Origin of the sequence: Halomonas sp. IOP_6 (assembly GCF_021151565.1) — a bacterium.
In the GTDB taxonomy this organism is placed as follows: Bacteria; Pseudomonadota; Gammaproteobacteria; order Pseudomonadales; family Halomonadaceae; genus Vreelandella; species Vreelandella alkaliphila.
The window spans coordinates 173,015-230,230 of sequence record NZ_JAIRBO010000002.1 but is presented as its reverse complement, the minus strand read 5'-3'; the positions used below and the strand labels follow the sequence as shown (position 1 = coordinate 230,230).

Below are 57,216 nucleotides of genomic sequence, written 5' to 3'. Positions count from 1 at the left end.
AAGCCGCCAGCCCAGCGCTGAACACTGAGCTTCCATGTCAGTGATTGACCAAAGTACAGTCTACGTTCTTCAATCAAGCAAGCACCTAGCGTTCCAGCACTGCAACACTGAGTCTCAGCTGCACTATCTATTACTTGCCTCACCTAACACGTACCCTTCTTAACCAGCAACGTACTCTTTAAGGAGAAACGATGAAAAAGTTAGTAGGTGTTACCAGCGCTCCACGCCCTCACTGGGTGGGTGACGGCTTTCCGGCGCGTTCGCTGTTCTCCTATGGCCCACGCTCCGAGCAGTTGAGTCCCTTTTTGTTACTGGACTATGCTGGGCCCGCCGACTTTACTCCCACCACGCGGCCACGCGGTGTCGGGCAACACCCGCACCGAGGGTTTGAAACCGTCACGATTGTCTACCAAGGAGAAGTGGCGCACCGCGACTCAACGGGCAAAGGCGGCGTAATTGGCCCAGGCGACGTGCAGTGGATGACGGCGGGTGCGGGTATCCTGCACGATGAGTTTCATTCGCCCGCATTTACAGAGCAAGGCGGCACACTTGAGATGGTGCAGCTGTGGGTAAACTTGCCCGCCAAAGACAAAATGGCCGCGCCAGGCTATCAGGCAATTTTTAATGCCCAGATTCCTGTGGCAGCGCTACCTGATCAAGCTGGGAGCGTCCGCGTGATCGCCGGCAGCTATATAGATGACAACCGCAAGGCCCACGCGGGCCCAGCACAGACGTTCTCACCGATGAACGTATGGGATGTGCGGCTAAACGGTGGTAAGACAACCACGCTGACGCAGCCGGATGGATGGACAACCCTGCTAGTCGTGCTTAAAGGTACGGTTCAAGTCAATGGCGAAGAGGTACTGCGTGACGCGCAAGTAGCCGAGCTTTCTAGAGCAGGTGACGCACTGACGCTTGAAGCCAATAATGACGCAACCCTGTTGCTGCTAAGTGGCGAGCCGCTCAATGAGCCAGTGGTAGGTCATGGGCCGTTTGTGATGAATAGCGAACGTGACATCATTGAAGCGATAGAAGACTTTAACAACGGCCGCTTTGGCCACATGCCAAGCTAATGACATCGCTATTTAAGTAACAACTTTTCAAGCAACTACTGTTGAAGTAACAATTGGGCTGGCTTAATAGCCAGCCCTTCCACTACGAATTAATTACGCTGCTGGCCTGGAAAGGGAATGAATTCTTCATCGTCCCCCGGCGGCAATTTAAATCGCCCATGCTCGAAGTCACCTTCCATCCACGCCTGCTTAGCAGCCGCTAATTTTTCCCGGGAAGATGCCACGAAGTTCCAAGAGATATAGCGTGGCCCATTGAGCGTTTCGCCGCCGAGCAGCATTAGCCGAGCTCCGCTTTCGCCCGCGGTTACGGTGATGGGATCACCCGGACGGAAAACCATCATTTGTCCCTCATCGAATGTATCCCCTGCAATACTAACGCTACCCGACGTTACATAGAGGCCACGATCTTCGTGGCCATCGGGCAAAGGAAGCTTAGCGCCGGGTTGGAGTACCGCATCCGCATAGAACATCTCCGAAAAGGTCTGTACAGGCGCCTGTTCACCCCATGCCGTACCAAGAATCAAGCGAACCTCTTTACCCTCACCTTTAAGCAGCGGCAATGTCTCCTGCCCATGATGCGCAAAGCTGGCGGGTTTATCTTCGTATGCTTCAGGCAGTGCCACCCACGTCTGAATACCAAACAGGGAGTGCTTATTCTGACGTGTAGCGGGGCTAGTACGCTCGGAATGGGTCACGCCATTACCAGCAACCATCCAATTAACCGCTCCAGGATGAATCATCTGATTAGTCCCCAGACTGTCACGATGCTGGAACTCTCCCTGGTACAAGTAAGTGACCGTAGCAAGTCCAATATGGGGATGAGGACGAACATCGATACCATCTTCTCTAAGAAATTCAGCGGGCCCCATCTGATCGAAAAAAATAAACGGGCCAACCATCTGGCGCTTAGGCGCGGGAAGCGCACGTCGTACTTCAAAGCCACCTAGGTCGTGTGCACGAGGTACGATCAGTGTTTCAATATCGTGTAGGTTGCCTGCGGAAGGACATTTAGGCTCAATATCGGGCATCCAGCTCATAGGAGTTTCTCCATAAATAATGAACAACGGAGCAATGGCATCATCGATAGTTTCTATTTCACAAAGCTATTTATTTTTACAAAGCCACCGTCTAGCCAATCACTTACCTTTAATAAATAGCTCAAAAGTATTAAAAAAACCGGAAGCTCACTCACTTCCGGTCAAAACACGGTTTACTTCTTGTCAGAGTCCTTATTCAGAGCCCTTGTCAGAGTCCTTAGTCAGAGCCCTTTGTCAAAGTACTGTAGCTATTCATTAAGTTGCGATAGTCGGGGATATGATTAGAGAAGAGCGCCCCTAGGCCTTCAATATCATTTCTCCAATCACGATGAAGTTCGCAGGCAGCACCAAACCAGGTCATTAACTGGGCACCAGCGCCGGACATACGGTCCCAAGCAGCATCGCGGGTAAGTTCGTTAAAGGTACCCGATGCATCGGTGATCACGAACACATCAAACTCTTCTTCAAGTGCGGAAAGTGCCGGGAAAGCCACACACACTTCTGTCACCACGCCCGCAATAATCAGCTGTTTCTTACCAGTCGCCTTAACCGCTTTTACAAAATCTTCGTTATCCCAGGCATTAATTTGTCCAGGGCGTGCTATGTAAGGCGCCTCTGGAAACATCTCTTTTAATTCAGGCACCAGCGGCCCATTAGGCCCATCTTCGAAGCTTGTGGTAAGAATCGTTGGCAGACCAAAGTATTTCGCCAAATCCGCAAGCGCCAGTACGTTATTTTTGAATCGATCAGGGTCAATATCACGAACTAAGGACAACAGCCCAGTTTGATGATCTACTAAAAGAACGGCGGCGTTATCTTTATCGAGACGAACATAGGGGTTAGCCATGACATACTCCTTTATCTATTAGCTTGAGTGGGCTTTTGGAAAACAAAGATCCAACAGCTGTTGCGCATGCCATAAAGAGTTTAGTAGTTCGCTTACTTGATGATTAGATGGGAAATTAAGACACAGCGTTGCATAGGGAGAACAGAGGGAGAACACATGACGCCCCCTAATCTGAATGATCTTTATTATTTTGTGAAGGTAGTCGACCATGGAGGTTTTTCTCCGGCGGGCCGTGCCTTGGGTATTGCTAAATCAAAATTAAGCAGACGGGTGGGAGAATTAGAAAATCAGCTTAACGTGCGCTTGATGCACCGTTCGACCCGCCACTTAACTCTCACTGATATTGGCCAACGCTACTACCAGCACTGCAAAGCCATGTTAGTGGAAGCTGAAGCGGCCCAGCAGTTCATCGAAGAAACCCAACAAGTGCCCTGCGGTACTATCCGTATCAGTTGCCCTACGGGGCTATTGAGCTTTCACGTGAGTGCAATATTGGCGGATTTCATGGTGCTCTATCCAGAGGTCCAGGTACACCTGGAAGGAACTAACCGCCGTATAGACCCTTTTGTTGAAGGCTTTGATATTGCGCTCCGAGCCCGCCCTCTTCCATTGGAAGATAGCGAGCTTATTCTGAAGGTACTATCGGATCGCGGGCAATGCTTGGTAGCAAGCCCAACACTGATTGAACAGCACGGCATGCCATCAACACCTGACGACCTTTGCAAACTGCCCAGTTTAAGCAGGACAAGGCCGGAGGAAGCTCACGTTTGGCACCTTCAGCGCGACGGTGAAGAGCGCCGAATTGAACATTCTCCACGGTTTATTACCACTGATATGACCGCACTTTATAGAGCCGCATTGGCGGGTGTTGGCATCGTTCAATTACCAAGACTAATGCTGGAGGATTCACTAACATCAAAGGCACTTATATCGGTATTGCCCGAGTGGGAGCCTCGACGGGAAGTCATCCACGCTGTTTACCCCTCTCGCCGCGGTTTACTTCCCTCAGTAAGGGCGCTGCTTGATTTCTTAGCCGAGCGCTATGCGGCAATGGGTATTGAACACTGATGCAACGCATCACCTTTCCATCTCTCCCAAGCGGTTTAGCGATTCATCGTATAGCGCCACTAGCAGTAGCTCGCCGTGCTCGTTGACTCGGAACTGGCCGTAGCGGGCGGGCTCAAAACGCTCGGCGTGTCCTTCCTGAAAGAAAAACGCATCCGTAGCAAAGCGCACGTCCCCATTGCGCAGCCGATAACGTAAACGCCTTTCGTCGTCACCTAGCGGCGTGCCATCATCCAAGCGCTGGAAGTGTGCGATTGATGCGTCATCCAAACGAACCACCACGCTGTCATTGGCTGCCGTTTGCATGGCATTTCCACCCGCCTCTTCGTGGCGATCCATTGCGCGCTGCATGCGAATACGGTTAGCCAACGCAAAGTTTAGCGCCATGTAGTCGCCCTGCATTAACGAGCGCGGATCAACCGGGGCAAGCTCCAAATAAACAATCTCACCTTCGGCCAGATGATGCTCTTTCTGCCAAATAGTCCAGTTAACCACCGCTAGCACAACGACAGTGGCGGCAATCACTATCCAGCGGTGTCGCTTCACGTTACTGCTCATTGGCATCTCCTAGCGGCGCGGGCTTATGCACTGTTAGCCACTGGTTTAGCCACCAACGCTTCAATAACCAGCGAATGGATAACAGTAACGCCCCCATTGCCAGCAACATGAGTGATTTCATCAACAGCGTCACGTCCAGCCAGTAGTAGTAACTGCTAGCCGCCATCAGTAGTAACAAAATACCGCTTCCCATCAGCACCCGATGGCCAATCGTAAATCCGAGCAGTAGTAAGGTAACCCCGGCGCCAAGCCCCGGCATATAAACTGATACCACCGCCACTAGCGCGACTGCGCCGTAAATCGCCAAGCGTTGCGCAATGGCAGGCTGAGAATGCTGACGAAATGCCTGAAGGATAACGCACACTAAGGCCAACGCCACCAAAGCAGTGCTCAGCCAACTGGCGAGCCATGGGCCAAACCACTGAGCCCCTGAATCGTAAAGCCAAGCAAGCTGGTTAGAGTATGCCTGCCCTTGAAGCACCAATAACCCTACTAACAGGCCAGCTCCCCATGCCTGAACCGCCCCTATGCGCCCTGGCCAACGACATTCATTCAACCAGAGCAGTGTAAGCACCAGCACCAACAAACCAATCGCCACCGGTGCCAGTCCATTGACTGCCAGCGCCATCGTTAACGCTAGGCTTGCTAAAAACGCCGACATACTACGGTGAACCTGGCTCGGCATGATCAGCGCCAGCGCGCACTGTAGCGCCAGCAGTACCCACCATAGGCTTGCGGAAATACCCCACATTTCGACCGCTGGCCAGGCCACTAATAATTGCCCAGCTAAACTAAACGCCAGCGCCATGTGCTCCAACACATCGCTTCGCGCTGCGCGTAGTAGTGCAAATGCCCCGCCAATCAACAGGCTGCCTACAACAAGAGAAGCCACTGAGCTTTCCAGTACAAATACCACTGCCGTGGCAATAAAGCCCAACAAAAACAGCGCAGCTAACCAGCCGGAAAACGCCTGCAGAACCCGCACGAACCAAGGTGATTCCAGCGGCGCTGTTGATGAAGGCTCATTTAGCGCAATGCCCGCCTGAGTTAATCGCTGCTTTAACGTATTCATCGGCTGGTTCATGGTGCGCCCTCAGCGTTTAAGCGTTTCAACCACGTCACCGCTGCCGCCCCCATGGCAAAGACAGCGCCTGCCAGCAACAGCAAGCTGCCTTCATTCCACTGACCTTCCCATAGTACATAGCGTGCAAGCAGCAATGTGACCACCGCAATCATCGAGACGCAGCCCCCTGCCAACATAAATAGCTCAAGCCGCCACTGACGATAAACGCCATACAGCACTGCCAACCACACGGGGTAAACCGACACAATCGGTGTCAACGCATGCGTTTCCCCACTCACCCACGCCATCATTAGTAGTGTTAGCGGCACGCCGCTACCCAGCGCCAACAAACAAATTGCCCAACGCCCCGGCCAACCTCGGCGCTGCGCGCCCCACTCCCAGACGACTTGAGCCGCTAAGTTGATAAGCACCAGCCACCATAAACCGGCGTTATCAGTAAAGAACACGCTGCCTAAAATACCGCCCCAGGTGCTGCTATACAGCCACACGGATAGGTTCAAAAGCCCTATCCACGCTACCCAAAGTGCATCAAAGCGTGCTACCCATACCAACGGCAAAGTGAGCAGAGACCAGAGGAAAAACAGCTGCCATGGGTCTGCGCCAGTTTGGTAAACCTGTCCCACCAGCGCCAGTAGTACGCCTATCAACAGAAACGCCGCAGTTAACGCTACGCGAAAAAGCATCACGCTCGCGCTACCCCATACCGCAATGCCTGCCGACAACACCAGCGCGGCCTGCACTAACGCAAAGCGCGGCAGGCGGCCCATGTCCGACCAATTGAAAGCCACGAAGAACAGCACCGCGCAGGCCAGTGCCAGGCCACCCAGCCACAGCAGCAGCCGGTCAATCAACAGCGCCCAGGCGTGGGGCGACGGGTGTAGTCCCGCCACTTTAAACGCTAACGGCACTTGTTCAGGAGGTATCACTCCCTGCTCGATTAACGACATGAGTTTACGGCGTGTAGTAGCCATGGGCGCTCTCCTTGCTGAAACACACTTATTGAAATAAGGGGAGGCGTTAATGCAGACATCGCCCTATCGTTAGAGTCCCCGTGACACATTTGTGAACTTTGCGCGATACACTCTATATCACCCCGTGACACCCCCGTAATGGTGTACATCGAAGATAGTCTCGAATCTTCCGACCAATGAGTAGGAAAATATCACGAGCATCCAAGCGCCTAGAGCCATAAGGCAAAAGCACAAAAGAAGATAATGCGACGACCTATGACACGAAACGTACTGATTATTGAGGATAACCCGGGTATCGGTGAGCTCGTCCGCATGCATGTGGCCGAGCTTGGCATGAACCCTATTCTTTGTGAGCGGGGTGATACCGGGCTTGAACGTTTTCGTGAAGGGGGTATCGATCTAGTGATTCTCGACCTGATGCTGCCCGGCTTAGACGGGCTGTCAATTTGCCGCGAAATCCGCTCCGGCCCAGGTTACGTTCCAGTACTGATGCTTACCGCTAAAAGCACTGAGCTGGATCGAGTGCTGGGCCTGGAAATGGGGGCGGATGATTACCTCACTAAGCCCTTCAGTGTGGCTGAACTATCGGCAAGGGTGAAAGCCTTATTCCGACGCGTAGATGCCATGGCATCTGCCACCGTCACGCAACCCAGCCAGCAAGAATTAATCACGGACGGGCTGCGCATTGATCCGCTGCGTCGGCGGGTGTTTATAAAGGATCAACCAGTCGAACTCACCGCTAGGGAATTTGACCTGCTTTGGCATTTTGCCACGCATCCCGGGCGAGTATTTAGCCGTGCCCAACTGCTTGATACCGTGTGGGGCTACAGCCACGAAGGTTATGAGCATACCGTCAATACCCATATCAACCGCTTACGGGGCAAGATCGAAGCAGATCCCGCTGACCCGGCCTTTATCCAAACCGTTTGGGGGGTGGGCTATCGCTTCCGCGAATAAGTTATGCTGAAAACACTCTATACTCGGCTAGCCTTTGGCTTGTTTCTGTTATTGCTCGCCGTCGGCCTGCTATATACCTTCATCAGCCTCTATTCGCTGCGTGAATACAACGCTTCGGTCAATCAGGCGTTACACCAGAATCTGGCCAAAAATCTAGTATCAGACAGAAATCTGGTCAGCAACGGACAACTGGATAGTAGCGCTCTAGAAGAACTGTTCGCACTCTACATGGCCATTAATCCCAGCATCGAGATCTACCTGCTAGGACTGGATGGCACCATTCTGTCTTATTCAGCAGACCCAGCGAAGATTAAACGCAAGCAAGTCTCGATGGCTCCTATACGCAGGCTGATGGATGACATGAGCCTTTATCCGATACTTGGCGATGACCCCCGCAGTCACGATCGGCAGAAAGTCTTTTCCGTTACCCCGGTGCCAACAGCAGACAACCCCGAAGGGTACCTTTATGTGGTATTGCGGGGTGAAGAGTACGACGCAGCGGAAACCATGGCCCGTGGTGGCAAACTACTGGAAATGAGCGCCTGGGCGTTGCTGGTCAGCCTAACCGTGGCGATGCTCGCAGGGCTAACCATTTTTCGCCTGCTTACCCGCCGCCTGAGATCATTAACACGCCGAGTAGAAGCGTTCGAGAACAGCGACATGAGCCAGCCCCAACTCGACAACAGATGGCACGACAAACAGTCTGTGGTGCGCGATGAGATCGATTATCTGGACGCTACCTTTGACGACATGGCCCATCGAATTGCCACCCAGATCGAACAACTGACAGAAAAAGATGCCCAGCGCCGTCGTTTGATCGCCCAGGTATCCCACGATCTGCGTACTCCACTAGCCTCCATGCAAGGCTATATCGAAAGCCTGAAATTAAGGCGTGATCGTCTCAGCCCCCAAGAACAGGATCGCTTTCTCGACATTGCACTCAAAGAGGGCCGTCGGTTAAGCCGCTTAGTGGATGAGCTCTTCGAGCTTGCTGCACTTGAAGCAAGAGAGAAACAGCCCGTGCCAGAACCCTTCCCGCTAGCGGAGCTGGTCCATGACGTGGTGCAGAAACACGACCAAGCTGCACGCGACAGCCACTTGGCGCTAACGTTAAGTGGCAACCCAGCATTACCAACCGCGTATGCCGACCTAGCGATGACCGAACGCGTGCTGGACAACCTAATCAGCAACGCCATTGCCTACAGTCCCGCTGGCGGCCACATCAACGTTGTGCTTAGTCAAACGAATGGAGAACCACAGGTTTGCATACAAGACAGCGGCCCAGGTATTGCGGAACAGGACCTGCCGCATATATTTGACCCGTTTTATCGTGGCGAAACCTCTAGTGGCGCTGGCCATGCTGGGCTAGGGCTGGCTATTGCGCGCAGAATCATGACGCTTCAGGGCGGTGATATCGGTGTCGAAAACCTAACCAGTGGCGGAGCATCGTTCTGCATACGGTTACCCACCGCCCCCTCGCCCGCCAACGTTATAAATACGTAATAACCTAGGGAGTTGGTTGTGATAACTCTCATGCAAACTGGTCACAGTATTTATCACCCTTTCCCCGTAGCGAGTGGAGACACCACATGCTTATAAAGATTGCCAAACCGAGTGATTTACACGAATCCGATGTAACACCGGAATCTATTTACCTCTCCCGACGGCGCTTTATGGGCGGCATGGCGGGCTTAGGCGCGGGGCTTGCCCTCTCCGGCCACGTCCGCGCCAACGAAGATTATTCTGATGTGCCGGAAGGCGATGCCCCAGCCTGGCTGAAGGAAAAAATCAGCGACACCCAATGGCGAGCCATCACCCCCAGCAACCCCGAGAAAGATAAAATCGCCCCTTTTGATGATGCCAGCGGCTACAACAACTTTTTTGAGTTTGGCACCGATAAACGCGACCCCGCCCGCCATGCAGGCAGCCTGGAAACCCAGCCCTGGAGCGTGGTGGTCGATGGTGAAGTAAATAACGGCGGGCGCTTTGCCCTAGAAGACTTCGCTAAGCCTTCGCAGTTTGAAGAGCGCATTTACCGACTGCGCTGCGTAGAGGCGTGGTCGATGGTCATTCCCTGGCTTGGCATCCCCCTTGCGGAGGTGATTCGACGTGCCGACCCCACTAGCAAAGCCAAGTACGTGCGCTTTGAAACCCTGGTGGACCCAGAACAAATGCGTGGCCAGCGCTCTTCGTTCTCAATAATCGACTGGCCTTACGTGGAAGGTTTACGCCTAGACGAGGCTATGAACCCGCTAACACTGCTCGCCATGGGCATGTATGGCCGTGAACTGCCCAACCAAAACGGCGCACCCTTGCGGCTGGTGGTGCCCTGGAAGTATGGCTTCAAAAGCATTAAATCGATTGTGCGTATCTCACTGGTGGAAGAGCAGCCGGTCAACTCCTGGCAACGAATCGCCGCCGATGAGTATGGTTTCTACGCCAACGTTAACCCACAAGTTGACCACCCACGCTGGAGCCAAGCCACCGAGCGGCGGCTTCCCAACAGCCTGTTCAACGCTAATACCATTGATACCCAGATGTTCAACGGCTATGCCGACGAGGTTGCCGAGCTATATGCTGGTATGGATTTAAGGAAGCACTACTAATGGCTGCGCCACGGGTATGGTTACTGTGGCGGATAGGCGTTTTCCTGGCGGCGCTCGCGCCGCTGGTGTTCTGGGGCTGGCAGGTAGCGATTAACGCCGCAGGCCCCGAACCAGGCAATTACCTGCTGCTGAACATCGGCATTGGCGGGCTATGGATGCTACTCCTCACGCTAAGCCTTACGCCGCTCACCAAGCTCACCCGCTGGAAAGGCTTTGCATTGATCCGTCGTCAGCTTGGTCTATGGACACTCGCCTACGCCACCCTGCACATGCTCAGCTACGCGCTGTTTATTCTAGGGCTTAACTGGGCACTGTTGGGTAGCGAGCTGGTCAAACGGCCCTACATCATTGTCGGCATGATCGCACTGATCGGCCTTGCCGTATTGGGTGCTACCTCTAACCGCTGGTCAATGCGCCGTTTAGGCAAACGCTGGAAGCCGTTACACAAATTTGCCTACGTTATTTTAGGGCTAGTACTGCTGCACTTCTTTTGGGTGGTGCGCGCCGACATGCAAGAGTGGGCCATGTATGCCGCCATTGCCACGTTAGTCATGGCAACCCGTTTGCCGCCCGTCGCTCGCACACTGCCAAAGTTGCGCTACCGCTTGAGTCGGTGAACATATGTCGGTAAAAGTTAAACGGCACAGCTAACATAAAGACACCCTCATTAGGACACTCTCATAAGGACAATGATGATGCCCAACGCCCGCTTACTTATTGCCTCAGTTGGCTTTTTGGCTGCTGGCTTCGCTGCCAATACCCACGCACAAGATGACTCTTGGCGTTTCCAGCTAACCCCCTATGTGTGGATGGTAGGGCTGGCTGGCGACGTGCGGCCACTCTCCAACGCCCCGACTATCAGCACCTCACGCTCTTTTAGTGATGTATTGAGTGACCTAGAAGGTGCTTTTTTTATGGCCGGCAGCGCCCGTAAAGACCGCTGGGTATTGTTTGGAGATGTTACCTGGGCATCACTGAGCCATGAGAGCACGCTGCTACCCGGCGTTGCGATAGAAGGCAACCTACGTCAGCGTTCGATAACTGCAGCAGCAGGCTATCAAGTGCTCAACACCCCGACCCAATACCTAGATCTATTAGCGGGTGCACGGGCTTGGCGAATAGAAGCTGACGTGAGCGTGCCCGCCTTAGGCGTTAGTGCCAGTCACACTGAACGCTGGGTCGATCCGCTTTTAGCTGCCCGACTGCGTTCAACGTGGACACCTAAGTGGTCAACGTTAGTACATGTTGATGGGGGCGGCTTCGGCATAGGTGCCAGTAGCACATGGCAAGCGGTCGCCACCGCGAATTACCAGGTAAATGATGCTTTTCACCTTTCAGCAGGCTTTCGGCACTTGGCAGTAGACCGCGATGAAAACGGCACCCGCGTTGATGTATCGATGAGTGGCCCATTACTAGGCGCGACCTGGATGTTTTAGTAACACGTCTCCCACGACATAACGCCCCACTCGTCGTGGGAATAACACCCAACAGGCCTCAGCGGTTGACTTCCCAACTGAGACTAGCGATTTTTCTGAAACGCATCACTTAATGCCGCCGCTAAAATCCCCGTGGGCATCGCGATAATCCCGATGCCCGCCACCGCCGTCAATCCCGCAAAAAACTTACCTAACCCAGTGATAGGAACCATATCGCCATACCCTACCGTCGTCAGCGTAGTAACACTCCACCACAGCACACGGGGCACGCTGCCAAAAGCACCCGGTTGGGCTGAGGCTTCCGCCAAATAAAGACAGAAAGAGGAAAGTAGCAGCAATAGCATCGCCAAACCCGCACTCAACCACAGCTCATGAGAACGAGACTTCAGCGCCTCTGCCAGTGCTGCCCAAGCCTGGCTGAATCTACCTAAACGGGTTAGCCGCAGCATTAACCCCAAACGCAACATGCGTAGTAAGAAGCCGTTGTTTTGAACCATAAACCCCAGGAAGTAAGGCAAAATCGCCAGTAAATCCACCATGGCCCAAAACGAAAACACATAGCGCAACCGGCCTTTTATCCCGCGGTAACGAGGATCTTCACCGACAACATACAGACGCAATAAATACTCACCGATAAAGATCACCACAAACACAGTTTCTAAGGTAGGAAAAAGGCGTGGTGAAAGCGCCCGCAGCATTGGCTCCGTTTCCAAAATAGCCACCAGCGATGCCAGCAAAATCAGCACGCAGATGACTCTATTAATGGTCGACAACCCCTGCCGCAGGTGCGTTTCTAAGGCTAACTGCCGGTAAAGCTCAGCTCTATTTATGATCATTTCTTCAAAAAACTTATTAGTGAATGCAGCGATCTAAAACCCCAACAACCGCTTACGTATAGGACGAATAGAGAACAGGACTAATGCGCCTAAAGCCAACCACTCGACAGATGCAGGTAGCAGCTCCTGAACTTGGCTGGCCTGCTGAACCGGATCCCATCCCGTCATTGCTAGCCCTTTATCAAACACCCAGCCGATCAACACCGTCACCAGCAGAATGCTGACGAGATAAACCGCTAACGCTTGGTTTCCAAACTCACGCCGCAGAATAGCCAGGGTGGCTAGGCTCGTTACAGGACCAGCAAGCAGAAAGACTAACGCCATTCCCGGTGAAATGCCCGCCAATAGTAAACCAGCAGCAACGGGGGTGGCTGCAGTAGCACAGATATACAAGGGAATGCCGATGACCGCCATAAGGATTAGCGCCAACAAACCACCCGAAAAACCTACCAGAGTTTCTGGCGGCACAAAGGTAACCAGCACCCCCGCCAACAATAAACCGGCAAACATCCAGCTACTGATGTCATCCAATAAATCACTGAAGGCATACTTCAACCCTGCAATTACCCCCGTCGACTCAGTGGCATGTGCGTTAGCACTGTCAGCGTCACAGCCTTTTGATGCACAGCAGCCGCTAACAGGGGTGCTTTTCGGCAGCGCTGTTTGGCCGGTAAAGCCCACTAAAATGCCCGTCACTATCGCAGTTACCAAGGCTCCCAACACTCGCGCCAGCGCCATTAAGGGGCCTAACAGCACACTGGTGATGAGCATTGAATCCACCCCAACGCCAGGTGTGCTAATCAGGAAAGACGTGGTTGGCCCACGGCCCGCCCCACCCCGATGCAACGCCAGCGCAGTGGGAATCGCCCCACACGAACACAGCGGCAACGGCATACCAATCACCGCCGCCCGGGTAATGCTACCCAGCCCGCGGCCACCCATCCAACGCTGTAATAAGTGTTCCGGCATTAAAGCCTTAATTAATCCCGCAATCACCAACCCCAGCAGCAGCCAAGGTGCGGCGCTTAACGCAATACTCAACAGCTCATTGATCAAACTCATCGTCGGTTACCTGCTTGTTAGTCAAGAGAATAACGACTAGCCTAAACCCTGTAATCGTTACAGGGTCAAGCTTATGAAACGCTACTATCGTATCGGGGAAGTTGCCAGCCGAACCGGATGCTCGCCGGAAAGCATTCGCCACTATGAAAAGCTGGGATTACTGGCACCGCCACAGCGAGGAGAACAAGGCTACCGGTCTTATGATCAGGCGGCATTAGAACGCATTGGCTTTATTCGCCATGGCCGTAGCCTGGGATTAGATCTGCACAGTATCCAGGAGTTGTTAGCACTTTCCGACAACCCCGACACCGACTGCACCGCCGCCGATAATATTGCCAGCCGTCATCTAGAGCACTTAGAAGAACGCATCGCTGCCTTACAAGCACTGGCAGGCGAACTGCGCCAAGTGGTTCACCAATGCCGAGGCGGCAAGGCTGCTAACTGTCAGATCATTCAAACGCTGTATGACCACCAACCCACCTGCACCGAGCGGGGATGCGGAGAAGTAACGGCGTAAAGGCTGCCCCCTGCAATATCGCAGTTCAGTATCGTAAAAAAGGAACACCGCATGATTGAGACAAGGGAACAACTCGATGCCATTAAAAAGTCATGCTATTCGATGGTGACCAAAAGCGCAGGGATTTCGGCGGGTACCGCTATCATTCCCATACCTGGGCTGGATATCGGCTCTGACGTGGCTATCTTAATGCGCATAATTCCCAAAATTAACGCTCAGTTTGGGTTATCGCCTGAACAAATCGAAAGCCTAGATACCGAAACCAAACTCTTTGTGATGACCGCCATTTCCAATACGGGAAGCAAGTTAGCCGGAAAATACATCACCAAGAAGTTAATCATAACGCTGCTGAATAAGATGGGCGTTAAAGTCGCCGCCAAAGGGGTTACTAAGTTTGTTCCCTTTATTGGCAGCGCCGTGGCAGGCACTATTAGCTTTACTGCCATGAAGTACATGGGCAACAGCCATATTGAGGATTGTTACAAGATTGCCTTGGCAACTCTGGAAAACAAGCAGCTACCTCCAGTGGCAGAGCCTGCGACCTTTATCCCGGCTGACGATTCCGCTAATTCTCATTAGCGGATTATCGACTGCACCAGCCCTGGCCTGGCCTGTCACTGCGATGGCAGCGTAATTACCCCTTTCAAGTAAGGCGCAACGCGGCCTTTGATAATCACGCGGTCGCCTTCTATCTCGCAGCTCAGCGCACCTTTGCGGGCACCACCCTGGCGTGCAGTAAGCTGCTGTTTACCCAGTTTTTTCGCCCAGTAAGGCGCAAGCGAGGTATGCGCCGAGCCAGTAACGGGATCTTCTTCCACACCGACTTTGGGGCCGAACCAACGGGAGACAAAGTCTACATCGCTGCCTTTCGCAGTAACGACAATGCCGCGCCCAGGAAGGCGCTTCAATTGCTGCATGTCCGGTGCTAGAGATTCAATCAACTGCACATCGTTAACTACCACCACGATATCGTCCGATATCAGCAGCGCTTCGATCTCATTAATCCCTAACCCTGCCTTTACCTCAGCTTCCATCGCCAAGGGTTCGACTACCTTTGCGGGAAAATCCATCGCCAGCTCGTTACCGTCACGCTGTACTAAAAGCTGCCCACTGCGGGTCTCGAACTGCAGTGTTTCAGCGCTATCGCCCAGCACATTAAAAATCACCCACGCCGCCGCCAGCGTGGCATGACCACACAAATCCACTTCCACTGAAGGGGTAAACCAGCGCAGGTGATAGCCAGACTCAGTCGGCACAAAAAAGGCGGTTTCAGAGAGGTTGTTCTCCGTGGCTATCGCCTGCAACAACGCATCATCCAACCATGTTTCCAGCGGGCAAACCGCCGCAGGGTTACCTTCAAACGGTTTAGAGGCAAACGCATCTACCTGGTAAAGATCAATATTCATTACAGCCAGCCTTTTCTAACGTCATGGATCATTATGTTTTGGATAACACGTGGCTTTTGGCAAGGGTATTTTAGCAACAAGTGAGTAGGGCCTGGCCTAGTCCGCCTCAACAGCGGCCCGCCCTTTGATGATAGAACGGGCAAGCATCAGGTATGCCACCGAGCCACAGGCGGCCATGGCCAGGATGACCGCTTCAAGCGTATGCGGCAACATGGCAGACAGTGCGCTCAGCAGCCCGGCAACACCGAACTGAGCGGCGCCCAAAAGCGCTGCGGCCGTTCCGCCACTGGTGGGAAAGTACTCCAAAAAGCAGGCCTGAATATTCGGCGAGATCGCCCCTACCGCACCGATGGTCAGCATCATGGCGGGCAGGAAGGAGTACAGCGGCCACTCCATAAAGGCAGCCACCACCAATAACAGTATTCCAACACCCTGACAGCCCGTTGCCAGCTGCAGGATACGCAGTGACGATAGCCTGGAAAGCAACACTCGATTGAGAATATTGAAGATAAGCATCGCGACGATATTCGCCGCAAACAGCATTGAAAAGGCTGATGGAGATTTACCGAAATGCCCCTGATAGATAAATGATGCATAGGTGATAAACATCATCAGAGTAGAAAATGAGGCAGCCTGCCAAACGATGAACGGAAGGGCCGGCTTTGTCGACAGTACCATTTTGTAACGCGCCATCAGGCTCATCTTAGGGCTTTTCGCTCGAGACACCTTGCCCGTACCGGTAAAAAGCACCCGCACCAACAACGGCACTAGAAGCACCGCGTATACCGCCAAAGCGAAAAAGATATAGTGCCAGGAACCCAGCGCCAGAATCGCGCTACCCACGCTCGGCGCAATGCCAGGCGCCAGCACCATGATAAAGCCCATCATCGAAAACAGTTTCGCGGCGTCGCGGCCCGCCACCCGGTCGCGCACCAGCGCCGGCACAGATACCAGAGTAAAACCGGCGCCAAGAGCCTGAACTGCCCGCCCGACGAGCAGCGTGTTCAGAGAATCCGCCATACCAATGACAATGCTTGAAAGCGCAAAAATCGCCAGGCCGCTCATCAACACCCGCTGGCGCCCGAAGCGGTCTGAAAGCGCACCGCCGATTAACTGACCAAACGCCATCGCGAAGACATACACTGAAACGCTCAGCGACACCGCCTGCTGAGAAACTCCCAGCGATTCGCCAATAACCGGAAAAGCTGGCAGGTACGTATCCATGGAAAACGGGCCCAGCATCATGGTCAATGCCAAGCTCAGCACCACAATGAACGGCGTTTTAGATTGGGTCATAGAAGCTCGCGGTAAAGGGGCGTAATGATGGACAACACCCACAATATGATACCGACAGTTGCTATCAAGGCAATCGAATAGGTTGGTGGCTTGCTAATGGGGCTTTAGGAGCTGGGGTTCGAGAGTAAGGTTATGAGAGCAGGGGTTTGAGAGTAAGTGGACAGCGCCCAACCAACAACAGGTATGATTGCATAGCGCATTTAATACCAACGAGGAGAGCCGAATGCCCGCCTACATCGTACTAACCCGTGAACACACTCACGACAACGAAGAAATGAAGCGCTACAGCGAAAAGGCCAAAGCTGCCCGCGAAGGCCACGACCCACAGCCGCTGGCCTTTTATGGTGATTTTGAGGTACTAGAAGGAAGCGCCATGGAAGGTGCGGTGATTCTACGCTTCCCCGACATGACCGCCGCCCGCGCCTGGTACGAAAGCCCCGCCTATCAGGAAGCCCGCAAACACCGTTTCCAGGGTGCCGACTATCGCGTTTTTCTAGTGGATGGAATAGAAGAGGCTTAATGGGCAAAGCCCCTGCGGTCGCCAGCGAGGGGTACAGCTATCGCAACAAGATGAAATGTTCGATCAGCCGAATCATCAACGTTTTCTGATCCGGTAGGCTTTCCGCCACCAATAGAGCCAGGGCCACTAGGGTATTGTCATTAATCAGTTGCTCTACTGGCTTTGCCAGCAACGCGGCGTTGCGGCGCAGGTACCACAAGAATAGAAACGAGCCGCAGCGTTTGTTGCCATCGGCCAGAGGGTGATTCTTGATCACAAAGTAAAGCAGGTGCGCGGCGCGAGTGGCGACGTTAGGGTAAAAAAGCTCATCCCCAAAGCCTTGCTCAATGGTGGCCAGGGCGGACGTCAGACCGTCACCCCGCAACTGACCGAATAGCTCGGTGGCCTCCCCCTTGCCAATCAGGGTCTGTTTCAACTCACCGATGGCCTGAAGTGCCTCTTCCACCCCTAAAGGCTGCATACCTGGCTGTTTGATGCCCACTTCCGCCAACTGCTGCTCATCGTAGCCCTGTAGCAAACTCCAGGAGCGGGCGTAATCGCTAATCACACGGGCAACCGCTTCGCCTTCGGTTGAAACCAAGCCTTGATTGGTCAGGGTTCGGCTGAGCAAACTCACCGCCTGCTCAAACTCTATGCCACGCTCGGTTAGGCGGCGTTGATTTAAGGTATAGCCTTGTACCAAATGTTCTTTTAATACTTGAGTTGCCCACTTTCGGAAATGAGTGGCACGCTTCGAACTAACCCGATAACCAACAGAAATAATGGCATCAAGGTTGTAGTGTTTGGTGCGGTATCGCTGCCCATGCTCAGCCACATGTTCCAAAATGGAACATGTGCTGTCTTCACTCAGCTCTCCACTCTTATAAATATTACTTAAATGTTTGGTGATTGCAGGGCGCTTGGTGCTAAACAGTTCAGCCATCTGCGCCTGGCTTAACCAAACGGTATCTTGTTCCAGCGTTACCTCGAGGTGTGATTGCCCATCTTCGCTGGTGAATATCTGTATTTGCTGATCATTCATGAGTGCTGCCTCCCAGGTTTACATCAAACGCTTTATGTCTTTAAAACAAGCACCTCCCAAGCAAGCAGCACTCAATACGGCAGTAGTCACCTTTCCATACTAAAAGAGAGATTCAAGCGCGCCCGCAATCAGAGATTAAGTAAACCTTATCACAAAAACTGTTCATTTATACAGCAAAATATCGCCATAATTCTGCCAAGCAAAATTAGACGCTTCAACGCACAAAAACCATCACCACCAGCACCATGGTTAGCAGTAGCAGGTATACCCTGGCATGAATACGGTCAGGGATACTCCCGATCCAGGTCGACGCCAAGCGGATGCCGAGCCATGAGCCCACTGCGAGTACCAGCAAGGCGCGCAGATCCACATAACCGGCATACCAGTCCCCCAGCGCTGGGTGATTTGACGACAGCAACACATACGTCGCGGTGCCACTTACCGCCATGGGCAACGATAGCGGATTGGCCATGGCGGTGGCTGCCGTCATGCTCGCGCCTCTCCGGCGCATAAACGGAACGGTCATCACACTGCCACCAACGCCCAGCAAGGCGGCCACCGCACCAATCAGTGTCCCCGTCATCGCCGTTACCCCACGACCCATAGGACGCACATCACTCTCCGCCTGATGCAGAAAACCGGGCCGCAGAACGGCATCCGCAATCGTGAGACCCAAATAGCCGATAAATGCCCAGCGCACCCATTCGCCACTTAACGACACGGCTGCCGCCGCGCCCAGCACAGCCCCCATGGCGATATAGCCCACCAGCGGACGCACCAGCTGCCACTGCACGGTCTGCCGTTGATGGTGACGCCATGTGGACAGCGAAGCAGCAAATACCATCAACGCCGTCGAGGTAGCCACCGCGATATGCATGGCCGCCTGACCGATGCCACTATTCAGCCCATGGACGGCCATCAGCAGGGTATACAGCAAAGGAACCACCACAAACCAACCGCCGAAACCGAACAGTACGGTGGTCACTCCGGCCAAACCACCACAAAGCAGCAATACGCTATACACCGGCACTCTCCTGATGAAACGAAACAGCAGGCACTATATGCTGGCACGGATTGGCCGACATTCGTCATTCGGACAACCATCAACGCGTTTCAGCCAGGTTAACGCTAATGCTCAATACGCCTCTTTCAGATGTGGATCATGTGGCACGGCCCATCGTGGCCATCGGTACTGACTACCGCCCCGGCACCCTCCTTGATTTTCATACCCATCGGCGTGCCCAGTTTCTCTATGGCATGAGCGGCGTGATGGAAGTCAATACGGATGACGGCACCTGGATGGTGCCACCCTACAGCGGAGTCTGGCTGCCTGCGGGCAAGCGCCATCAGGTGCGCATGAACGGGGTGAGCACCCGAAGCCTGTATATCGAGCCCCACGTCGCGCCACGCGCTTCGCCCAACTGCGAGGTGCTGGTCGTAACGCCTCTCCTGCACCACCTACTGCTGGCGTCCGCCCACATCCCCGCGCGCTATGACGAAAATGGCCGCGATGGTGCCCTGGCGCAACTACTCCTATACGAACTGGAACAGGCTCAGGCCCTGCCACTGTTTGCGCCCCTGCCCCACGATCCTCAACTCGCCAGCCTGTGCAGAGCGTTTCTCGGCCAGCCAAATATTCACACGCTGCCTGATGAATGGGCCCAGCAGTTGCATTGCAGTCAGCGCACCTTCAACCGCCTGTTCCGTCAGCAGACCGGGCTCTCCTTTGGCGTATGGCGACAACAGGCCTGCCTGATGGCGGCTATTCCCAAGCTACTGTCCGGCAGTTCCGTTACCCAAACAGCGCTGGAACTCGGCTACGACAGCCCAGCCGCTTTCTCCAACATGTTTCGCAAGGTGCTCGGCCAATCTCCCAGCGCTTTCGTCCGGGAGGCGTTAAAAGAGGATGGCGCCTTAAAGTGATATATTCGGATCACAAATTGAGCCGAATAGGCTTTTTTTTCGGCTCAAGGATCATTTGGGAAGGGGATATGATTTAACAGGTTTATCGCCGTGCCGCCTTTGAACGCGAAGATACCCTTCTTGGCGACAAGCACTTTCTTGAGTAGAGCTTTGTTATGTGCACTTGTAGTTTAAAAATTAGCACTTTACTAAAGAGTCAGCCCTGCGCTCTTTGAAAAATTTAAATAGGGTGTACTTTGAGTTAACAAAATATCTAATCCTTAAGGATTTCAGGCATTTTGCATCTTCTTACTGGGAAGTAGGTGCAACGCCCCCACCACCACCGAGCCCACCAACAAGCCAATCACCGCAGAACACAGCGTATTGAAACTCCAGCCCAGCAAGCCACCCAAAACACCGGTTGCCTCGGCAATGCCATGCTCGACATGGTGTACCCACGCATAGGGCGCGTTGAACCAACCCGTGCCATCGGCACCCAGATTGGCCATCAGGATATGCCCACCCACCCAGAGCATGGCGACGGTACCCACCACCGATATGGTCGCTAGTACCTTGGGCATGGCAGTCACCAAACCACGGCCCAGGGCCTGGACTCCCGAACTATCCCGCTGGGCAAGTTTCAGGCCGATATCATCCATCTTGACCAACAGCGCCACCACGCCATACACCAGTAGCGTGATGACAAACGCGACCACCACCAGGCTAGCCATCTGTGACCAGAACCCCTGATGGGAGACAGTGGCCAGCGCGATCACCATAATTTCAGCAGATAGAATCAGGTCGGTGCGAACGGCACCACTCACGATCTTTTTCTCGGCTTCCGGCCCCTTCTCTACCGCTGGTTTATCGTCGTCATGCTTACCGGATAGCTTATGCCAGACCTTCTCCGCGCCTTCAAAGGCAAGGTAAGTGCCACCCACCATCAGGATGATCGGCAAGAGCGCGGGCAGAAAGTAATTCAGCAGCAGCGCCACCGGCAGGATAAAAATCAGCTTATTGCGGATCGACCCCAGCGCGATCTGCTTCACAATCGCCAGTTCACGCTCCGCTGTCACCCCCTGCAAATATTGCGGCGTCACCGCCGTATCATCCACCACCACCCCGGCCGCCTTCGCCGTCGCACGCCCAGCGGCGGCGCTCACATCGTCCAGTGATGCTGCGGTCAACTTCGCCAATGCGGCAATGTCATCCAGTAATCCTATCAAGCCACCTATGGCCATGGATGCTTCCTCCGTGAATAACAGGTGCAGATAGTAAAGCACATAGCGGGTGAGTTACCTTCAAAGTGCTTTGAGGCAAAGGCATTCACTTGCTATAGGTCGATTTTCATTGCAAGCGATATAGTCTCACTGACCAAGCCCACTACTTACTGCGTGCCTTCATAAACTTGCCCAAGTAACACCGTATAGCGTGTACTGCGCCCACCGCCGGGAAGCTTGGAAAGGCAGCCTTTTTCCAGTAGCTCGGCCAAATCCCGCGTTGCGGTGGCTTTACTCACTTTGGCCAACGATTGGTACTTACGAGCATTGATGCCCTGCTCAAACTCCTCCCCTGCTGTATCCAATAAGCGGTTCAGCACCTTGATTTGCCGTTCGTTCAGCACGGTGGTGGCATGTCGCTGCCAGAAGGTGGCTTTTATTAACACACGGTCGATTCTTAACAGCGCCTGCTCGAGTGCCTCTTTCAGCGTGTCCAGAAACCACAACAACCACGGCGTAATATCGAGGCTGCCTTTCTGAGCGCTTTCGAGGTAATCATAGTAAGCGTGACGGCGCGCCATAATGGCCGCGCTCAAGGAATAGAACCGGACGGATTGACGCTCTGCTTGTGCAAGCGCCCGGTCGGTGACTGCACGAGTGACGCGCCCATTGCCATCATCAAAGGGATGCAAGGTAATCAACCATAGATGGGTTATGCCAGCGCGAACCAACCTATCAAGCCCCTGAGGCGGCTGATTGAACCAAGTAATAAAGGCATCCAGCTCAGCCTCCAATTGCCCACGGGGCGGCGCTTCAAAATGGACGGTAGGCCGATCAAGTCGCCCTGAGACTACCTGCATGGGGTGATCACCACGCAACTCGCCCACACGTACCTGACTAATCAAGCCAGGGCCTTGCACAAACAGCATGGACTGCCAAAGGCACAGCCGCTCATGGGTAAGCGGCTCATCCAACTGATGCGTGGATTGCAGCAATAGCTCGACCAGCGCTTCAGATTCAGGTGTTGTTCTAGCAGAGACACCAGCCTGCTCTAAACCTAACTGGCGAGCAACGGAAGACCTCACGGAACCAACATCCAGGCGCTCACCTTCAATTTCGCTGGTACGAATAGCATTCTGAATCAGCGCATCCATCTCCACATCCAGATCCGCTTGCCCAAGAGCGGCCTCGGTTTTACCCACCACGCGGCCCTGCAGTAGCCGAATGGCATCCAGCGTAGGCCGAAGAAGGGCTTCATCCCACTCAAAATGCGGCCAGTTGCGCTGCTCCCAGATATACATGAGCCGATTGCCCCGCCTATTCAGATCATATTGTGAGCCGATTATGGATTATATTCGGCTCATAGGCTAGTGAGAAGTGTTCTTGGAATTCAGGAATCCAAGTCAAAGGCGAGTCGCTTCGGGTAGATATTTCCCACTGACTATATGAATGCTTTAAGCATCACTAGGTACTCTTCTAGACAGCGGCATATCCCCCAACACCGTCACGATAAGGTTAACCACACAGTTACCAAAGGCGTTATTTCCTAGCGACCTGCAGCCCCCTTCAGTTGATGAGCAAACTCTGCGAAAATTTAGTAAAAAATATTTAAATTAAGTAAATTTCCAGCTAAGCTTGAATCACTTATCAAATTGGAGGTCGCCATGAACAGTAAAGCATTCGTTGAACTCGCTCTGCATATACTGCAATGTAACCAGAAACAGCTGGCTGGGCTGCTGGGCGTCTCGCCAACTCAAATTACGAAATGGAAAAATGGCGAACATATATCGCTAGTAATGCAGAAAAAATTTCGAGAGCTGACAAATATCGGCGAACTGGATCCCTCCGATGTACTCTTGTGTGGGTCCGTAGAAAACTGCATGAAGTGGAAAATACTGATTCAAAACTTGGCCGAGCTAGCTCGAGAGGGTGCTGAAACTGGGTATTACACACAACCCTTGGAAGACGATCTTGATCTGCTACTAGGCAGCACGCTAAATACGTTAACTGACATGGGCGTTACCATTCCCAAGGAATTTCCAAAAGGGCTGAATGAAAGCTTCATAAATGAAGACGACGACGAGCCTAAGTTTCGAGAGTACTCACTGGCTTCGTTGATTTACGATATGTACTCATCTTTAAACAGCGTCTATGGTTTTTACGCCGCCTATATTGACCATATCATTAATGATGACAGGCTCGATCTGTATTCATCACCTGCCGAAAACATAGAACCTTGCTTGCTTTCTTTGGCCGCTACCAAGGTTAAAGTAGATCAAGAGTTAGCACCAAACTTCAATAAGTTTCGACATGAGGTTATTAGCGATTATGAAAAGTGGATGCTCATTGTAAAAGAAGCAGCCTTTCAAGGTCGAGTACCTCTAAAAGCCGAACTGATGGACATGGTGTACGGTTCACCTAACGAGCTAGATCACTCAGCCGAAGCAGAAAGCTTGGGTGTCAATGTGGCTCAGTTACACCCCGACATATATATGAACGAACTATTAGTAGGCATGAGGACGATTCACCAGGTCTTACCAGCCATTCTAAAGAAGCTGGATATCGAAAAAGAATTCGAACTCGACATTTCGGAACTTTCAGTTAATAGCCGCGCAAGAAAAAACTCTTAAAAGATTTAAAAAATCTTACAGCAACTCTCTTGATTCAGTCATATTGAGATGAGCCATTTTACGGTTGAACAATGGTGCGATTTTTAAATCGCACCAACATTCTTTTATCAACAATAGTCTCTAATACGGTAAGCCACTCACACCAGGTTTCATCAGCGCGCTCTTGAGGCTTTGATAAAAAGCCGCCTTGAACGTTGGATCCTGGGCGTGGAGTTTGTACAACTCCATTTCTTCCTTGCGCCGCTTCAACATGACTTCTTTCATGATTTTTTCGAATGCTATTTCACGCGAGTACGGATCAGAGTTATCGCTGAACTTCTGCTCAAAATCTGGATGTGCTCTCACACTATCCAGAATATTCAGAAACTTCACGCGCTGCTCTTCTGGCGTTGCCCCCCAACCTTGAAACCAGCGTTCATTAAAGCTGCGAATGATTTCTTCCAGCGGATCTTTCTGGGGTTCTTCTTCCCGATATCCACGCGGATTAGGATTCTGTGGATCGAGTGTTGCTTCCTCAGCATCCAGCGCAATCGCGTGATTTAATCGGGTGCGACCCAAACCGTAGGATGAAAGGTCGACAGCTTCAAGTAGCTCATCAAGTTCATCCTGGTCGGGGTCTTTGATTTTCAGTTTCGGGATAAGAAACTTCAGGAACCAAAACAGCTGCTCCCACGCCAATACCTCAAACGGCATGATTGATGCCATCTGCCCGTATATCTTCACAAACTGCTTGGCCTTGATCTTGTAATCAATCTTCTGAGTATCTTCAAGCTCCAGGCTCTGGTTGAAACGCTCAGCCGCCGTATCAATTAGCGGACTTAGCTTCTGTGCATCTTCTTGATCAAAGAAGCGTTTGCAGAACTCTTCAACCTCATCCCATTCATAAACGCCCTCATCATCAAGGCTCTCTTTCAAGTCATGCAGAACATTGACGTCGGTGGCCTGCGATAGCGAGGTGACGGTAAAGAAAGGATCGAAAGCTGCTTTGATATCTTCGGTGGAGTTGAAAAAATCGAGTACGAACAGATCTTCGGTTCGCTTACATAGTTTAGGAGCCGAGCGGTTCAAGCGAGACAACGCTTGTACGGCAAGCACAGACTGCAGCTTCTTATCAATATACATGGCGCAAAGTTTCGGTTGGTCGAAGCCCGTCAGGTACTTGTTCGCCACAATCAGAAGTCGAAAGGTGTTCTCGACATTCTGGCCGTTCACCATCATCGGCTTGCCTTTATCATCATAGCCATCGAAATAGAAACGCGTCTTGTCCTCTGGAAACCCATTTATCTCGGCTTCCGTGTACTTGATGCCGTCGATTTCCTTTTCGCCCGAGAAGGCAATCAGCACCTTGAATGGGTTAGCGCGTTTTTCCAGCTCCCGCTGTACTGCCTGGTAGTAACGAATGGCCATCTCGATATTCTGCGTGATGATCATTCCCTTACCCTTGCCACGCAGCTTCTTTTTGTTCACCACGTTATCGACAAAGTCTTCCACCATGACTTCCGCTTTGATGTTGATCGTCTGCTGGCTGCGTTCAACGTAGGCACGCAGCTGCTTCTGCGCCTTGGCGGTGTCAAACAAAGGGTTGTCGTCGATAGACTTCTGTATCTCATAATAGCCCTTATAGGTGGTGTAATTGGCCAGCACATCAAGGATGAACCCCTCCTCAATGGCCTGTTTCATGCTGTAGAGGTGAAAAGGCTTGAAGCTGCCATCTGCTTGCGGCTCACCAAACTTTTCCAGCGTGCTGTTTTTCGGCGTAGCGGTGAAGGCGAAGTAAGAAGCGTTGTCGCGCCTTTTCCTCGCCCTCATCGCCTTTAGCACTTTGTCCTGATTGTCTTCGGTGTCAGCATCTTCGCCACCGCCCATAGCCTGGTTCATTCTGTCGTGGGCAAGGCCGCTCTGTCCGCTGTGGGCTTCGTCGATAATCACGGCAAAGCGCTTGTCGCTCAGGTCTTCAATACCGTCGATGATGAAGGGGAACTTCTGAATCGTGGTAATGATGATTTTTTTACCGTTCTCAAGCGCTGATTTGAGATCCGCTGAGCGCATGGCCGGGGCGACGATGTTTTTCACCTCAGAAAAATCGCGGATGTTGTCGCGCAGCTGCTTATCGAGCAGGCGTCGGTCAGTCACCACAATCACGCTATCGAATAGCGGTGCATCCAACGCTTTTGCGCCAGGCAAACCCAGCTTTTGAGGGTAACTTTCGATTAGCTGATAGGCTGCCCAGGTAATACTGTTCGATTTACCCGAACCGGCAGAGTGCTGGATAAGGTAGCTGTGCCCAACGCCATGGGTGGCGGTGTGGTTAAGCAGTTTCCTTACCACATCAAGCTGTTGATAACGCGGGAAGATAAGGCTCTTTTTGGATAGCGGATCACTACTTTTGCCTTCCAGCAGCACGAAATGCTGAATAATCCCAGCGAGGCTTTTCGGCTGGAAGACCTCTTCCCAAAGGTAAGCAGTTTTGTGGCCATTGGGGTTAGGCGGGTTGCCTGCACCCTGGTTATGGCCCTTGTTGAAAGGCAAAAAATAGGTCGAATTACCGGACAGCTTGGTAGCCATCCAGACGTCGTCGGTGTCGGCGGTCATATGCACCAGCACACGGCCAAACTGCATCAGTGGCTGACTGGTATCCCGATCGCGGTACTGTTTCTGCCCATGGTAGCGGGCCGTCTGGTTCGTCCAGGCGTTTTTCAGCTCCAGCGTGACGATAGGCAGCCCGTTAACGAACAGCACCATATCCACGGATTCATTCGGGTTCGCCAGCGAGTGGTGAACCTGACGGGTCACGCTCCAGATATTGGCAGCGAAGTTATCGTGAACCTTGGGCGATGAGCTGGCCAACGGCGCGGGATACATCAGTGTGAAATGGGCATCTTCGACGGGCAGGCCCTTTTTTAACAGATGCAATATGCCCTTGCGCTTCACCAGTTTGTCGAACTGCCCCAGAATTTTGGCCTGCCAGTCAGCGGGGTTGCGGGTTTGCAGCTTTTCAAGCGCTTTGCCTTGGGTCGCTTTCAGAAACGTCCAAAACTTAACGGTATCCAACGCCAGGGCAGGGTCAAAATCGGCGGTATGGCCAATGCGGTAAGCGCCTGCGCCATAGGCGACGGCTTCCGTTATACCCTGCGCCTGCGCTTCTGCAGTGGTACCAGCCAAGTATTTTTCGATGGCCTGTTCCAGCGCGATTTCCTTGGTGTTGCTGACCGCATAGCTCATCACTGCTCCTTAAATCACCTTGATCTTGCCCGTCACCGCCGCATTGATAAGGCTGGTTTTGTATTCCTTGAGCTTGGCGATCTGCTCTTGCTTGATTGAAATGGCGTGGCTGACTTTCTCTGAAATCTGCTCAGAATACTGAATGATTTCTTTCTGCTCCGCTAGCGGCGGGAGGGTAGTCATCAAGTCTCGAAAATCATCCCAGTAGAGGCGTTTTCGGAAATCTGCAATACCCTTTGAACCAGCATCCATTTGTCGAATAAAATTTGGAGTTCGGTATAGGAGTTCAAAGTAATCGCCTGCCAAGTAACCCACTGGGCGTGCCACAACATAGGCAGGGCTGACCATCCCGTGAGTATGTACTGCTCCAATGCCACCCTGCCAAGCACGCATCATGTTGTAGGCGATATCGCCTGGCAGAACTTCCTTATAGGAGCTGCGGTTTTCGATCTTCACAATCGAACGGATGTTCTCTTCCTCAGATAGTTCCTCCTTCGAGACGCCGCTGTGGATTGAGACGGAAAGTACCGGAAGATCAGCGTTGCCTAGCTGCTTGATTTCTCGAAAGAGCGCAAAGTTTCGCCGCACCTCCCAATGCGCAGGAATCTCACCAATCCAGTCGATACCGCTGTCCTTCATGGTCGCATAAGGGTTCAGACCGCGAGTAACGGCCTGCTGGATCAGTACCTGCCTGCGCTCGCGCAGGAGTTTGATCTGCGCTTCCTTGATCCGCACTGCCTTGTCGATCTTGGCGCATTTGTCATCCAGGAATGAAGCAATAGCGCGTTGTTCTGGAATTGAGGGGAGCAAAAAGTCGATATCTTTAAGCTTACTCCGAGAAAGCTCGACAAATGTTGTTCCTTGTCCTGCCGCTTCCAACCGCACCTTCTGGGCAAGTGTTAGCCAATAGGCAAAATCGCCTACTATATCCTCGTTTGGAACAAGCCCTTTGCAGCCCTGGTTAAAGCAAAGCTCATTGCCAGCGATTGCTACATGTCCGATTGGAGCACGCGCGGAAAGAATGATCGTTCCTTCTGGTACAAGTGTCGTTCCGCAACTTTTGTATCCCGCCCGCGTCAGGTTTCTTTCTCCATGATTGATGATTCGTGATGTGAGCTTCCCCAGATCGGCTGGCCCCACCCATGGCACGTCACCATCCCAGAAGTGCTCAGTGCCTGATGCTGGAGTGGCACCATTCACGATATCAAAGCAATTCCAGATCTTGCGCTGTTCCCAGCCATTGGCTTCGGTTCCGTTTTTCATTCCACCGACTCCAGCTTGGTCGCCACCTCAACACCGAGAATATCGGCAATCAGCCCGTCGGCCTTTTGCTCCAGCGCCAGAATATCTCGTGTCACCTCATCAAGGTTACGCAGCGGCTTATGGCGATAAAAGTATTTGTTGAAACTGATCTCGTAGCCGATTTTGACGCTATCAAGGTTGACCCAGGCTTCCTCTACATGCGGTTTCACTTCCGCCAGGAAATAACGGTGGATGCTGTCCTTTAGCGGCACGCTTTCCGCATCGCGCAGGTCAGTGGCGCTCTCATAGGTCAGGTAGCTGCCATCCGGCTGGCAGTAGTAACCAAAGTCTGCCAGCTGCTCCACTGTGCACCCAAAGCGTTCGGTAAGGCCTGCCAGACCCTCTGCTGAAAGCTGATAGCGCTTGCCAATGACCTTCTCCGCTTTTTCGTCGTACCAGCTAACGGCATTCAGAATGACGTTTTTCTCGGTTGCAGAGAGCTTGGTTTTGCGCGCTTTGACTGCTCTGGTGACGGCATCGCGGAAGGCGTTGAAGTCGGCGGTTTCCTCGGTGCCAATATCGTCCATCAGTTGAGTGGCGATGTTCACCAGGTCGTGTAATTTCGTCCAGTATTTCGTATCAATCAGTTTGCCACGCTGCTTGGCGTTCAGGGTAATGCCCTGCTCCTCGCACCAGGCAGTGATGGCCTTGGTCTCGCCCTTCAGAAAACCCGCTTCGTAGACCTTTTCTCCATGTTCCGCCCAGAGCCACTCCATCGGCTCGCGCAGGCTTTTATCAAAACGCAGCGGTGCGATTCGCTCGGCACTGAAGCCCGCACGGCGGCGATCAGGGCGTTCGATAGTCACTTTGTGGTAGCCGAAATCTTCGTTGTCGAAGAGTTTCACGGCAATGCCCACGGGGTCATTGTTGGCGTCAACCTTACGCTCGATAGGCGCAAAATTTAGATAGGCATTGGTAATCTGTTGGACGTGCTCGTCGGAGAACTCGCAGTTCTTGTCGCCCAAATTCTTGCGCAGTTTGCGGAAGAGCAGGTTAGCGTCAATCAGTTGAACACGGCCTTTGCGTGCCTCGGGCTTGGCGTTGGTCAGCAGCCAGATATAGGTGGTGATACCGGTGTTGTAGAAGAGGTTATTCGGCAACTGGATGATGGTATCCAGCATATCGTTTTCGATGATGTAGCGGCGGATATTGGACTCGCCGCTGCCCGCGTCGCCGGTAAACAGGCTGGAGCCGTTATGAACACTGGCAATGCGCGAGCCAAGAGGGCTGGTGCCAGCAGGCTTCATCTTGTTAACCATCTCCATCAGGAACAAAAGCTGACCATCCGACGAGCGCGGGGTGGCATCTACGGTCTCTTTATTGCCCCAGTAATCAGCCAGCTCGACCTGAAAGCGAGGATCAATGACGTCTTTGCCGTCTTTGATATATTTCACCTCGCTGTTCCAGCTTTTCCCGTAGGGCGGGTTGGAAAGCATAAAATCGAAACGCTGGGCCGAAAACTCATCGGTAGAGAGCGTAGAGCCAGGGCGGATGTTCTCAGGGTTATTGCCCTTGATCATCATGTCCGACTTGCAGATCGCGTAGGTCTCATCGTTGATCTCTTTACCGTAGAGATAGACGTCTCCTTTCGCTTGGATCTGCCCTTCGGGGTCTTTGATATAGTTCTGTGCTTCCGTCAGCATGCCTCCTGACCCGCAGGCTGGATCATAAATCGTCATGAGCGGTGGGAGCTTACCCTTGATCGGATCGAACATCAGGTGAGTCATAAGGTGAATCACCTCACGCGGGGTGAAGTGCTCCCCCGCTTCCTCGTTGTTCTCCTCGTTAAACTTACGGATCAGCTCTTCAAACACATAGCCCATGCCAAGGTTCGACAACCCCGGCAAGACGTTACCTTCGGGGTCTTCAGCATCATGGGGTGTCAGGTTGATACGCGGCGAGACAAAGTTCTCAATGACATCCAGCAGCACTTGCTTGTTCGCCATATGGCGCATCTGCTCAAGGAGCTTGAAACGGGTGATGATCTCTTTGACGTTGTCGCTGAAACCATCAAGGTAATCCTCAATGTTCGCCAGCAAAATTTGCTGGTTGTTGGTCGCGGTGCTGTGCAGCTTTTTCAGCGTCCACTGGCTGATGTTGTAAAAAACGTAGCCTGAAGCATCTTTCAAAGGCTCGTCATCAAGTTCGAGCGCCTTCATATCCTCTTTCTGGTAACGAACTTCTTCAAGAACCGTCTCTTTGGTTGGCTCTAGCAGCGTGTCCAAACGGCGTAATACCACCATGGGCAGAATGACATCGCGGTATTTGCCACGGACGTAGACATCACGCAGACAGTCGTCGGCAATTTTCCAAATGAAGGAGACAAGGCTGTTATGAGAAGCGTGATTCATTGAATATTTATAACCTTTTGATTATTAAATAATTTAAATAGTAGACAGTTCAATATTTAAGGCATGGCATCTTAACATGGGGCAGCGCATCGTTAGGCAAATTCACCAATTGGCATGCTTTACATCTAACACAGTGAGTCAAAAGCACCCAACACGTCGAAATGCATCTGATACGCTTTGATTGCACCACCTGACCACCTTTTAGACTAGGTAACAGGCACGACAGCCCTGCGAGGTTACTGCTATAATAACTACTGGTCTGCCTAGGAGCATTGTGATGGTTCGTAAAACCCCAACTGATAAAGTCACTGTTTCACGCGAGCGTATTTTGCGTGCAGTGGCTAGCTCAAGCGCAATTGAAACAGGCGAGCGCACAGCAGTGATTGAGAAGCGTCTCAAATCTCATGCGCGTCGTTTTACCAAGTTAACCCTAGCTCTCTGAGACTATCAGCTCGTTCTCACTGTATTTCCAAAACATCTCGAACTAAGCGTTCAACAAACTGATAATCACCGTCACGTCCGGCTTGAATCGCTTTGAAGTAGTAGTCTTTATGCTCGTTCCACAGACTGTAATCGAGTGGTTGAGCACCTGCTTTGACGGCCATCACATCCAATAGTAAACGCGATATTCTCCCATTACCCTCTCGGAATGGGTGAATCAATATGAACTCAACATGCATTTCGGCAAGAAAGGCCACGAGCTGTTCGTCGTCCATTTCCGGCAGCTTAGCAAAGCGTGATAGATAACGATCTTCGAACTCTTGTGCCAGCTTCTGGATCTGTATAGGCGACGCAAACCGAATATTCGGTTTGGACATATCAACGGTTCGATATTGCCCCGCCCAACGATAAACGTTGCCCAGCCAGGTTCTATGCCACTGGCAAATTGTTTGGAAAGTGAGCGTTTCAGGGAAGTCGTCAAAAACCTGTATATAGAGATCTTCAAGCAGCTCCGTTTCTGCAACATTCATCTCTGTTGGGTCAGTGATTTCTACGAGATTTCCCAGCACCCTATTTTCCGAGCCGGTTTGGTATTCGCCTTCGCTACCTGAAACAACGTAGCGACTCATAAGGCTGAACTAACCCGCCGCCTCTTTGTATATCGCATGTCTCAGTTCCCCCCCTATTCCGTTTGATCTCAATTTGCTCGCCATGCAATTCACAATGAGCATACTCACAAAATACAAAAGGCCGCTCGATACGTCGAGCGGCCTTGATGAGTCTAGCCAATCATCCACTAAGTGGAGACGATCACTCCCACTCAATAGTAGCAGGCGGCTTGCTACTCACGTCATAAGTCACCCGCGAAACACCTTCCAACTCATTGATAATCCGGTTGGATACCTTCTCCAGCAGCTCGTAGGGCAGGTGCGCCCAGCGGGCGGTCATGAAGTCGATGGTTTCTACCGCGCGTAGCGCGATAACCCATTCGTAGCGGCGGCCGTCGCCTACTACACCTACCGATTTCACCGGTAGGAACACGGCGAAGGCTTGGCTGGTTTTTTCGTACCAACCGGCGGCGCGCAGTTCTTCGATGTAGATGGCGTCGGCATCACGCAGGATGTCGGCGTACTCTTTCTTCACTTCACCCAGAATGCGCACGCCCAGGCCGGGGCCAGGGAACGGGTGGCGGTAGACCATATCGTAAGGCAGGCCGAGTTCTAGGCCGAGTTTGCGCACTTCGTCTTTAAACAGTTCGCGCAGCGGCTCGACCAGCTTGAGCTTCATGGTTTCCGGCAGGCCACCAACGTTGTGGTGGGATTTGATCACGTGCGCTTTGCCGGTTTTAGAGGCGGCGGATTCGATCACGTCCGGGTAGATGGTGCCCTGGGCCAGGAAGTCGACGCCTTCAATTTTGCTGGCTTCTTCATCGAATACGTCGATAAAGGTGTTGCCGATAATCTTGCGCTTGGCTTCCGGGTCATTTTCGCCCTTCAGCTTGCCGAGGAACAGGTCTTCGGCGTCGACACGGATCACCTTCACGCCCATGTGCTTGGCGAAGGTTTCCATCACTTGGTCGCCTTCGTTTTTGCGCAGCAGGCCGTTATCGACGAATACGCAGGTCAGCTGGTCGCCAATGGCTTTGTGCAGCAGCGCTGCTACAACTGAGGAGTCGACACCACCGGAAAGGCCAAGCAGTACATGGCGGTCGCCCACTTGCTCGCGTACGCGCTGTACTTGGTCTTCGATGATTTGTGCCGGCGTCCAGAGTTTTTCAGCGCCGCAAATATCCAGCACGAAGTGCTCAAGAATGCGCTGACCTTGCAGGGTGTGGGTCACTTCCGGATGGAACTGTACGCCGTAGAACTGCTTCTCTTCCCAGGCCATAGCGGCAATCGGGCAGCTCGGCGTGGAAGCGGTCACGGTGAAGGTGTCAGGCACCTGGGAGACTTTGTCGCCGTGGCTCATCCATACGTCTAGCAGGCCTTTGCCGCTGTCGGTATCGATGTGGTCCTTGATGTCTTTGAACAGCGGGGTGTCGCCGTCGATTTGAATCTGGGCGTAGCCAAATTCGCGCTGGTTAGAGCCTTCAACTTTGCCGCCAAGCTGCTCGGCCATGGTCTGCATGCCGTAGCAGATACCAAACACCGGCAGGCCCATTTCGAACACGCACGCCGGTGCTCGCGGGGAATCCAACTCGGTCACCGATTCCGGGCCACCAGCCAGGATGATGCCATTAGGGTTGTATTCGCGAATTTCTTCTTCGGTGATGTCGAAGGCGCGGATTTCGGAGAATACACCGATCTCACGCACACGGCGGGCGATCAGCTGGGTGTACTGGGAGCCGAAGTCGAGAATCAGGATCTTATGGGCGTGAATGTCACTCATGGCGGGGTCTCGGTTAAGCGGTGTGGGTGCCGCTGTTAAGGCCAAAAAGCAAGCGGCGGGGCAATGCCCGCCGCGCCATTTAACTAAACGTGCTGGTTAGCTCACCCGGTAGTTGGGAGCTTCTTTGGTGATCTGCACGTTGTGAACGTGGGATTCGTTAAAGCCAGCGCTGGTAATTTGTACAAATTCCGGCTTGGTACGCATTTCTTCAATACTGCGGCAGCCGGTGTAACCCATGGAGGCGCGCAGGCCGCCCATCAGCTGGTGAACGATAGCGCCCATCATGCCTTTATAGGGTACGCGGCCTTCAATGCCTTCCGGCACCAGCTTCTCGGCACCTTCGCTCTTGTCTTGGAAGTAGCGGTCGGCGCTGCCCTGGCTCTGAGACATGGCACCCATGGAGCCCATGCCGCGGTAGGCTTTGTAGGTACGGCCTTGGTAAAGCTCAACTTCACCCGGCGCTTCTTCGGTACCGGCCAGCAGGCCACCGACCATTACGGCGCTTGCGCCAGCGGCGATGGCTTTGGCTAAGTCACCCGAGAAGCGAATGCCGCCGTCGGCGATCAGCGGAATATCGAACTCTTTCAGCGCTTCCGCCACGTTAGACACCGCGGTGATTTGCGGAACGCCAACGCCTGCCACAATACGCGTGGTGCAGATAGAACCGGGGCCAATGCCCACTTTAACGGCGTCTGCGCCCGCTTCAGCCAGCGCTTTGGCGGCAGCGCCGGTGGCAATGTTGCCGCCAATCACTTGAATGTTGGGGAAGTTCTCTTTGATCCAGCGTACGCGGTCGATAACACCTTTAGAGTGACCGTGGGCAGTATCAACAATGATCACATCGACACCGGCTTCGGCCAGCGCAGCAACGCGATCAGGCGTTTCCGGGCCAGTGCCCACGGCAGCACCTACCAGCAAGCGGCCGTCGCTGTCTTTGGCAGCCATCGGGTAAGTGCGGGCTTTTTCGATGTCTTGGAAAGTTACCAAACCGCGCAGATGAAACTCGTCATCCACAATCAGCATTTTCTCGATGCGGTGTTCGCGCATTTTGGCTTTGCTGGTTTCAAGGTCGGTGCCTTCCTTGACGGTAACCAACCGCTCGCGGGGGGTCATGATGTCCGCTACGCTGTCGCCGTGGTTAGGCTGGAAGCGCATATCACGCTCGGTCACAATACCCACCAGGGTTTCGCCTTCTACGACGGGAAAGCCTGAGAAGCCGTTCTCACGCGCCATCGCCAGCAGGTCATCCAGCTTCGCCTTAGGGCTAACGGTGACCGGATCTTTTACAATCACGCTTTCGTGCTTTTTAACCTTACGCACTTCAGCAGCTTGCTGACTCATGGTCATGCTCTTATGGATAATGCCGATGCCGCCTTCCTGAGCCATCGCAATTGCTAGACGCGCTTCGGTAACGGTATCCATTGCAGCGGAAAGCAGCGGGATATTGAGTGAAATATTGCGGGTCAGGCGGGTTTTGAGGCTGACATCCTTGGGCAGAATATCGGAGAAGCCGGGAACGAGGAGTACGTCATCGAACGTAAGTGCTTCTTGGGCCATACGTAGCATAGCGGCAACACCCTGATAGAAGAGGAAGTGGGGCGTGGAAAGTTAATCCCCTATTATAGCGTTTTGAGGGCCTTTCCAGCAATGTGAAGAAGGTTTTCAATCCAGACCAATGGCTAATAAGCTAGGATTCTTGCGAAAGCTACCCGCTCGCTCATTCTCTTTTTAAGGTTGCTCTATGCCCGATACACCACAAGCGCTTTCTGTTAGTCAGTTGAATCAGCGCGCCAAACAGACCCTTGAGCGCGATGTGGGCGAAGTGTGGGTAGAAGGCGAGCTTTCCAATGTTTCCCGCCCGGCGTCTGGGCATATTTACTTCACCTTGAAGGATGACCGCGCGCAGATTCGCTGTGCGCTGTTTCGCCAGCGGGCGCGTTTTGTGGCGGCACCAATGCGTGATGGCGATCAGGTAAAACTGCGCGGTAGGGTCTCGCTGTTCGAACCGCGCGGCGACTATCAGTTGATTGCCGACGCCGTACAGGCGGCGGGCCTGGGGGAACTGCTGGCAGCGTTTGAGCGCCTAAAAGCGCAGCTGGAAGGAGAAGGCGTGTTTGCCAATACGCGCCCCCTGCCCTTTCCTCCCCGCAAAATTTTGATATTGAGTTCCGCCAGCGGCGCAGCGATTCGCGATGTGTTGGCGGTACTGGCGGCGCGCTGGCCACTGGCAGATGTCACGCTGATTCCGGTGCCTGTACAAGGCACCGAGGCCGCCCCTGCAATGATTTCGGCGCTGGGGTTACTGAACCGACAGGCGCGCTTAGACCCTGACCAGGATGTGGTGCTGATCACCCGCGGCGGCGGTAGCTTAGAAGACCTGTGGGCGTTTAATAACGAGCATCTGGCACGGGCGATCTTTCACTCCCGCTTGCCGGTGATGTCGGCGGTGGGTCACGAAGTGGATGTCACCCTGGCGGATTTCGCCGCCGATATACGCGCCCCTACCCCATCAGCAGCGGCCGAGCGTTTAGTGCCTGACCAACATGCACTTAAGCAGCAATTAACACAGCTAGAAAACCGCTTACAGCGTGCCATGCAGGCACGCTTAGAGCGGGATAGCCAACGGTTGGATACTTTGCGCGCCCGCCTTCGCCACCCAGGCGAGCAGCTTGAGCGTCAACGCCAGCACGTTACCGCCCTTTGCCAACGGCTGCAGCGCGCCATGCAGCAAACCGTTCAGCAGCAGCAAGTGCGGGTCACCCAGTTAAGCAAACGCTTAGCCAGCCAAGACATGGTGCGCCTGCACCGCGTAGAGCAAGAGCGTGTTAGTCAGCTCCAGCGCCGTTTAGCCAGCGCTATGCAGCGGGCGCTGGAAGTGCGTCAGGCACGCTTGAGTAGCGCCGCCCGTGAACTAAATGCCATCAGCCCGCTTGCGGTGTTGGGGCGCGGCTATGCCATTGCCCAGGATGAAAAAGGCCATGTCATCCGCCGGGCAGAGGACACCGCGCCAGGCCAGAAGCTCTCGCTAAGGCTAGGCGAAGGCAGGCTAAACGTGGAAGTAAAACGGCGCTACAAACAGTAGCGCCGCAGGAATAACGCATTGTTGAAGGGCGGTTACTCTTTCTTAGAAGGCGAGCTTTTGGAAGACGAGTCGCCGTCGCTATCGGGATTGACGTGATGCGTGTCGGGCATCGGATTGGCGTCGTCTTGGTCGTCGTCGCGTTGATCTTTCTTCTGCTCTTTCTTTGCGTCGTCTTTATCGGGCTGCTGCATAGTGCCTCCTAATCCTTGGTGGTCGCCGTAGGAATCACGTCAGCTGCTAACGTGAACAGGCCTCACTCACTATAGTCGCTAGCCGATGACTTACCATGGTGTAAAACTGCTAACACCAGCGCTATCTCACCACTTTGATGCAGATAAAAAACAAAACAATCACTTGGAGGCTTTAGCTCTTAACGCATTTCAATATCCAGCTCGGTGATAAAGCGGTCCCGTCGCGAAATTGCCTTACCTGCTTCATCTCCTGACAGCGTGGCACAGGCATTAATCAGGCACTCCATGGCGGCAAAATAAGCCACCATGCTGTTGGAAATAAAGCTGCTTTCATGGGGCACCAGGATAGATACCTGGGCATACTCGACCAATGCGGAGCTGGCGTAGTCGGTTACGGCCAAGGTTTGAATGCCATGAGCCTGCGCCATCCGGCACACATCCACCACTTGGCGCGTATAGGGCTGGCAACTGGCGGCAATCAGCACGTCACCTTCCGATAACGACGCCAGCCCTTCCGCAACCCCATTGGTGGCGTCGCTAAGCAGCGCTACATCAGGGCGCAGCATGCCTAACCCGTAGGCTGAGAAACTGCATAGCGCATGAAACTGACGTACTCCGTACAACCGAACCCTGGGCGCACTGATCACTGTTTGGGCGAAAGTTTCAATATCATCATGCTTCACCCCTTGCAGAAAGCGGTCGATATTGTGCTTATTTTCAGCGCATAACTGCTCCGCCTGGACATGCAAACTGTGCTTGTCTGCTGCCAACGCGCTGGCAGCATGGTCGCGGTAAAAAGAGGCAGAAGAGGTAAAGTTCGCGCTCAACAGAACTCTTTGTAGATCGCTGAAACGGGCATAACCGAGAGAGCGTGCCAAACGAGAAATACTCGATGGGTTGACCTCTAGCCGACGAGCTGCCGAAGAAATAGACAGCAGCACCTGATCCCCCTGAAGGTCGATCAGGCGTGCCAGCACTTCCCGCGATTTGGGGCCAAGACGTAGCTCGCTCTCGCCCCGGGCAATGCTAAGCGCCAGTTCACGTAGGCCATCAACGGTTTCCGGGGGCTGGCACTCAGCTACCGAGTGTTTAGAGGGCGAAGAGTCAACTTGCGAAGAAGAGTTTTCCGTCATAAGCCGGTGGCGCTCCAGGGCGATCATAAAGTTGCCATGCTACACCATCCACTTCAAGACGCATGACCGCCGTGACCAGAGTATTCTCGTGATCAGGGTCGTCAGCGCTCAGTCGCAGAATGGGCAGACCGCTGGCTTGTTGATCATGCAAGATGGCCAACGGCGCAGTCTCTCCTTCCGCTAGCAGCTGATCTCCACGCTGCTGTCGGTCTCGTGAGGAGTCAGTAATCCATTGAGATGCCAGACCACTGGGGTGATACAGCGCATGATTAGCATGCACGCTGGGGGCATTGAGTACTAGCTGGGCAGCTTCCCCACCACCAAACTCAATACTCATCACCTCTCGCTGCCCGCATTCGGCCAGCGAAAAATGAAAGCCACCGCACTCATTGTAACGCTGCAACAGTGCCACGACGCCGGCCACATTGGGTTGGCTTAATGCCGCCCGTCCTAACACCATTCTTGGCACCCTGGGCGTAACATTAAGCAAACGCAAATTATTGACCGCCTGCACCCAGCCCTGGCGGGTAAACGCCAGCGTGTGGCCCGGTATCGAGCCGGGGTAGCAGAAAGCGGTAAACCCCTCTCCCATTGCTGATGTCACTTCAGCCATAAAACAGTGGCCACGGAAGAATGGCAGGCCATCCTCATTATGCGCCACCAGCGGTGTTTCTCCGGAGAGAACCAAAGTCGTGCAGCCGTCCGGTGCATGGGCCAACAGGTCACCCCGGCAGTTCCAGGCAAATACCGCTTCAATGGGCAGGTTAAGTCCTTCCGCAAGTCCCTCTAGCTCTTCCCACACTTGAGGAAAATCACGCTGCGTATTGGCTGCCATGGTAGCAACAGCGTTCCGGTGAATTGGGTCGTTAATTTCAGCCCAGATAGCGCTTGGCAGCAAAAAGCGATGCACCGCATCGCGGCCTGCGCGCCCAAGGGCAACGCCGATGTCGCGTGGCTGCCCATTGATAATCTGCCAGCCAATAGAGCTCGTTTGTTTAGACATGGCGCAGAAAATCCTTCATCCGGTCATTAGGCGGGTTATCAATGACATCAACAGGGTTGGCATCAACCGCAATTTTGCCGTGCTCCATAAAAATCAAGCGCGTGCCAACCTGCTTGGCGAAGGACATCTCATGGGTCACCACCACCATGGTCATCTGCTCTTCTGCCAGTTTCTGCATAACATTCAGTACTTCCTGCTTGAGTTCAGGATCAAGCGCTGAGGTAGGCTCATCAAACAGCATTACTTTGGGTTTGATCGCCAACGCCCGAGCAATAGCGACCCGCTGCTGCTGCCCACCAGAAAGCTCATGAGGATAGTGTTTCGATTTATCCCCCAGGCCGACTTTTTCCAATAGTTCCTGGGCACTATTATCAGCCGCCTTACGTCCCATTTTGCGCACATGGCGTTGGCCAAAGGCCACATTTTCCAGCGCTGTCATTTGTGGAAATAGGTTGAACTGCTGGAAGACCATGCCCGCTTCCTGGCGAATTTCGCGTAGCGTTTTGTTGCCACCCTTAACGCTCATGCCGTCAACGAGAAGGTCACCCGAAGTGATCATTTCCAGCCCGTTAATACAGCGCAGCAAGGTGGATTTTCCAGAACCGGACGGTCCTATTAGCACGACCACTTCGCCACGATTGATATCCAGGTCAACCTTATCAAGTACCTTAAGCTGGCCAAAGTGCTTGGACACATTCTTGAACTCTATGATGGCGCTCATAAGATCCTCATCCGCTTCTCAATGATACGCAGCAGCAGCGACAACGTGCCGGTCATAATCAGGTAGAACACGGCAACTGCCGTCCATATTTCGACCGCGCGGAAGTTAGCCGCCATGATTTCCTGGCCGGTGCGCGTCAGTTCGCCAACACCGATCACAATAAACAAGGAGGTATCTTTCAGGCTGACAATGCACTGGTTACCCAGCGGCGGAATTAAGCGGCGAAAGGCGAGTGGACCAACGATATAGACCACCACTTTCCAGCGTGGCAAACCAATGGCGCGTCCTGCCTCGGTTAATCCTTTTGAAATTGATAGCACTGCGCCACGTACAATCTCAGCAACGTACGCCCCAGCATTAATGACAATCGCAAGGATTGCTGTCGTCATCGGGTCAATGCGGATATCCACCAGCACCGGCAAGGCGAAGTACAGAAACATCACCTGTACAACAATCGGCGTGCCTCGAATGATTTCGACGTAGATAAACGCCAGTGTATTGAGAATATATCCACCGTAGGCGCGCATCAGGCCAATAACAGCCCCCAGTGCAATACCACCGATCAACCCCGTTACGGTGATATACAGCGTGATTTTTGCGCCATTGAGCAACGCGGGCAAAAATCCTATAACAATCGACCAATCGATATTCATCTAGACTCTCCTGGCAATGCAACGTCAGCGGAGGAAGCCCTCCGCTAGTAAATAAAACTTCAGGAGATTATTTGCTGGGCGCTTCGCCGAACCACTTCGCATAAATTTCGTCGTAGCGGCCATCTTCCCGCATAGCCGCTAATGCTTGGTTAACTGGCTCGACCAGCTCGCTTCCCTTGGGGAACGCAATGCCATACTCGTGCGCCATCATCTGTTCACCCACGGCTTTTACCTGGCCGTCACCAGCGGTGGCAATGTAGTAGAGAACATTGGGCGTATCATGCATCGCGGCATCAACGCGGCCGGTGCGTAACTCCAGGTAGGCATTGTCGATATTGGGGAACTGGCGTAGCTCGGTGTCGGTGAAGTTTTCCCGTGCATAGTCAGCAGCAGAGGTGCCGGTGCGAACGGCCAGCATTTTACCTGCTAAGTCTTCTGCACTTTCGATATCACTATCAATTGGCACCATGATGCGGAAGCCGCTTTCGTAGTAGCCATCCGAAAAATCAATCACCTCAGCACGGTCTTCACGGATAGTAATCCCCGCCAGGGCAACATCTAACTGGCCAGTCTGCAGGCCGGGAATAATGCCATTGAAATCCATTGGCCTTAGTTCGAAATCCAGCTCAAGCTCTTCGGCAATCATTGTCCACATATCGATATCAAAACCGACATATTCACCGTCTTGAGCAAACTCAAAGGGCACAAAGGCAGTATCAGTGGCAACCACTAGCTTGTCTGCGGCGGCAGTCGCTGCAGTGAGAGAAAATGCAGTAGCAGCCATTAACGTGGTTAGTGTTTTCATGGAGAAATCCTCGTGACGTCGATGTTATTGGTTATGTGTGAGTGACGTAGCGTGTAGATAACGGTGTTGTTATTGGTTTGGTTTAGATGGGCTTGGATTGGCTTTGCCGAGTTTATCTACAAGCGCATCTGCAAATATAATTGCACAAATTAATAAAATGACCAAATATTTGCATTTATTTTTTACACGCATGCGAAACCGGGTGTCGCAAAGACACCCGGCTCATCTAGATATTTCTCTTTAAGTAAGCGTTTTTAGGCTAGATTTTTCACCAACACCTTGGATTTTCGGGCGTGGTTGTAGGCTTCGCGTTTTAACGGCGGCAGGTCATCTAGGCTAGCGGGACGGAAGCCGTGTTCGACAAACCAATGGGCCGTGTGGGTAGTTAACACAAACATTTCGGAAAGCCCACGCTGCCGGGCGCGGCGTTCTAATGCTTCCACTAAGCGCTCGCCGCGCTCACCGCCGCGATAGTTACCGTGCACCGCGACACAGGCCATTTCCCCCACCGTGGTGTCTGGAAAAACATGCAATGCTGCACAGCCAATCACCATGCCGTCACGTTCGATGACCATGTAGTCGTCGATTTCGTGCTCTAGTCGTTCCCGCGAACGAGCCACCAACATGCCACGTCGCTCCAGCGGCTCCAGCAGCTCTAGTAGGCCAGCGACGTCATTCAACGTGGCTGGGCGCAGTTGCTCGTAGCGGTGCTGGGTGATCATGGTGCCAACGCCGTCACGGGTGAATAACTCCCCTAGCAGTGCATCATGGTTACGCCAGGAAAGCAGGTGGGTGCGCGCTACCCCTTCCCTGGCGGCGGTGCAGGCGGCGTTCAAGTGGCGTGCCAACTCACTGCCCGGTAACGCCTGTTGCAGGCGCGGCTCGGCCTCTGCCGGGGAAAGCTGGCGCAATAGCGCGCCCTGCTCGTCTTCAAGCCCTTCCGATTCGCCTAATAGAATCAGCTTATCCGCTTTCAGCGCGACGGCAGCATGTTGTGCGACTTCCGAGGCATCTAAATCAAACACTTCACCTGTGCTGGAGAAACCCAGCGGCGGCAGCAGCACTAGCGAGCCTTTTTCCAACAGCCCTTCAATGGCGCTCGAGCGCACTCGGCGTACTTCACCACTGTGATCAAAATCGACGCCTTCGCGCACTCCTAATGGCTTAGCGGTCACCAAGTTGCCGGAAATCACGCTAAGCTCTACACCGTGTAGTGGCGTGCTAGGCAGCCCCAAGGAAAGACGAGCTTCTAGCCATAAGCGCTGGTGCGCGGCCACCTGTTCCACGTGGGTCATCACCGCTCGGTCAGCTACCCAACGGCCATCCACCCGTGTTGGCTCGACACCGGCAGCCGTCAATGCGTCATGCACTTGTGGGCGAATACCAAACACCACAACTAGCCGCACCCCCAGGGTGTGTAGCAGCGCTAAATCCTGAATCAGCTGCTCTCCTCGGCCAGACGCCATGGCTTCGCCCTCAATTAAGATGACAAAGGTTCGTCCCCGGTGCGCGTTAATGTAAGGGGAAGCATTACGAAACCAATCAACAAAAGGGAAGCGTGTGTCCAAGGGCCGCTCTCCGGCAGCAGGTGAATGAAAGTATCAGCGTTTACTTTAACAGAGCATAAAAAACAGCGGCACCTTCTTGTGAAAAAGAAGATGCCGCTGTGCGTTTGGCCAAGCAGTAACGTATTGGGCTGGGTTATCCCTTGCTGTTAACCAAACATGCCTTTGAACATAAAGAAGAACAGAATAGCCAAACCAGCCCCGGCAGGTAGCGTAATCAGCCATGACATGGCGATGGTGCCAATGACACGCAGGTTAAGTGCCGCCATACCCCGAGCAAGCCCTACACCTAATACCGCCCCTACCAGTGTATGGGTGGTTGAAATCGGCAGACCCGTACCGGAAGCTAATACCACCGTGGTCGCTGCTGCCAGCGTGGCGGCAAAACCACGACTGGGAGTGAGTTCAGTAATACCGGTTCCTACGGTGGCAATGACTTTGTGGCCGTAAGTTACTAAGCCCACCACGATGCCACCACCGCCCAGTACCAATACCCACCAGGGCACTAGCGCAGAGCCTTCAATTTGGCCGCCAGTTTGTACCACGCTAATGACCGCCGCAAGCGGACCAACCGCGTTCGCAACGTCGTTAGAGCCGTGAGCAAACGCCATGGCACATGCAGTAAAGATCATTAATACGCCGAAGACGCGCTCAACGTTGGCGTATCCAAAGTGGTCGTTGGCATTTTTCTCGAACTTGATACGACGCTGCATCAACAGGCCAATACCCATGATCACAAGCCCTAACAAAATCGATAGCAGCAGGCTTTGACTAAAGGTCAGGTCCAGCCCAACGTGAGATAGGCCTTTGGTTAGCGTGACCATCGCCACAATAAAACCAACCAAAAATACGTAGCCCGGTACATAGCGTTTGGCAGCAGCAAATGGATTATCATTTTCAAAAATCAGGTGATGCACTGATTTAAACAGCACAAAACCGATAGTACCTGCCAACAGAGGAGAAACGACCCAGCTTGCCGCAATGGTGCCAACAGCGCCCCAATCCACCGTAGAAGCACCCAATCCCGCTACGGCAAAGCCCACAATGGCACCTACAATGGAATGCGTCGTGGAAACCGGCCAACCTTTCATCGATGCTGCCAGTAGCCAAGTACCCGCTGCCAGCAACGCTGCCAGCATACCGTACACCAGTAACTGCGGGTCTTCCTGGAGCAACTCTGGGTCGATAATGCCTTTACGAATGGTGTTGGTCACTTCACCACCCGCCAGCCAAGCACCTAAAAACTCAAAGACAACCGCAATTATAATGGCTTGTTTGATGGTGATCGCTTTTGACCCCACCGAGGTTCCCATCGCATTGGCAACATCATTCGCACCAACGCCCCAAGCCATAAAAAAGCCAAACAAACAGGCCAGAATGATAAAAATTTCACCGTGCTGGGCAATAATCTGCATAGGTATCCCTTAGCGTGCGGTCAAAATCTGTAGGCGGCTGCCCACGCGTTCAGCGCGATCAGAAACTTCACCGACCCACTCAATGATTTTGTAAAGGAAAATCACATCAACAGGAGGAAGTTGGCTTTCAAGCTCAAACAGCTGGCGACGTATCGCGATCTGCTGGCTGTCAGCTTGGTGCTCAAGTGTGTGCAGCTCACGGATCATATTCTGCATAACATCGGAAACATTGCGTCCAAAACCGGACTCAAGCAGCTCTTTCAGCTCTTCAAGCGCTTGGCGAGCCTGGGCCACACACGCCACGCTGGTACGCATATAATCGCGCATGGGATCGGCCAGCTCATCGGGTACGCGCATTTTACGCCCCAGCATAATGCCGGTAATGTCGCGCACCTTGTTGGCGATCTTATCCTGCACGCTGATAAGGTCGAGCAAGTCGGACCGCGAGACGGGAAGAAACATCGTATTGGGCAGGTTAAGCCGAAGCTCTGTTTTCAACGTGTCGGCGTCATGCTCTAAGCGGGTAACGTTTTCACGCAGTACAGCTGCGGTATCCCAATCACCGGCAAGCGATGCCTCGAAGAACGGCAACAGTTGGTCGGCACATTCATTGGCCTTGACGATGTGGGCCAGCAGCGGCTGGAATGGCGAGCGGCCAAACATCGCGGAAAAAGGGTTGGAGGTAACCATATAGCCTTTAGCCTGTTTTCGGGGAGCCTGGAAATGGCGGCGCCAGTATAAAGAGTGCGCTCGCCGCCGTCATGAAAAGTTCACAATGTCATGTAAAATTAATTGAAATGTCACAATACAAAGGTGGCTAATGTCATGAAAAATTCAACATCTACTGCTGATTCTGTTTCAGCGCCTACCGAAATAGAGCTTAAACTCGCCCTTGCGCCAGCTCAACTAAACACGCTGCTGTGCCACGCGGCACTAGCCGAAACACCCCAACGGCAACATTTGTCGAACAACTATTTCGATACCCCTGCGGGCGATATGGCGAATGCACGGATTGCCGTGCGCTTACGCCAAGTTGATGATCGCGTGCTACAAACGGTGAAAACTGCCGGTCATGGTGGTGGCGGCCTCTCTACCCGACAAGAGTGGGAGTGGCAAGTTCCTAGCCCACAGCTTGACCAGCATGGCTTAGCTACCCTACCGCCATTCAAAGGTTCACTAGGCACCGTCATTTCCGCGCTACGCCCTGCGCTGCGCACCGACTTTACCCGGCGCAGCTGGCAAATCAACTGGCAGGGAAGCCGTATAGAGCTAGTGTTGGACGAAGGAGAGATTGTCAGCGGTGGTGCTCAAGCGGCAATTTGCGAGGTCGAGCTGGAACTCAAAGCGGGTGAACCAGAGGCGCTTTGGGCGCTAGCATTAACGCTCGCGGAAAGCGTACCGCTGCGCCCTTCTGATACCAGCAAAGCCGCTCGCGGCAATGCATTAGGCGTGCAGCAGTGGGCACTACCTGAAGCTGACGCACCGGCTGAGTGGCTACACAGAGCCACAGTGGCGCTGGACGCCTACCACGATAGTGGTCTTGCGGAACACTTAACTATCGCACAGCAAGCGTTAGCCACACTGGCGACCCATCCCCAGTTAGATGAAAGCTCCCGCCGCGATGCTCAAACACTGACCACAGCACTGAATAAAAATGGCCATCCAACGTCCGCTTATGGCGCTGCTGCGTTAACCCTGGCGCATCGCTTCGCCTATCAAACCACGCTACGCTAGAAACATTCAGCCCACTTCAGGATGTCGCGATGAGTTTTCAATTAACTCCCGGTGCGGAAGGACTGCGCACACGGCTTTTCCATATTATCTTCGAGTCTGATACGCCGGGAGCCAAAGGGTTTGATATTGCGCTGATTATCGCCATTCTAATCAGCGTGGCGGTCATTTTGCTGGACAGCGTAGATAGTTATTCCGAACGCTACGGGCACATTTTCTACTATGCAGAATGGCTATTTACGCTACTTTTCAGCATTGAACTGGCGGTGCGGATTTACTGTTTAGAGCGCCCAACGATTTACCTCAAAAGCTTCTACGGCATTGTCGATGTGATCGCGATTATCCCAGCTTGGTTAGTACTATTGATGCCTGGTGCGCACGGACTCGTCATCGTAAGGATACTGCGAGTGCTACGCATCTTCCGGATTCTGAGGTTGATGGAGTTTATCGGCGAGGGGCGTTTACTGCTCGATGCGCTTAAACGCAGCCTTCGTCAAATCCTGCTGTTTTTTAGCAGCATCATGATGGTCGTCATACTGTTTGCTGCGCTGATGTACACCATCGAGTCGCCAGAAGCCGGCTTTACCAGTATTCCTATGTCGATGTATTGGGCGATCGTCAGTATGACCACGGTGGGCTACGGCGATATTGTCCCAGCCACGTCGTTAGGCAAAGCGATCACGATGATCCTGATGCTGTTGGGGTATTCGATTATCGCTGTGCCTACCGGGGTATTTTCCGCCCAGGTTATCCGCTCTATTCGTGAAGACCGTTATTCAGAAGAAGCCTGCCCCGGCTGTGGCCATGACCGCCACGAAAAGCGCGCTCGTTACTGCCTGCGCTGTGGCACCTGGCTGGATGAAGACAGCGAAGACCCACGTAAGAAAGAAGCAAACAAAAAAGATAGTCACGAGGGAGACGAAGACACAAACACGCCCCAGGACAGCTAAACAAAATAGCCAAACCTAGGGCGCGCAGCGTTCATTTAGAAGGGAGTTGCGTGGTTAGCTAGGCCGCTACGTTGATCAATCGGTGCTCAGGTCGGCCTCGATAATAAACAGGCGGCCGCCATCCACAGTGTTGGCGTCCAGCATTTTCTGCTCGAGTTGACCCTCAGTGGACCAGGTGGCGAAGTCATCGTCGTTCAGCACCCCCAAGCGTTGGTCATCAATCACCCATAGACCTTCCATTTTATCGTGGGGATAGTTGACTTCCGCCACCATACCCACCACCAGAGACTTGCTCACTGGCTCAATTCCAGCGCTGGCCAGAGCACCCCATCCCTGCTCTAGAACCACTTCTTCCAAGGTTTTGCCTGCCAAGGTTAGACCCAGTTCGGCATCCTGTTTCAGGTCGCCGTTGGCTGAGACCGTTTCAAGATTGGTGCCTGAGGCAAGGTCAATGCGATAAACCTGCTTCTGAGCATCGGGTGTCGCTGCCTCAGTGCCATCAGGACCACCGTTCAGAAAACGGCCATCTCGTTCAAGCACCAAAAACTCAGTGGCGCTCAGGGCAACAAGCTCTGAGTTGGAATTCTGGTTTTGCTCTTGGCGGTAGAGATACTGTCCAGTCTCGCCCGAGCCCAGGTCCACTGTGACGATGCGGGTGATATCCAGGTCTTTCACCGTGCTGCCCGGGTTGTACAGAGTGGACTGCATAATACCTACCAGCGTTTCCTCATCCGGCGTGATAGCCAGCCCTTCCATACCTCGGTTAGCACGCCGGTTGGCAAACTCTGCCGGCAGGTTCATCTCGACCCGGTCGTCGTCGGCAAAGGGGTTGATACGGCCGATTTCACGACCTTCAGCATCGAAGTGGACCATGTGCGGGCCATACTCATCGCTAACCCAGAAGGTGCCGTCCGAGAGTGCCACCAGCCCCTCGCCATCCAGACCATAATCATCCAAGCGGATCGGATTAGTAACTTCATTATAGGGCTGGCTATCGTCCACCAAGATCGGTTGACCATTGGCATGGTAAGGAGTTTCACCCGTTCCGCCGAGTGCCAAACTGTTAGGCAGGCCACTGATCTCGGTTCCATCGGGGCGCTTGAGCAGAATGGTAGTAACCTGTTCGATCACACCGTTCGCTTGAACCTCAAACAAGCCGATACGGGGCGTATAGTCCGGTGTCGGAAATATTTTTCCCTTGCCATAGTCACCAACAAAATTGGCATTGGGGCCGCGGTCAGTCAATGCATAGAAGCGCGTTGAATCCGTGGGATGAGCCGTCATTGCCGACCCAAAGCCACCATTACGGATCTCAAAAGCCTGCTGAGATTTGCCATCTAGTAGATCATCCCGTAATACGCTGTGGGGAAGAAACACACCAGCGGCGGGGAAGTTGTCGAACACGGAGGCATTGGTATCATCAGCGTTAGCGTTATCACCGCAGCCCACCAGCAGAGAGGACGTCAGTAAGGATGCCATAAAAAGCTTATGACGGTTCATTGGTTGGTTTCCTTATTGAATACAGGTTGACGCCCGTTGGCGTCTCAGCCGCCTCCACAGGCACAATTTCCACCGTGACCCAGGGCAAGGCAAGTTAAGAAAAGTCTAGTGGCAGGAATATCCAATGGGGGTGGAGCCGTCACGGTTGTCTTAATGAAACGCGCTCACACCGACAAGGTTCGATTTGTTATGGCATATCGCTATGTTCACGGCCACCAAGATAATTTAGTGACAACCAATGACAGGTGAATGACATGTTAGTGACTAGCGGCACGGGGACAACTTGCGGGGCTAATAAGGAAAACGCCCTGGCTATTAACCAGGGCGTCTCCTATATAGTAACGGCACGATGGAAGTGGTTACATTTTATTCGCTTTCAAACGGAGCTTCCCACGCGTTAAGCTCCGCGTCGCTCCAGCTTCCGTAACTGGCATTGGGGAAAACAATCCAGTCTTGACCAAAACGCTCAGCGTGGTCGTTAACCAGGTCGCGCTGCTCTTCAAGGCTTGCGCCGACAAAATCACCCGAGAAGTCATGCAGCGTATCGCCCAACTGCATCACTAATGTATGACTGTCTTCGACGATAGCGCGGCGCTCGGTCTTCGGTGGGCCAAGTAGCATGACGCGTTCGTCAGATACCTGGGGAAGCTCTAATGCTTCCATAGTGGCCAGCGTGTCCGCTTTATTTTCTTGGTAGCGATCCGACACATAGTAGATCGACACACCTTGCTCATCGGCAAATTCGAGAAAGTCTTTTGCCCCTGGGATCAAACGTGGCTCGCCCTCGCGCTCCCAATGCAACCAAGTATCCCAAGTAGTGAAGTCGTGGCAGGCCTGCATATCGCGCACTAGCAAAGCGCTGTTATCGATGAGCGTCTCATCCACATCGGTAATGATGGCCAAATCGGCACCCTCACCATGCACCTCAATCTGTTTTTCCAAGCGATAGGTCGCCAGTTCAAAGCCTTGGCGCTGTAAAGCAGTTATTTCTGCGGATTGCTGTTGGTAACGAAGCCCCATGGCGTACTCAACTTGATCACAAGCGCTAGCGTCGTCGGCTACTGCGTTCCCTGATAAAGGAAGTAGCGCCAAGCTTGCAAATGCGGTTGCAGTAGCAGCGTTGCGGTATCGAGATATCATCATTAAGCAATCTCCTGTCAGTGATGGTTATTAGGTTAAGAGGGGAATCCCACACCATCCATCATTATTAATTATCAATAGTAAGCATAATCATCATAATTTATTTTTATTGATCATTCAAATAAGAAAGATAGCGCGCTAAATGAATAAGTTGATACGCATATCATGTTTAATGTTTTTTGTGGATTTTGGGTGATGGAGAGACAGGCGGGACGACAGCAACCCCCTCGAGACTTTTCACCAAGGGGGTTACCAATACCAACTAGAGAATGGTGTTAACTCGTAAACGGCGTAATATCGCCGCGGCCTTCCCGCACAATTTTGGGCGGCAGCTCGCGTAGGTCAATCACACTCGTGGGGTCAAGATGGCAGGCACCGCCGTCGATAATGGCATCAAGGTGTGCCCCGAAGCGGTCGCGAATCTCCTCAGGATCGCTCATTGGCAGGGTCTCTCCTACCGGAATTAACGTGACGCTCATCAACGGCTCACCTAACGCATCAAGCAGCGCGTGGGTAATGTGGTGATCAGGCACACGCACGCCAATGGAGCGGCGCTTCGGATGCAGCAACAGGCGCGGCACCTCTGTGGTAGCATCCAAAATAAAGGTGTATGGGCCAGGGGTATGAGCCTTCAGCAGCCGAAACACTGCGTTATCCACTTTCGCGTAAGTGCCAATCTCGGAAAGATCCGAACACATCAGCGTGAAATTGTGTTTATCGTCTAACGAGCGCAGCCATTTGATCTTCTCAATGGCTTTCTTTTCACCTAAGTGACAACCCAGTGCATAGCCCGAGTCCGTCGGATACGCGACCACACCACCTTTGCGGATAATATCTATCGCTTGATCAATCAAGCGTTTCTGCGGGTTTTCGGGGTGAATCTGAAAATATTGACTCATCGCTTGCTCCTGCCCTTGGGCATATCGTTGTCCATTTAGTTTCTAGGTTAGCCGATATGCGGTTTAAGACCCAGGACCTAACATACCACTGGGCGCATCGCGCAAATGAACTAAGCGCGGATGCTGCCAAATCGGCGGCGCAGCAGTGCGCGGTATTAAGCTCATACTGCCGGGGGCGGCGTGGCTGCCAGGAAAATGAAAATCGCTGCCCATGGAGGCGTATAAGTCACGCTCCACTAATTGCCGAGCGAGATCGCGAGTGCTGTCTGGATTCTGCTGACCACTCACCAGCTCAACGCTCTGCCCACCGGCGGCTTGAAAGGTATCCATCAGCAAACCTCGCTTGCGCCGGGTAAGCCCATAGCGCAGCGGGTGCGCCAGCACTGCCACACCACCTGAGGCCACCACCCAGGCTACTGCATCACTGATTTCCGGCCAATGAGCTTTTACATCGCCTTTTTTACCACTGCCTAAATAGCGCTTAAACGCGCCTGCCCAGTCATCAACCACTCCTTCAGCGACCAGCGCGCGGGCAAAGTCAGGCCTGCCTAAGGGGCGGTCGCTGCCTGCCTGGGCGCGTGCCTTTTCGAGCGCATCAGGTAAGCCCATTTTTTCCAACCGCTCGGCGATCACTTCAGCACGTTTGATCCGTGCTTCGCGCTGCAGTGCAAGCCCTTCGACCAGAGGCCCTTGCAAGCCGCCGGGCATAAGCGCCACTACATGGATATTAATTCCCTGCCAGCGCGTGGATAACTCACAGCCAGGCACCAGGCAAAGCCCAGCTTGCTGAGCCGCGATGCCCGCTTCTTCAATACCTTCCATGGTGTCGTGGTCTGTCAGCGACATGTGGGTAAGACCACGTGCAGCGCACAGTTTTACCAACTCGGTAGGGGTCAGCGCGCCATCTGACGCGGTAGAGTGCATGTGTAAATCCACCGTATAACGCTGGTCGGCATCAAACACGCGGGGCAGATGGTTTACAGGAAGATAGTTCGCAGGAAGTAGGGGCATAAGCATGACGCCGTGTGGCGAGTTTGTCAGAATAGGGTGGTGTGAATAAAACAGGCACCCTGTTTTCCCTTAACGGTATACAGGCGCTCACCATGGTGCGCGCTTACAGGGGCGCGGTCAATTCAGTACGGAACAACCGCCCTAGCATTCAAGGAGTTATCCCCATGCTTTACGCTATTATCAGTGAAGATGTATCCAACAGCTTGGAGCGCCGTCTAGCGGCACGCCCGGATCACCTTGGTCGCCTGGAAAAGCTGCGTGATGAAGGCCGTTTGGTTCTGGCTGGCCCCCACCCCGCTATTGATACCGATAACCCAGGCGATGCAGGCTTTAGCGGCAGCTTAGTCGTTGCCGAATTTGACAGCCTTGAGGACGCGCAAGCCTGGGCTGACGCCGACCCGTACATCATTGCTGGTGTCTATGCCAAGGTAATTGTTAAGCCATTTAAAAAAGTAATGCCTTGACCGATAGAGGCGAGTGTGAAGAGTCCGCCTTCTTTTTCACAGAGCCTGTGGAAAACTCTGTGAAAACTCGGCGGACGCTTTCCCCAAAGCTAGAGCTGATGCCCTTATCAACAAGTTGATCAATTTTTAACCTATCTTTAACACAAACTTCATCAGTACGGGGATACCCGCGTGACTCAACGCTCTACTGCCCTGCCCCCGCTCGCGGCGTTAACGGCTCCTTTACTCACTTGGAACGAGGCATCCCCCCATTCAGAGGCCTTCGACGATGTGTATTTTTCCAGGGAAGATGGCCGGGCTGAAACCGAGCACGTTTTTCTGGGGGCGAATCACCTTCCTAAGCGCTTTGCGGACTGGAGACACAGCCGCGCTTTTGTGATTGGCGAAACAGGCTTTGGCACCGGGCTTAATATGCTGTGCGCGTGGGACTGTTTTGAACAACACGCACCGAGTACTGCACGTCTTCATCTGTTATCCACCGAGAAATTTCCGCTTGACCGAGTATCTCTTGAGCGCGCGCTAAGCGCCTGGCCTTCATTAGCACACTATGCACAAGTGCTATGCGCCCAATGGCCTGAAGCCGTCAGCGGCATTCACCGCCTTCATCTCAACGAGCGAGTGACTCTCGATCTGCACTTTGGCGACACCACCGAACGACTGAACCTACTCGACGGTCAAGTCGATGCATGGTTCCTAGATGGCTTTGCTCCTGCTAAAAACCCCGAAATGTGGCAGCCTGAGCTGTTCGAAGCCATGGCAGCACGCTCTCGCCCTGGGGCAACATTTGCCACGTTTACCTGTGCCGGCGTCGTTAAACGAGGGTTAAAAGCAGCAGGGTTTAACTGGCAGAAGGTGCCTGGGTTTGGGCGCAAGCGGGAAATGTTAGCGGGCTATATCGACGCACCGCCCAAAGACAATCGCCGCCAGTCAACACCATGGTTCACGCCGCCTGCGGCAAGGCCAGCTAACCATGTGGCCGTCATTGGAGCAGGCATGGCCGGTTGCAGCGTGGCCGCAGCGTTAGCCAAGCGTGGGGTTCAGGTAACGGTCATTGAACGCGATACCCCTGGTGCCGGTGGCTCCGGTAATCGTCAGGGAGCGCTGTATGTAAAATTAGCTGCGGAAACGAACAACCAGAGCCGGTTCTATTTATCAGGCCTTCTCTACAGCCAGCGCTGGCTTAGCCAGCGGGCTTCAGCAACACCACGGGAAGCGCCGCTGTGGCAACCATGTGGCGTGGTACAACTGGCGTTAAGCGACAAGGAGGCCGTTCGCCAACAGCGCTTTATGGCACGCCACCCGCTGCCAGAAGCGGTGGTGTCCGCTCAAACCGAGACGCTTGGCGAGCTGGTGGGTGTTCCGATCACAGCGAGTCACGGACTGTTTTATCCCCAGGCAGGCTGGGTGCACCCCAAATTACTCTGCGAACAGCTACTACAGCACGCGAATATCACCTTGCACCAGGGGGAAGTAACAACCCTTCAGCCCGACGGTAAAGCTTGGCAGATCGTGTTGGCCAACGGAGAAACGCTGACCGCTGATCACGTTGTGGTAGCCAATGCGTCTCTGGCTAACCGCTTTGAACAAACTGCAGCGCTACCGCTACAGCAGGTTCGCGGCCAGGTGAGTGAAATGAAGCTGCCCGAGGGAGTTCAAGGCCCGCAACGTGTGGTATGCGCTGGTGGCTATGTGTCGCCGCCAGTGGAGGGCGTACTGACGTTTGGAGCCAGCTTTGTGCCTAATAACGCCACGAACGACGTTACAACAGCAGACCATCAGCGCAATATTGATGAACTACGCCAAACACTGCCTGAATGGGTCGCCACCCTTGAAACGGCGGGCGTAACGCTAAGCCCCGACACGCTAGCAGGTCGTGCTGCGGTAAGGGCAGCCAGCCCTGACAAAAGCCCCTACGCGGGGCCTGTGCCCAATGCCGACGCATGGCAGCAGGATTACGCGGTGCTGCAAAAAGATGCTTCGAACGTGCCAGATACCCTAGGAGAGCACCATTCAGGGCTGTGGATATCTAGCGCGCACGGCTCTAGGGGCCTTTCCAGCGCTCCGCTCTGCGCCGAAATCATTGCCTCGCGAATGTGTGATGAGCCGATGCCGCTAGAGCTATCGTTAGTGGATCACTTGCACCCTGGGCGACGGATTATCAGTGCGCTAGTACGCGCTCAGTAATCGCCCTCTTCCTCATCATCGGCAAGATCTCGCCCAAAGGAGCGCCATTGGGCGAGAGTCATCACCTCGGTCATTTCTAACTCAAGATCGTGGGCAATAATCAGCTCGTGACGTTCAAGCTGCTGTTTAAGCTCGGCTACCCAGCCGCTCATACCTGCGCCAGTATCGGTTGTATCGTATCCTTGGCGTGTCACAAATGCTTCAAGCAAAGCATCCAGCGTTTCCGGCGGCAGCATGCGTGCTGGCACTTCGATAAAACGGCTCATTCACTCTGCTCCCAGGCAGCTAGACGCTCGATAAAGGTGGCTTCATCGATCACTTCAACGCCCAGTTGCTCTGCTTTGGTTAATTTACTGCCTGCGGCCTCGCCTGCCACAAGGCAGGTGGTTTTCTTGGAAACACTACCCGCCACTTTAGCGCCTAGCGCTTGCAGCCGCGCCTTACCTTCATCGCGGGTCATGGTGTCCATCGTACCGGTAAGCACCCAGGTCTGTCCCTCTAAGGGCGTCGGGCCTTGCGTCACTTCACTCTCTTGCCACATGATGCCAGCATCAAGCAGTGCTTTCAGCGTTGCCAGATTATGGGGTTGACGGAAAAAAGTGTGAACATGGGCGGCGACAATCGGACCAACATCATTCACCGCTTCCAGCGCCGCTTGATCAGCTTCTTGCAAGGCCTGAAGTGTACCGAAGTAGCTGGCTAAATTTGCCGCTGTGGCTTCGCCTACTTCGCGAATACCCAAGGCGTAAATAAAACGAGCCAACGTGGTGTGCTTAGCCTTATCCAGGGCATTTACCAAGTTGGTCGAGGACTTTTCCCCCATGCGTGGCAGCGTCTGAAGCTGCTCAGCGGTGAGATGAAATAAGTCTGCTGGCGTTTTCACCCAGTCCAGATCCACCAACTGCTCAATCAGCTTCTCACCCAGCCCATCGACATCTAGCGCTTTACGGCTGGCGAAATGCTTCAGCGCCTCTTTACGCTGCGCGGCACAATAAAGCCCACCCGAGCAACGAGCGACCGCCTCGCCTTCCAGCCGTTCAATATCCGAACCACACACCGGGCAGTGCTCGGGAAAGGTAATCACGCGCGCCTGGGCAGGACGCTTGTCGATATCGACTCGTACCACTTGGGGAATCACGTCGCCTGCCCGACGAATGGCCACCGTATCACCAATCATGACACCTAAGCGGGTGATCTCATCTGCGTTATGCAGCGTAGCATTTGATACCGTCACACCAGCAACGGTGACAGGCTCTAGCCTAGCAACTGGGGTAATCGCGCCAGTACGGCCTACCTGAAACTCTACATCGTTAAGGGTCGTGACTTCTTCCTGAGCAGGAAATTTAAATGCTACCGCCCAGCGTGGCGCCCGTGCCACAAAGCCAAGCTCTCGCTGGTGGCGCAGATCGTTTACTTTAATCACGACGCCATCGATGTCGTAACCCAATTGGTCTCGCTTTTCACCCAGTTGCTCGCAGTAATCAGCCACCAGCTCAGGACCATTGACAGTGCGGAGCTCCGTGCTGGAGCGAAAGCCCCATGCCTTTAGCCTTGCCATTTGCTGACTATGAGTTGTCATTGGGCTACTGCTCAGCTCACCATCGCCAAGGTTCGTCATATCGAGCCGGGCAACTTGATAAGCATGAAACTCTAATGGGCGCGTTGCGGTAATCCGCGGATCGAGCTGTCGCAGGCTGCCAGCCGCCGCATTACGCGGGTTAGCAAATACCTTGCTGCCTTCTTCTCTGGCTCGATCATTCAGCGCTTCAAAGCCCGCATGGCGCATAATAACTTCGCCGCGTACTTCTAATAATGCAGGAATGTTGTCGCCCATTAGCTTTAACGGAACAGACCGCAAGGTGCGCAAATTCGATGTAATGCCTTCTCCGGTTCGGCCATCACCACGGGTTGCACCACTAACCAATACGCCCTGCTCGTACACTAAAGAGACTGCGGCACCGTCGAGCTTTGGCTCACAGCTAAACTCAACGCTATCAGCCTGACACTCCAAACGTTCAGCGACACGCTCAGCAAAGGCGGTAATATCATCACGGCTAAATGCGTTATCCAAAGAAAGCATGGGAATCGCATGAGCGACTTCAGGGAACCCTTCCGCTGGTGCAGCCCCCACGCGCTGGGTAGGGGAATCCGATGAGACTAAATCGGGGTATTCGGACTCCAATTGCTTCAACCGCTGCAGCTTGCGGTCGTAATCTGCGTCGGTCAGCTTAGGCTCATCTAATATATAGTAGCGGTAGTTTGCATCATCAAGATCGGCGCGCAGTTGGCTAATCTCTTCCAGAAGTTTTTTCTCAGGCTGACTCATTCAGATGTTCCGGCATACAAAAAAACAGGTGTTTAGTAACAAAAACACCCGCCTTCTTTGGGAAGGCGGGTGTTAACGAAACGCGACGCTTAACGCGCTTGCAGTTGGCGATGCAAGCGATGGCGACGTTCAAAGTCATGAACGCGCTGCCTTGCAAACTCAATGGTTTGCGCCGTCATTACGCTACGGTTTTCATCTTTAAGCTCACCGCCCATATGGCGTACGACAACCATCGCCGTTTCGACCATCGCTTCAAACGCTGCTGAACTATCTTCGGCGCCGGGCAGCGGCATCAGGAACGTAATACCAGGGGTCACAAACTCATCCATTTCTTCAATGGGGAACGTACCAGGCTTAAGTACATTCACCATTGAAAATTGCAGTTCGCTATCGAAGCTTTCTGTTTCAAAACGGTGAAAGACACCCATTTCACGGCTATATCGAAGACCGCAGGCCATGATTAGCTCAAGCAATTTACCGCCATCAAAACCTTCAGGCTCCCGCGAAAGCACACTGATCACGACCATTTCAGAAGCGTCGGTGAGCGCATCTCTAGCCCGCTCACTATTAACATCGTGACGTAACGCTTTTTCTAACGTGGGGTGTGTACGTACAACGTTATCCCGATGTCCCGTTTCAGGCACATAATCATCGTAGTCATCAACATCGTGATAACTCTCATCGTGCGCAGAAAT

General features: G+C 53.4%; 53 protein-coding genes (1 of these 53 running past the window's edge). 18 read left to right on the top strand and 35 right to left on the bottom strand.

Annotated elements, in window-relative coordinates:
* Nucleotides 1–191 precede the first annotated feature (191 nt).
* Nucleotides 192–1,073, top strand: a complete 882-nt coding sequence (locus tag K7H08_RS04635) for a pirin family protein (protein WP_038481870.1) — start codon at nucleotides 192–194, stop codon at nucleotides 1,071–1,073.
* An 89-nt stretch (nucleotides 1,074–1,162) separates the two neighbouring features.
* Here the strand turns inward: K7H08_RS04635 and K7H08_RS04630 are convergent, their stop codons facing one another.
* Nucleotides 1,163–2,110 (bottom strand): pirin family protein, encoded by a 948-nt coding sequence (locus K7H08_RS04630; RefSeq protein ID WP_038481867.1) that lies wholly within the window; start codon nucleotides 2,108–2,110, stop codon nucleotides 1,163–1,165.
* Nucleotides 2,111–2,327: 217 nt separating this feature from the next.
* The gene (gene ycaC / locus K7H08_RS04625) at nucleotides 2,328–2,957 is read right to left on the bottom strand and encodes an isochorismate family cysteine hydrolase YcaC (protein ID WP_038481864.1); all 630 of its coding nucleotides are present in this window, start codon (nucleotides 2,955–2,957) and stop codon (nucleotides 2,328–2,330) included.
* Nucleotides 2,958–3,113: 156 nt separating this feature from the next.
* On the opposite strand from ycaC, the gene K7H08_RS04620 reads away from it, so the two are divergent.
* Entirely contained in the window at nucleotides 3,114–4,025 is a 912-nt protein-coding gene (locus K7H08_RS04620) for a LysR family transcriptional regulator (protein WP_038481861.1), read from the top strand.
* Nucleotides 4,026–4,034: 9 nt separating this feature from the next.
* Here K7H08_RS04620 and K7H08_RS04615 read toward each other — a convergent pair whose 3' ends face one another.
* Genes K7H08_RS04615 through K7H08_RS04605 form a run of 3 tightly spaced genes read right to left on the bottom strand, consistent with a single transcriptional unit; the run spans nucleotide 4,035 to nucleotide 6,635 of the window.
* Complete coding sequence (locus K7H08_RS04615) at nucleotides 4,035–4,580, bottom strand: GDYXXLXY domain-containing protein (RefSeq protein WP_051626418.1); 546 nt, start codon at nucleotides 4,578–4,580, stop codon at nucleotides 4,035–4,037.
* Complete coding sequence (locus tag K7H08_RS04610) at nucleotides 4,570–5,664, bottom strand: DUF4401 domain-containing protein (protein ID WP_231657305.1); 1,095 nt, start codon at nucleotides 5,662–5,664, stop codon at nucleotides 4,570–4,572. Before K7H08_RS04610 ends, K7H08_RS04615 begins: the two co-directional genes overlap by 11 nt.
* Complete coding sequence (locus K7H08_RS04605; protein ID WP_231657304.1) at nucleotides 5,661–6,635, bottom strand: DUF2157 domain-containing protein; 975 nt, start codon at nucleotides 6,633–6,635, stop codon at nucleotides 5,661–5,663. The genes K7H08_RS04610 and K7H08_RS04605 overlap by 4 nt, the downstream gene beginning before the upstream one ends.
* Nucleotides 6,636–6,890: 255 nt before the next feature.
* Here K7H08_RS04605 and K7H08_RS04600 point away from each other — a divergent pair, with 255 nt between their 5' ends.
* From K7H08_RS04600 to K7H08_RS04580, 5 genes are all read left to right on the top strand, one after another.
* Nucleotides 6,891–7,592, top strand: coding sequence for a response regulator transcription factor (locus K7H08_RS04600; protein ID WP_038481852.1), 702 nt, complete (start codon nucleotides 6,891–6,893; stop codon nucleotides 7,590–7,592).
* Nucleotides 7,593–7,595: 3 nt separating this feature from the next.
* Complete coding sequence (locus tag K7H08_RS04595) at nucleotides 7,596–9,095, top strand: sensor histidine kinase (RefSeq protein WP_231657303.1); 1,500 nt, start codon at nucleotides 7,596–7,598, stop codon at nucleotides 9,093–9,095.
* Nucleotides 9,096–9,181: 86 nt separating this feature from the next.
* Nucleotides 9,182–10,198, top strand: a complete 1,017-nt coding sequence (gene msrP, locus K7H08_RS04590; RefSeq protein ID WP_231657302.1) for a protein-methionine-sulfoxide reductase catalytic subunit MsrP — start codon at nucleotides 9,182–9,184, stop codon at nucleotides 10,196–10,198.
* The gene (gene msrQ / locus K7H08_RS04585; protein ID WP_038481844.1) at nucleotides 10,198–10,815 is read left to right on the top strand and encodes a protein-methionine-sulfoxide reductase heme-binding subunit MsrQ; all 618 of its coding nucleotides are present in this window, start codon (nucleotides 10,198–10,200) and stop codon (nucleotides 10,813–10,815) included. Before msrP ends, msrQ begins: the two co-directional genes overlap by 1 nt.
* A 78-nt stretch (nucleotides 10,816–10,893) precedes the next feature.
* A complete protein-coding gene (locus K7H08_RS04580; RefSeq protein ID WP_198348563.1) occupies nucleotides 10,894–11,634 on the top strand; it encodes a hypothetical protein in 741 nt (246 codons plus the stop codon).
* Nucleotides 11,635–11,717: 83 nt separating this feature from the next.
* Here the strand turns inward: K7H08_RS04580 and K7H08_RS04575 are convergent, their stop codons facing one another.
* Nucleotides 11,718–12,470 (bottom strand): potassium channel family protein, encoded by a 753-nt coding sequence (locus K7H08_RS04575; RefSeq protein ID WP_120385648.1) that lies wholly within the window; start codon nucleotides 12,468–12,470, stop codon nucleotides 11,718–11,720.
* Between the two features lie 33 nt (nucleotides 12,471–12,503).
* Entirely contained in the window at nucleotides 12,504–13,532 is a 1,029-nt protein-coding gene (locus K7H08_RS04570) for an SO_0444 family Cu/Zn efflux transporter (RefSeq protein WP_231657300.1), read from the bottom strand.
* Nucleotides 13,533–13,605: 73 nt separating this feature from the next.
* On the opposite strand from K7H08_RS04570, the gene K7H08_RS04565 reads away from it, so the two are divergent.
* On the top strand, nucleotides 13,606–14,049 hold the full coding sequence (locus K7H08_RS04565) for a MerR family transcriptional regulator (RefSeq protein ID WP_089039014.1): 444 nt from the start codon (nucleotides 13,606–13,608) through the stop codon (nucleotides 14,047–14,049).
* A gap of 51 nt (nucleotides 14,050–14,100) precedes the next feature.
* Nucleotides 14,101–14,628: a hypothetical protein gene (locus K7H08_RS04560; protein WP_038481829.1), complete on the top strand. Its 528-nt coding sequence runs from the start codon at nucleotides 14,101–14,103 to the stop codon at nucleotides 14,626–14,628.
* Between the two features lie 35 nt (nucleotides 14,629–14,663).
* Here K7H08_RS04560 and K7H08_RS04555 read toward each other — a convergent pair whose 3' ends face one another.
* Both K7H08_RS04555 and K7H08_RS04550 read right to left on the bottom strand, forming a co-directional pair.
* Entirely contained in the window at nucleotides 14,664–15,455 is a 792-nt protein-coding gene (locus K7H08_RS04555) for a PhzF family phenazine biosynthesis protein (protein ID WP_038481826.1), read from the bottom strand.
* A 96-nt stretch (nucleotides 15,456–15,551) separates the two neighbouring features.
* On the bottom strand, nucleotides 15,552–16,751 hold the full coding sequence (locus K7H08_RS04550; RefSeq protein ID WP_038481823.1) for a multidrug effflux MFS transporter: 1,200 nt from the start codon (nucleotides 16,749–16,751) through the stop codon (nucleotides 15,552–15,554).
* Nucleotides 16,752–16,974: 223 nt separating this feature from the next.
* On the opposite strand from K7H08_RS04550, the gene K7H08_RS04545 reads away from it, so the two are divergent.
* Nucleotides 16,975–17,271 carry a DUF1330 domain-containing protein gene (locus K7H08_RS04545; protein ID WP_038481820.1) on the top strand — a complete coding sequence of 99 codons (297 nt, stop codon included), beginning with the start codon at nucleotides 16,975–16,977 and terminating at the stop codon, nucleotides 17,269–17,271.
* A 37-nt stretch (nucleotides 17,272–17,308) separates the two neighbouring features.
* Here K7H08_RS04545 and rhuM read toward each other — a convergent pair whose 3' ends face one another.
* Together rhuM and K7H08_RS04535 are read right to left on the bottom strand one after the other, a co-directional pair.
* A complete protein-coding gene (rhuM, locus tag K7H08_RS04540) occupies nucleotides 17,309–18,292 on the bottom strand; it encodes a virulence protein RhuM/Fic/DOC family protein (protein WP_038481817.1) in 984 nt (327 codons plus the stop codon).
* A 214-nt stretch (nucleotides 18,293–18,506) separates the two neighbouring features.
* Nucleotides 18,507–19,316 (bottom strand): sulfite exporter TauE/SafE family protein, encoded by an 810-nt coding sequence (locus K7H08_RS04535; RefSeq protein WP_231657299.1) that lies wholly within the window; start codon nucleotides 19,314–19,316, stop codon nucleotides 18,507–18,509.
* 107 nt (nucleotides 19,317–19,423) lie between these two features.
* Here K7H08_RS04535 and K7H08_RS04530 point away from each other — a divergent pair, with 107 nt between their 5' ends.
* Nucleotides 19,424–20,215 carry an AraC family transcriptional regulator gene (locus K7H08_RS04530; RefSeq protein WP_038481811.1) on the top strand — a complete coding sequence of 264 codons (792 nt, stop codon included), beginning with the start codon at nucleotides 19,424–19,426 and terminating at the stop codon, nucleotides 20,213–20,215.
* 269 nt (nucleotides 20,216–20,484) lie between these two features.
* Here K7H08_RS04530 and K7H08_RS04525 read toward each other — a convergent pair whose 3' ends face one another.
* Both K7H08_RS04525 and K7H08_RS04520 read right to left on the bottom strand, forming a co-directional pair.
* Nucleotides 20,485–21,435 (bottom strand): DUF808 domain-containing protein, encoded by a 951-nt coding sequence (locus K7H08_RS04525; RefSeq protein ID WP_038481808.1) that lies wholly within the window; start codon nucleotides 21,433–21,435, stop codon nucleotides 20,485–20,487.
* Nucleotides 21,436–21,581: 146 nt separating this feature from the next.
* Complete coding sequence (locus K7H08_RS04520; protein ID WP_038481805.1) at nucleotides 21,582–22,715, bottom strand: Fic family protein; 1,134 nt, start codon at nucleotides 22,713–22,715, stop codon at nucleotides 21,582–21,584.
* Nucleotides 22,716–23,078: 363 nt separating this feature from the next.
* Between K7H08_RS04520 and K7H08_RS04515 the strand changes: the two genes are divergently transcribed.
* The gene (locus K7H08_RS04515) at nucleotides 23,079–24,044 is read left to right on the top strand and encodes a hypothetical protein (protein ID WP_038481802.1); all 966 of its coding nucleotides are present in this window, start codon (nucleotides 23,079–23,081) and stop codon (nucleotides 24,042–24,044) included.
* Between the two features lie 120 nt (nucleotides 24,045–24,164).
* On the opposite strand, the gene K7H08_RS04510 is transcribed toward K7H08_RS04515, so the two are convergent.
* From K7H08_RS04510 to K7H08_RS04500, 3 genes are read right to left on the bottom strand one after another with little or no spacing between them, the layout of a single operon-like run.
* On the bottom strand, nucleotides 24,165–27,266 hold the full coding sequence (locus K7H08_RS04510; protein WP_038481799.1) for a type I restriction endonuclease subunit R: 3,102 nt from the start codon (nucleotides 27,264–27,266) through the stop codon (nucleotides 24,165–24,167).
* A 9-nt stretch (nucleotides 27,267–27,275) separates the two neighbouring features.
* On the bottom strand, nucleotides 27,276–28,529 hold the full coding sequence (locus K7H08_RS04505; protein ID WP_051626417.1) for a restriction endonuclease subunit S: 1,254 nt from the start codon (nucleotides 28,527–28,529) through the stop codon (nucleotides 27,276–27,278).
* Nucleotides 28,526–30,919, bottom strand: a complete 2,394-nt coding sequence (locus K7H08_RS04500; RefSeq protein ID WP_038481796.1) for a type I restriction-modification system subunit M — start codon at nucleotides 30,917–30,919, stop codon at nucleotides 28,526–28,528. The genes K7H08_RS04505 and K7H08_RS04500 overlap by 4 nt, the downstream gene beginning before the upstream one ends.
* Before the next feature lie 277 nt (nucleotides 30,920–31,196).
* On the opposite strand from K7H08_RS04500, the gene K7H08_RS04495 reads away from it, so the two are divergent.
* On the top strand, nucleotides 31,197–31,361 hold the full coding sequence (locus K7H08_RS04495; protein ID WP_167541171.1) for a hypothetical protein: 165 nt from the start codon (nucleotides 31,197–31,199) through the stop codon (nucleotides 31,359–31,361).
* Nucleotides 31,362–31,377: 16 nt separating this feature from the next.
* Here the strand turns inward: K7H08_RS04495 and K7H08_RS04490 are convergent, their stop codons facing one another.
* From K7H08_RS04490 to guaB, 3 genes are all read right to left on the bottom strand, one after another.
* Complete coding sequence (locus K7H08_RS04490) at nucleotides 31,378–31,989, bottom strand: Fic/DOC family protein (RefSeq protein ID WP_038481792.1); 612 nt, start codon at nucleotides 31,987–31,989, stop codon at nucleotides 31,378–31,380.
* A 181-nt stretch (nucleotides 31,990–32,170) separates the two neighbouring features.
* On the bottom strand, nucleotides 32,171–33,748 hold the full coding sequence (guaA, locus tag K7H08_RS04485; RefSeq protein ID WP_231657298.1) for a glutamine-hydrolyzing GMP synthase: 1,578 nt from the start codon (nucleotides 33,746–33,748) through the stop codon (nucleotides 32,171–32,173).
* A 96-nt stretch (nucleotides 33,749–33,844) separates the two neighbouring features.
* Nucleotides 33,845–35,314, bottom strand: coding sequence for an IMP dehydrogenase (gene guaB / locus K7H08_RS04480; protein WP_198348574.1), 1,470 nt, complete (start codon nucleotides 35,312–35,314; stop codon nucleotides 33,845–33,847).
* A gap of 175 nt (nucleotides 35,315–35,489) precedes the next feature.
* Between guaB and xseA the strand changes: the two genes are divergently transcribed.
* The gene (gene xseA, locus K7H08_RS04475) at nucleotides 35,490–36,830 is read left to right on the top strand and encodes an exodeoxyribonuclease VII large subunit (protein WP_231657297.1); all 1,341 of its coding nucleotides are present in this window, start codon (nucleotides 35,490–35,492) and stop codon (nucleotides 36,828–36,830) included.
* A gap of 32 nt (nucleotides 36,831–36,862) precedes the next feature.
* On the opposite strand, the gene K7H08_RS04470 is transcribed toward xseA, so the two are convergent.
* From K7H08_RS04470 to K7H08_RS04430, 9 genes are all read right to left on the bottom strand, one after another.
* Entirely contained in the window at nucleotides 36,863–37,021 is a 159-nt protein-coding gene (locus tag K7H08_RS04470; protein WP_167457092.1) for a hypothetical protein, read from the bottom strand.
* 179 nt (nucleotides 37,022–37,200) lie between these two features.
* Nucleotides 37,201–38,154 carry a MurR/RpiR family transcriptional regulator gene (locus tag K7H08_RS04465; protein WP_231657296.1) on the bottom strand — a complete coding sequence of 318 codons (954 nt, stop codon included), beginning with the start codon at nucleotides 38,152–38,154 and terminating at the stop codon, nucleotides 37,201–37,203.
* On the bottom strand, nucleotides 38,126–39,157 hold the full coding sequence (locus tag K7H08_RS04460) for a C45 family autoproteolytic acyltransferase/hydolase (RefSeq protein ID WP_231657295.1): 1,032 nt from the start codon (nucleotides 39,155–39,157) through the stop codon (nucleotides 38,126–38,128). Before K7H08_RS04460 ends, K7H08_RS04465 begins: the two co-directional genes overlap by 29 nt.
* Nucleotides 39,150–39,878: a glutamine ABC transporter ATP-binding protein GlnQ gene (gene glnQ / locus K7H08_RS04455; RefSeq protein WP_038481777.1), complete on the bottom strand. Its 729-nt coding sequence runs from the start codon at nucleotides 39,876–39,878 to the stop codon at nucleotides 39,150–39,152. Before glnQ ends, K7H08_RS04460 begins: the two co-directional genes overlap by 8 nt.
* Nucleotides 39,875–40,531, bottom strand: a complete 657-nt coding sequence (gene glnP, locus K7H08_RS04450; protein WP_095602626.1) for a glutamine ABC transporter permease GlnP — start codon at nucleotides 40,529–40,531, stop codon at nucleotides 39,875–39,877. The genes glnQ and glnP overlap by 4 nt, the downstream gene beginning before the upstream one ends.
* Nucleotides 40,532–40,598: 67 nt before the next feature.
* Nucleotides 40,599–41,336, bottom strand: coding sequence for a glutamine ABC transporter substrate-binding protein GlnH (gene glnH, locus K7H08_RS04445; protein WP_095602627.1), 738 nt, complete (start codon nucleotides 41,334–41,336; stop codon nucleotides 40,599–40,601).
* A 254-nt stretch (nucleotides 41,337–41,590) separates the two neighbouring features.
* On the bottom strand, nucleotides 41,591–42,904 hold the full coding sequence (gene argA / locus K7H08_RS04440; RefSeq protein ID WP_038481768.1) for an amino-acid N-acetyltransferase: 1,314 nt from the start codon (nucleotides 42,902–42,904) through the stop codon (nucleotides 41,591–41,593).
* A 146-nt stretch (nucleotides 42,905–43,050) separates the two neighbouring features.
* Entirely contained in the window at nucleotides 43,051–44,316 is a 1,266-nt protein-coding gene (locus tag K7H08_RS04435) for an inorganic phosphate transporter (protein WP_038481765.1), read from the bottom strand.
* A 9-nt stretch (nucleotides 44,317–44,325) separates the two neighbouring features.
* A complete protein-coding gene (locus K7H08_RS04430) occupies nucleotides 44,326–45,006 on the bottom strand; it encodes a TIGR00153 family protein (RefSeq protein WP_038481762.1) in 681 nt (226 codons plus the stop codon).
* Between the two features lie 135 nt (nucleotides 45,007–45,141).
* Here K7H08_RS04430 and K7H08_RS04425 point away from each other — a divergent pair, with 135 nt between their 5' ends.
* The gene (locus K7H08_RS04425; protein WP_038481760.1) at nucleotides 45,142–46,050 is read left to right on the top strand and encodes a CYTH domain-containing protein; all 909 of its coding nucleotides are present in this window, start codon (nucleotides 45,142–45,144) and stop codon (nucleotides 46,048–46,050) included.
* 29 nt (nucleotides 46,051–46,079) lie between these two features.
* A complete protein-coding gene (locus K7H08_RS04420) occupies nucleotides 46,080–46,997 on the top strand; it encodes an ion transporter (RefSeq protein ID WP_231657294.1) in 918 nt (305 codons plus the stop codon).
* A 75-nt stretch (nucleotides 46,998–47,072) separates the two neighbouring features.
* Here K7H08_RS04420 and K7H08_RS04415 read toward each other — a convergent pair whose 3' ends face one another.
* From K7H08_RS04415 to K7H08_RS04400, 4 genes are all read right to left on the bottom strand, one after another.
* A complete protein-coding gene (locus K7H08_RS04415) occupies nucleotides 47,073–48,497 on the bottom strand; it encodes an esterase-like activity of phytase family protein (RefSeq protein ID WP_231657293.1) in 1,425 nt (474 codons plus the stop codon).
* A gap of 366 nt (nucleotides 48,498–48,863) precedes the next feature.
* On the bottom strand, nucleotides 48,864–49,640 hold the full coding sequence (locus K7H08_RS04410) for a 5'-nucleotidase, lipoprotein e(P4) family (RefSeq protein ID WP_120385678.1): 777 nt from the start codon (nucleotides 49,638–49,640) through the stop codon (nucleotides 48,864–48,866).
* Between the two features lie 272 nt (nucleotides 49,641–49,912).
* Nucleotides 49,913–50,536, bottom strand: coding sequence for an L-threonylcarbamoyladenylate synthase (locus K7H08_RS04405; protein ID WP_038481748.1), 624 nt, complete (start codon nucleotides 50,534–50,536; stop codon nucleotides 49,913–49,915).
* A 63-nt stretch (nucleotides 50,537–50,599) separates the two neighbouring features.
* Nucleotides 50,600–51,547: a PHP domain-containing protein gene (locus K7H08_RS04400; RefSeq protein WP_198348581.1), complete on the bottom strand. Its 948-nt coding sequence runs from the start codon at nucleotides 51,545–51,547 to the stop codon at nucleotides 50,600–50,602.
* Between the two features lie 164 nt (nucleotides 51,548–51,711).
* Here K7H08_RS04400 and K7H08_RS04395 point away from each other — a divergent pair, with 164 nt between their 5' ends.
* Nucleotides 51,712–52,011: a YciI family protein gene (locus tag K7H08_RS04395; RefSeq protein ID WP_038481742.1), complete on the top strand. Its 300-nt coding sequence runs from the start codon at nucleotides 51,712–51,714 to the stop codon at nucleotides 52,009–52,011.
* 171 nt (nucleotides 52,012–52,182) lie between these two features.
* Nucleotides 52,183–54,195: a bifunctional tRNA (5-methylaminomethyl-2-thiouridine)(34)-methyltransferase MnmD/FAD-dependent 5-carboxymethylaminomethyl-2-thiouridine(34) oxidoreductase MnmC gene (gene mnmC / locus K7H08_RS04390; RefSeq protein WP_231657292.1), complete on the top strand. Its 2,013-nt coding sequence runs from the start codon at nucleotides 52,183–52,185 to the stop codon at nucleotides 54,193–54,195.
* Here mnmC and K7H08_RS04385 read toward each other — a convergent pair.
* The 3 genes from K7H08_RS04385 to zipA all read right to left on the bottom strand — a co-directional run.
* Nucleotides 54,189–54,461, bottom strand: a complete 273-nt coding sequence (locus K7H08_RS04385) for a YheU family protein (protein WP_125745817.1) — start codon at nucleotides 54,459–54,461, stop codon at nucleotides 54,189–54,191. The genes mnmC and K7H08_RS04385 overlap by 7 nt on opposite strands.
* On the bottom strand, nucleotides 54,458–56,521 hold the full coding sequence (gene ligA / locus K7H08_RS04380; protein WP_231657291.1) for an NAD-dependent DNA ligase LigA: 2,064 nt from the start codon (nucleotides 56,519–56,521) through the stop codon (nucleotides 54,458–54,460). Before ligA ends, K7H08_RS04385 begins: the two co-directional genes overlap by 4 nt.
* A gap of 89 nt (nucleotides 56,522–56,610) precedes the next feature.
* Nucleotides 56,611–57,216, bottom strand: partial view of a cell division protein ZipA gene (zipA, locus tag K7H08_RS04375; protein WP_231657290.1) — the 3' portion only. It continues 1,314 nt past the right edge of the window; 606 of the gene's 1,920 nt are visible here — the last part of the coding sequence; the start codon falls outside the window, past its right edge; its stop codon occupies nucleotides 56,611–56,613.

Coding starts and splice junctions, on each gene's coding strand:
- K7H08_RS04610 (WP_231657305.1), bottom strand. CDS start 5,664: ATGAACCAGCCGATGAATACGTTAAAGCAGCGATTAACTCAGGCGGGC.
- K7H08_RS04580 (WP_198348563.1), top strand. CDS start 10,894: ATGCCCAACGCCCGCTTACTTATTGCCTCAGTTGGCTTTTTGGCTGCT.
- K7H08_RS04435 (WP_038481765.1), bottom strand. CDS start 44,316: ATGCAGATTATTGCCCAGCACGGTGAAATTTTTATCATTCTGGCCTGT.
- K7H08_RS04630 (WP_038481867.1), bottom strand. CDS start 2,110: ATGAGCTGGATGCCCGATATTGAGCCTAAATGTCCTTCCGCAGGCAAC.
- K7H08_RS04595 (WP_231657303.1), top strand. CDS start 7,596: ATGCTGAAAACACTCTATACTCGGCTAGCCTTTGGCTTGTTTCTGTTA.
- K7H08_RS04530 (WP_038481811.1), top strand. CDS start 19,424: ATGCTCAATACGCCTCTTTCAGATGTGGATCATGTGGCACGGCCCATC.
- glnQ (WP_038481777.1), bottom strand. CDS start 39,878: ATGAGCGCCATCATAGAGTTCAAGAATGTGTCCAAGCACTTTGGCCAG.
- K7H08_RS04510 (WP_038481799.1), bottom strand. CDS start 27,266: ATGAGCTATGCGGTCAGCAACACCAAGGAAATCGCGCTGGAACAGGCC.
- rhuM (WP_038481817.1), bottom strand. CDS start 18,292: ATGAATGATCAGCAAATACAGATATTCACCAGCGAAGATGGGCAATCA.
- K7H08_RS04605 (WP_231657304.1), bottom strand. CDS start 6,635: ATGGCTACTACACGCCGTAAACTCATGTCGTTAATCGAGCAGGGAGTG.
- K7H08_RS04415 (WP_231657293.1), bottom strand. CDS start 48,497: ATGAACCGTCATAAGCTTTTTATGGCATCCTTACTGACGTCCTCTCTG.
- K7H08_RS04395 (WP_038481742.1), top strand. CDS start 51,712: ATGCTTTACGCTATTATCAGTGAAGATGTATCCAACAGCTTGGAGCGC.
- K7H08_RS04555 (WP_038481826.1), bottom strand. CDS start 15,455: ATGAATATTGATCTTTACCAGGTAGATGCGTTTGCCTCTAAACCGTTT.
- K7H08_RS04465 (WP_231657296.1), bottom strand. CDS start 38,154: ATGACGGAAAACTCTTCTTCGCAAGTTGACTCTTCGCCCTCTAAACAC.
- K7H08_RS04620 (WP_038481861.1), top strand. CDS start 3,114: ATGACGCCCCCTAATCTGAATGATCTTTATTATTTTGTGAAGGTAGTC.
- xseA (WP_231657297.1), top strand. CDS start 35,490: ATGCCCGATACACCACAAGCGCTTTCTGTTAGTCAGTTGAATCAGCGC.
- K7H08_RS04500 (WP_038481796.1), bottom strand. CDS start 30,919: ATGAATCACGCTTCTCATAACAGCCTTGTCTCCTTCATTTGGAAAATT.
- K7H08_RS04490 (WP_038481792.1), bottom strand. CDS start 31,989: ATGAGTCGCTACGTTGTTTCAGGTAGCGAAGGCGAATACCAAACCGGC.
- K7H08_RS04405 (WP_038481748.1), bottom strand. CDS start 50,536: ATGAGTCAATATTTTCAGATTCACCCCGAAAACCCGCAGAAACGCTTG.
- K7H08_RS04560 (WP_038481829.1), top strand. CDS start 14,101: ATGATTGAGACAAGGGAACAACTCGATGCCATTAAAAAGTCATGCTAT.
- ycaC (WP_038481864.1), bottom strand. CDS start 2,957: ATGGCTAACCCCTATGTTCGTCTCGATAAAGATAACGCCGCCGTTCTT.
- K7H08_RS04515 (WP_038481802.1), top strand. CDS start 23,079: ATGAACAGTAAAGCATTCGTTGAACTCGCTCTGCATATACTGCAATGT.
- K7H08_RS04600 (WP_038481852.1), top strand. CDS start 6,891: ATGACACGAAACGTACTGATTATTGAGGATAACCCGGGTATCGGTGAG.
- K7H08_RS04470 (WP_167457092.1), bottom strand. CDS start 37,021: ATGCAGCAGCCCGATAAAGACGACGCAAAGAAAGAGCAGAAGAAAGAT.
- K7H08_RS04425 (WP_038481760.1), top strand. CDS start 45,142: ATGAAAAATTCAACATCTACTGCTGATTCTGTTTCAGCGCCTACCGAA.
- K7H08_RS04400 (WP_198348581.1), bottom strand. CDS start 51,547: ATGCCCCTACTTCCTGCGAACTATCTTCCTGTAAACCATCTGCCCCGC.
- K7H08_RS04565 (WP_089039014.1), top strand. CDS start 13,606: ATGAAACGCTACTATCGTATCGGGGAAGTTGCCAGCCGAACCGGATGC.
- K7H08_RS04615 (WP_051626418.1), bottom strand. CDS start 4,580: ATGAGCAGTAACGTGAAGCGACACCGCTGGATAGTGATTGCCGCCACT.
- msrP (WP_231657302.1), top strand. CDS start 9,182: ATGCTTATAAAGATTGCCAAACCGAGTGATTTACACGAATCCGATGTA.
- msrQ (WP_038481844.1), top strand. CDS start 10,198: ATGGCTGCGCCACGGGTATGGTTACTGTGGCGGATAGGCGTTTTCCTG.
- K7H08_RS04520 (WP_038481805.1), bottom strand. CDS start 22,715: ATGTATATCTGGGAGCAGCGCAACTGGCCGCATTTTGAGTGGGATGAA.
- guaB (WP_198348574.1), bottom strand. CDS start 35,314: ATGCTACGTATGGCCCAAGAAGCACTTACGTTCGATGACGTACTCCTC.
- K7H08_RS04570 (WP_231657300.1), bottom strand. CDS start 13,532: ATGAGTTTGATCAATGAGCTGTTGAGTATTGCGTTAAGCGCCGCACCT.
- K7H08_RS04575 (WP_120385648.1), bottom strand. CDS start 12,470: ATGATCATAAATAGAGCTGAGCTTTACCGGCAGTTAGCCTTAGAAACG.
- K7H08_RS04545 (WP_038481820.1), top strand. CDS start 16,975: ATGCCCGCCTACATCGTACTAACCCGTGAACACACTCACGACAACGAA.
- glnP (WP_095602626.1), bottom strand. CDS start 40,531: ATGAATATCGATTGGTCGATTGTTATAGGATTTTTGCCCGCGTTGCTC.
- K7H08_RS04525 (WP_038481808.1), bottom strand. CDS start 21,435: ATGGCCATAGGTGGCTTGATAGGATTACTGGATGACATTGCCGCATTG.
- K7H08_RS04430 (WP_038481762.1), bottom strand. CDS start 45,006: ATGGTTACCTCCAACCCTTTTTCCGCGATGTTTGGCCGCTCGCCATTC.
- glnH (WP_095602627.1), bottom strand. CDS start 41,336: ATGAAAACACTAACCACGTTAATGGCTGCTACTGCATTTTCTCTCACT.
- K7H08_RS04420 (WP_231657294.1), top strand. CDS start 46,080: ATGAGTTTTCAATTAACTCCCGGTGCGGAAGGACTGCGCACACGGCTT.
- ligA (WP_231657291.1), bottom strand. CDS start 56,521: ATGAGTCAGCCTGAGAAAAAACTTCTGGAAGAGATTAGCCAACTGCGC.
- K7H08_RS04505 (WP_051626417.1), bottom strand. CDS start 28,529: ATGAAAAACGGAACCGAAGCCAATGGCTGGGAACAGCGCAAGATCTGG.
- K7H08_RS04385 (WP_125745817.1), bottom strand. CDS start 54,461: ATGAGCCGTTTTATCGAAGTGCCAGCACGCATGCTGCCGCCGGAAACG.
- K7H08_RS04495 (WP_167541171.1), top strand. CDS start 31,197: ATGGTTCGTAAAACCCCAACTGATAAAGTCACTGTTTCACGCGAGCGT.
- K7H08_RS04550 (WP_038481823.1), bottom strand. CDS start 16,751: ATGACCCAATCTAAAACGCCGTTCATTGTGGTGCTGAGCTTGGCATTG.
- guaA (WP_231657298.1), bottom strand. CDS start 33,748: ATGAGTGACATTCACGCCCATAAGATCCTGATTCTCGACTTCGGCTCC.
- K7H08_RS04460 (WP_231657295.1), bottom strand. CDS start 39,157: ATGTCTAAACAAACGAGCTCTATTGGCTGGCAGATTATCAATGGGCAG.
- K7H08_RS04635 (WP_038481870.1), top strand. CDS start 192: ATGAAAAAGTTAGTAGGTGTTACCAGCGCTCCACGCCCTCACTGGGTG.
- K7H08_RS04410 (WP_120385678.1), bottom strand. CDS start 49,640: ATGATGATATCTCGATACCGCAACGCTGCTACTGCAACCGCATTTGCA.